Raw genomic sequence first — 52,158 nt, 5'->3', positions numbered from 1 at the left:
CAGTCGCCAGTGTGCTCGGTGGTTTTGCCGGTCTAGCAAGCCAATACCAAGTGCCGGATGTGGATGATGTCATGCCACACGTCGAGGCGAGTTATACCTTTGCTGCGGATAAACATCAGGCGGTGAGTCTCTCGGCTGGCTACCAAGATATCGGTTTTGGTAGTGGGGAAGGCAATGTAGGTTTGACCTACCGAATTGCGTTCTGATAGGGCAGCGTTCCATATCCGTTAACTAGCGGTAATGCGCCGTAATAGGCACTGTGAGTGGCAGTGCCTATTGCTGTTTAGTTTTTATGATTAACATCTCCCTGGTATGCAACTGAGTGCGCACTTGCTGTTGCGTGGTTTGCTGAGCAAATATTCCCTCTCTGGTCTGACAAAACATAAAATAATGTTACAAACTTGGTTATCAGAATAAACATCCAGATAATTTCTACGTAAACAATCGTTGTTTTAAGTTGATCCCCTTCAAAAAAATCGATGAATATCGGCCAGAATCACGATTAGTGTTTGCCTTGACCTGCCTGTTTCGGGTTATTTTCAGAATGTGTGTTTTTGTGATGGGGTGTAACTTTCCTCCGCCTGATTGTTGACGCCCCGTCATTCGTCTTCTTGCCGTGAAGACATTGCACCTACCCACGTTATCTCCCCGTGAGGGGACGATGGCACTCTTCTGATGACGATAAAAAGGATTAATTGATGAAGGGATTAACCCTGGCATGTGCCATTTCTGCTGCTTTATTTGGAACCTTGTCTGTACCGGCCACGCAAGCGGCTGAGCGTTTTGTCACTATTGGTACCGGTGGGCAAACCGGAGTGTATTACGTGGCAGGCCAGTCTATCTGTCGTTTTCTTAATCAGGGCGCGTCGCAGCACGAGATCAAATGTAACGCACCGGCTAGCGGTGGTGGCGTGGCTAACGTTAACGGGATCCGCAGTGGCGAATTTAATTTCGGTATCATGCAATCTGATCACCAGTACAAAGCGATGAAAGGCTTAGAGCCATTCAAAGCGCAAGGTGCGATGGACGATATGCGGGCGGTATTCTCGCTGCAAAGCGAAATTTTCACCATCTTGGCACGTAAAGATGCGGCCATTGGTGGCTTTGATGAGCTTAAAAATAAGCGCGTGAATATCGGTAATCCGGGCTCGGGTCAGCGTGATACCTTTGAAGAGATCATGGGCGTTAAAGGTTGGGATAAGTCGGCATTTCGTCTTGTTTCTGAGTTGAAACCGGCCGAGCAGGCTTCCGCGTTGGGTGACAATAATATCGATGCCATGAGCTATTTTGTCGGTCATCCAAACGGTGCTATTCAAGAAGCCTCGACTACCACCGATGCAGTGCTGGTGCCGGTCACCGGACCTGAAATCGATAAACTGTTAGCCGAGAAGAGCTATTACACCAAAGCCGAGATCCCAGGTGGATTGTATAAAGGCAACCCGCAACCAACGCCATCGATTGGCGGGAAAGCGGTGCTGTCGACCAGTGCCAAGACCGATCCTGAAGTGGTGTACCAGCTCACCAAGTCTGTGTTTGACAATTTAGCGCGCTTTAAGCGTCTGCATCCGGCGTTTGCCGATTTGCAAGAAACCGACATGATCAAAGTGGGGCTGTCAGCGCCGCTGCACGAAGGGGCTGAGCGTTACTACAAAGAGCGTGGCTGGATGTAATCAGTGTCACTGATTATGCCGCACGTTACGCAATAAGGCAGGCCGGCTTGTTAGAGAGCCGGTCTGTTTGTGTAGTATCAACGGAGTCATCCCCATGCAACACTCACCACAACAAGAACTGCAATCAGCAGAAGATCTGATTGCTCAGGATGTCGGCGCCCGCCTGCCATTGGGCGCGATGAGCAAAGTGATTGCCATGTTGGCACTGCTTTGGTCATTGTTTCAGCTCTGGATCGCTTCACCACTGCCGTTTGTTTTAGGCATCGGGGTGCTAAATGATACCGAAGCGCGCTCCATCCATCTGGCGTTTGCCATTTTGCTTGCTTACTTGGTTTTCCCAGCCTTGCGCTCCTCGCCGCGCGATCGCGTGCCTATCGGCGATATCCTACTGGGATTGGCCGGAGCTGGCTGCGCCGCTTATCTGTTTTTAGCCTATGAGTTTTTAGCCCAGCGACCGGGTAATCTGACAACGTTAGATTTTGCCGTGGCTTGTCTGGGTATTCCGTTGCTGCTGGAAGCCGCGCGCCGCGCATTAGGTCCCGCGTTAGCGGTGATCGCGATAGTCTTTTTAGGCTATAGCTTGGCCGGCCCTTGGATGCCGGGTTTACTGGCACATCGCGGCGTCAGCTTAATGGCGTTGGCCAATCACCAGTGGATCACCACCGAAGGGGTATTTGGTATTGCCCTTGGGGTGTCGACCAGTTTTGTCTTTTTGTTTGTGCTGTTTGGCGCGCTTTTAGAGCGTGCTGGAGCTGGGCACTACTTTATCCAACTGGCCTTTAGTATGTTGGGGCACCTGCGTGGTGGGCCAGCTAAAGCGGCCGTGGTTGCGTCGGCCCTGACAGGGGTAATTTCCGGCTCATCCATCGCCAACGTAGTGACTACCGGTACCTTTACCATCCCGATGATGAAGCGGGTGGGCTTTTCCAAGGAAAAGGCCGGAGCGGTGGAAGTGGCCTCTTCAGTGAACGGGCAAATCATGCCGCCGGTGATGGGCGCGGCCGCCTTTTTGATGGTGGAGTATGTCGGCATTCCGTATGTCGAGATCATCAAGCATGCGTTTTTACCCGCGGCAATTTCCTATATTGCGCTGCTCTATATCGTGCATTTGGAAGCGCTGAAGCTCGGCATGCAGCCGATCGGTAATGTACAACCGCGCCCTTGGTTACAACGTTTGACCGGCTTTGCCTTTGGTGCGGCGTTGGTTAGCGGTGTGTCGCTGGCCGTGTACTATGGCCTTGGCTGGCTTAAGCCGCTGCTGGGCGATTATGCGCTGCCGGGGATTGGGGTTTTGCTGGCGCTGTCTTATCTGGGGTTGCTGAAAGTGGCGGCCAGCAATGAGCCGTTGCCACCAGAAGACCCTGATGCGCCACTGGAGCGCCTGCCGCAGACGCGTTCGGTGTTGCTGTCGGGCTTGCATTTCCTGTTACCGGTGGTGGTGCTGGTCTGGTGTCTGATGGTCGAGCGCCTATCGCCCGGTTTGTCGGCGTTTTGGGGCACCGTCATGTTGGTCGTGATTTTGTTGACTCAACGCCCGCTGCTGAACTGGCTGCGCACCGATGGTCGCCATGATTATGGTTCGTTCAGTGATGGTGTGGTGGACTTGCGTGAAGGGCTGATTGCTGGCGCACGTAACATGATAGGGATCGGTATTGCTACCGCCACTGCCGGTATTATTGTTGGCGCCGTTTCTCAGACCGGGGTCGGCTTGGTCTTGGCCGATCTGGTGGAATACCTGTCGATGGGCAACTTGCTGCTGATGCTGCTCTTGACCGCCTTGCTCAGTTTGATCCTCGGGATGGGCTTGCCGACCACCGCGAACTACATCGTGGTGTCCAGCTTGCTGGCGCCGGTGATTGTCACGCTGGGTCAGCAAAATGGCCTGATCGTCCCGCTGATTGCCGTGCACCTGTTTGTGTTTTACTTCGGGATCATGGCGGATGTGACGCCTCCAGTCGGTTTGGCCTCGTTTGCCGCTGCGGCGGTCTCCAAAGGCGATCCGATTAAAACCGGGATCACCGCGTTTTATTACAGCTTGCGAACCGCGGCGTTGCCGTTCTTGTTTATCTTCAACACCGATCTGTTGCTGATCAACGTGGATTTTGCCCACGGGGTACTGATCTTTGCGGTCGCAACGATCGCCATGTTGATCTTTGCCGCTGCGACCCAAGGCTATTTCCTCGTAAAAAGCCGCTGGTATGAGAGCTTATTGCTGCTGTTGGTGGCCTTTACCTTGTTCCGTCCAGGATTTTGGATGGATCGGATCCATGACCCTTATCGTCAGATAGAGCCAGCGCAGCTAGTACAGGCGTTGGGGGATGTGGAAGAGGACAGCAATTTGCGCTTGCGAGTAGAAGGGCCAGATGCGGTAGGGAAGATTCGCCGCTTTACGGTCTTGCTACCGGTACCTGCTGGCGAAAGTGGTGAAGAGCGCTTACAAAAGCTCGGGATTGCGCTGTATGAGCAAGATGGTAAGACACTCATTGATAATGTCACCTTTGGCAGTACAGCCGCTGAATTGGGATTGGAGTTTGATCAGCAGATTATTGGCGTGAAAGCGCCTACCGATCGCTGGCGTAAAGAAATTATCTGGATCCCAGGCTTTATGCTCTTTGGATTAATTGTGTGGTGGCAGCGTCGCCGTTTACCTCCGACTGCCACGGCGCCTTTAGCGCGAGCGCAGCAATAGCTATCATAAAATATTAGTGCGTATACCCACTAAAAAAGCAGCCGTTGGGCTGCTTTTTTTGATAAGAATAACGTGAAATTAGAATGTCTTTAGATAATTAATTGATTCGTAAATCAACTACCTTAAACGAGCGTTATTTGCGAACACTATGCAAAATGTTAATCACTTTGTTTAACCTTGGTTTAATGATGCCACCTGTAGTAGAAAGTGAATTTAGTGGTTGGATAAAAAACAAATAATTCCATTTTGTTCTAGATTTATTGAGTTGTATTCCCTTATGTTATTTGTATCTACATCTATCCTGGCTAATAGATTTGGCCCTATATAAGACGACCATCTCCGAAAATGTTTAAATTGTTTTTATATGAAATCATTGGCATTGGGATATGTCTCACATTTAATGTGATTTGTAAGCAATCATGTAGTTGCGTTTAATTGACAGGGTAGATTTTCCACGTATATTACTCAGACAAATCAGATGGATGAGATTTCTAGCATTATCTGCTTCTCAACCGTGTAGTCGCGAGTAAACCTGTCTTTGCTTCGTTGTAATACCGTCTGTAGATCCTGCAGTTAGCGGTATATCTGATATTTCCTCATCTAGGCCTGTTTGGCCTTCTAACCTTGGTATCTGGAATATGGGTAAAGGAATTACTGGCGTGAGCGTTGCGCCAAAAGAACGTATCAATATTAAATATGTTCCCGCCACAGGTGGTCAGCAGGCCGAAATCGAATTACCAATGACAATGATGGTTATCGGTAATATGAAAGGTCGCGTCGAAGATACACCGATTGAAGAGCGGCAGACCGTTTCCATCGATAAAAATAACTTCTCCTCCGTGATGAAAGAGTCGGGTTTGGAGCTCAATTTCAGCGTGCAAAATCGTCTGGAAGAGGGTAGCCAAGATGAATTGCCAGTGAAATTACAGTTTGCCTCTATGGCCGATTTCGCGCCAGACAGTATTGCTAACCAAGTTCCAGAATTGCAAAAGCTGCTGGAGTTGCGTGAAGCGCTGGTAGCTCTGAAAGGTCCACTGGGAAATATTCCGGCGTTTAGAAATCGTTTGCAGGATTTATTATCCAGCGATGAAGCGCGCGAACAATTACTGAAGGAATTAGATCTGGTTGCTCCGGCGGAATAATCGGATAAGAAAGGAAGAGAGAGCGAAACATGTCTGTGGTTGAAGAACAAGTTAAAGCCGGGGCGCAGGCCTCTTCAGGTTCGTTGCTGGATGAAATTATGGCGCAAGCCAGAATTACACCGGTAGATGAGGGATACAGTGTTGCTAAGCAGGGTATTGCTGCGTTGGTGGCCAATATTCTGGATAGCGGCAACACCGCTGAGCCAGTGAATAAAGCACTGGTGGATAGCATGATTGTTGAGTTAGATAAAAAACTCAGCAAGCAGATGGATGTCATTTTACATGCTCAGCCACTGAAAGAGCTGGAATCTTCTTGGCGCTCCTTGAAGCTGTTGGTGGATCGTACCGATTTTCGTGAAAACATCAAAATCCAAGTCTTGCATGCCACCAAAGAAGAGCTGCTGGATGATTTTGAGTTTGCACCAGAAATTACCCAGTCCGGTTTTTACAAGCATGTTTACTCCAGTGGTTACGGCCAATTTGGTGGTCAACCGGTGGGGGCGGTGATCGGTGATTACGCCTTTAGCCAAAGCTCACCAGATATCAAACTGATGCAGTATGTCAGTGCCGTTGGCGCCATGGCGCATGCTCCGTTTATCTCTTCCGTAGCACCGACTTTCTTTGGGGTCGATAGCTTTACTGATCTGCCATCCATCAAAGATCTGAAATCGGTATTTGAAGGTCCGGCTTACACCAAGTGGCGCTCACTGCGTGAGTCCGAAGATGCACGCTATCTGGGTCTGACCGCGCCGCGTTTCTTGGCTCGTCTGCCGTACGATCCGGTTGAAAACCCAATCAAAACTTTCAACTACAAAGAAGATATTAGCGCTGATCACGATCATTACCTGTGGGGCAATACCGCTTATCTGATGGGGTCGGCGTTGAACGACAGTTTCGCCAAGTACCGTTGGTGCCCGAACATTATCGGCCCACAAAGTGGTGGCGCGGTAACCGATTTGCCGGTACACGTGTACGAAGCGATGGGACAGCTGCAGGCGAAGATCCCAACTGAAGTGCTGATCACCGATCGCCGTGAATACGAGATGGCTGAAGAGGGCTTTATCACCCTGACCATGCGTAAAGACAGTGATAATGCGGCATTCTTCTCAGCAAATTCGGTACAAAAGCCGAAGGTATTCCCAAATACCAAAGAAGGTAAAGAAGCGGAAACCAACTACAAACTGGGTACGCAGCTGCCTTACATGTTCATCATCAACCGTTTGGCGCATTACATCAAAGTGTTGCAGCGCGAGCAGATCGGCTCTTGGAAAGAGCGTCAGGATCTGGAGCGTGAACTGAATGGCTGGATTAAGCAGTATGTAGCGGATCAGGAAAACCCGCCAGCCGATGTTCGTAGCCGTCGTCCACTGCGCGCTGCACAAATTAAAGTGCTGGATGTGGAAGGTGAACCGGGCTGGTATCAGGTAGCGATGTCAGTACGCCCACACTTTAAATATATGGGTGCCAGTTTTGAACTGTCTCTCGTGGGCCGTTTAGATAAGGAATAAGGTTTATGCCGTCACTCACCTCGTGGGATAGAGGGAGTACGGCCAGCCTGTTCGATCGCATTCGCGGAGAGACAGCCACTGTCTCTCCGGATAAAGAACTTGAGACACTGATTGTATCGGTTAAAAAACAACTCGATTGTGTCCTCAATACCCGTCCTGGTAGTTGCCGCAGTGCCCCTGAATTAGGCGTCATTGATTTGAATGATGCGACACAAGGCAGTGCAGATATTCGCGGACGGATCAGGGAAGCGATCCGGCAATGTATCCGCCGGTATGAGCCCCGAATAGTGCATGTGGATGTTCAGTCAGCGGACTCATTAATGAACCCGTTGGAAATGTCATTTCAAGTCACAGCACATGTTCGGTTGGAGAATATCGAGCAGGTGACCTCCTTCAATATTCATATGGATAACCATCGTCACTATCGAATGGTGTAATTACTGATGCCGCTGGACAATTATTTCAGGGATGAATTGGCGTATTTGCGTCTGCAAGGCCGTGAATTTGCTGACGCTCATCCGGAGCTGACGCGTTTTCTTTCCGAACAAACTACAGATCCGGATGTTGAGCGTCTGCTGGAAGGCTTTGCCTTTTTAACCGGTAGTCTGCGCGCCAAAATTGAAGATGAATTCCCAGAATTAACCCACGGTTTGCTGGGTATGCTGTGGCCTAATTATTTGCGGCCAGTCCCTAGCATGACGGTCATGCAATTTTCGGTGATCCCGGGCGCGATTGTGCAACCGGCACCGGTGGCTCGCGGTTGTCGTTTAGATAGCTTGCCGGTTGATGGGGTGACGTGCCATTTTCAAACTTGCCATGATGCCTGGATTTATCCGGCAGATATTTACGATATTCGCGCGCAAAGCGGCAATGATTTATCCACCATCACCACCGAAATTCATTTACACAGTCCACTGACCTTAGCCGAATTACAGTTGGATAAATTGCGCTTTTATTTGGGCGGTGACAGCTATACCGCCAATGAACTGTATTACTGGTTATCGGCGCAATTGTCTTATATCGAGCTAGAGGTCAATGGCCAGCGTTTTCGTCAATCGGCGTCGGTGTTAAAGGCGCTGGGTTTTGAACGTGATGATGCGCTGTTGCCCTATCCAGGGAACGTTTATTCCGGTTATCGCATTTTGCAGGAGTATTTCTGTTTCCCAGAAAGCTTTCTGTTCTTTGAGCTCTCTGGCGCGGGCGCCGATTGGCCAAAACAGCCGTTAGCGGTGACCGAATTTAAATTGCATTTTTGCTTTGAGCGGCCTTTGCCGTCGGCATTAAAAATTCGTCCAGACTCCTTGCAGCTTAATTGTGTGCCAGCGATTAATTTATTTCAGCATGACAGTGAGCCGATTAATTTGCATGGACGTCAGACCGAATATCCGCTGAAAGCCAGCTATCGCTATGCGGACAGTTTCGAGATTTTTTCGATCGATAAAGTGGAGAGCTGGGCTGAAGGTGGCATTGGGCGCGCCCGCGGGGCGACGCGGCAATATCACCCGTTTGAGAGCTTCCAGCATCAGATTGAACGGGCTAAAGGTCGGCAGGCATTGTACTACCGCATCCGAGTGCGGGAAGCGGTCAGCGGTGATGGATTTGAGCATGCGTTGTCTTTTGTGCGCGGCGATGAAACGGCCATGTTGGGGCTGGATGAGTCGGTCTCGGTCTCGTTGACCTGCACTAATCGTGGCAAAGCGGCGCGGTTACCGGTTGGTGCGATTTGTGTGCCTACGGGCAGCTCACCGTCATTTGCTACGTTCAAGAATTTACTGCGCCCGACGCGCCCACTGCGCCCGGCTCTGGATGGCAGCTTGCATTGGACGCTGATTTCTAACTTATCCCTGAACTATGTTTCGCTGCTGCGCCGTGATGCCTTGGTGCAAATTTTGCGCACCTACGATTTTCCTGCCTTGCATGACAAGCAGGCGGAACAGGCATCGCGTAAGCGTCTGGCGGGTATCGAGCAGATTGAAACCGTTCCGGTGGATCGTCTGGTGCGCGGTATGCCGGTTCGTGGGTTGAAATCGGTACTGTCGATTCGCCAAAGCGCCTTTGGCAGTGAGGGCGAACTTTACTTGTTCAGCACCGTGTTGGCGCACTTTTTTTCGTTGTATGCCAGCGTGAATGCATTTCATCTGCTGGAAGTGGTCAACCTTGATAACCAGGAGCGCTACCGATGGCCGGTACAGATAGGTCAGCACTCCATGATGTAATGGCGCAGGACGACGCGCCTCGTTTTAATTTTTTCCAGCTGGTCGAGGTGTTGAGCCGCCTTGAGCAGATGGATCTGGAAGCGGAAACCGATCGCTTACCGGCACAGGAAAAAATCCGGTTTAAATCGGCCGCGTCGCTCGGTTTTCCGGCCAGCGATGTGTTGCAGGTCTCGCAAGATCAGGTGGGACGCCACCAGTTGGAGGTGGCGTTTTTGGGGCTGCATGGCAGCCAATCGCCAATGCCCGGTTATTACTTGGATGATTTGGCATGGGAGTACGCACAGGGTGAGCCGAAACTGGGCTTGTTTCTGGACTTTTTCCATCATCGCCTATTGACCTTGTTACACCGCGGTTGGCGCAAGTACCGCTATCACGTGCGTTTTCAAGATAACGGCAGTGATGGGTTTTCGCGGTTGATGTTTGCGCTCGTAGGCCTTGGCAATCAGGCGGTGCGCGATAGCTTGCCGGTCAACCGCGCCAAGATGCTGTCTTACGCCGGAATGCTGGCAAGCCCCAGCCGTTCACCGGAAGTGGTCGCCGGTTTGGTTTCGCACTGTTTTGACCTTGAGGATGTGGTGTTAGAGGCGTGGCAGGCGCGCAAAGTGGCGGTCCATCCCGAACAGCAAAACCGTTTAGGGCGCGCCAATGTGCGACTCGGCGGCGAGTTGGTGCTGGGCGATAAGGTCAACGATTGTGCCGGTAAGTTTGTTTTACGCATTAACGCCTTAAGTTTTGAGCGATTTTTGAGCTTCCTCCCCAATGGCGAACATTTTCAGCCGTTGGTGCGTTTTGTCTCGTTCATTTTGCGTGACCAGTTGGCGTGGGATCTGCGTTTGGGATTTGGCGAAGAGCAAGCGCGCGGTTTACGGCTCGGTGATGAACAAAGTGGTCGGCTCGGCTGGAGCAGTTTTTTAGGGCAACCCCCGGTTGACCCGTATGTGACGATTTGTGTGCAGGAGTAAGTGTGAACCCGTTCAATCAGCAACTCTCTTTGGTGGTACTGAACAGCGAGCAACTGGATGGTCATTCTCAGGTGCAATATCAGTTTGATCATGATGGCGGCACCTTAGGTGCGGCCTCGCATGATGACTGGGTATTAACCGATCGTCTGGGCGCCGTGTTGCCTTCTCATGCCCGTATCGAGCTGCACGATGGCCGTTTTTGTCTGTGCGATTTAAGCGGACAAACGTTTATTAACGGCGCCACCACGCCAGTCGGACGCAGTCGCAAAGTCTATCTAGAGCAGGGTGATGAGTTGCTGGTTGGGCCATTTCGTCTACGGGTCTATCTGGGACAGGTGCAGGCCGAGGCCAACATTGAACAGGTGCTGGGCAATCATCCTGCCGATGAGTTGGATGACTGGCTGGCTAGCGATGGGAATCGTGAGCTGGCCAGTCATGATTCGGCGAGCTTGTCTGTGTTGCACAGCGATCCGTTACATGCCCTAGAGCGTGAGCAGGCTACGTCACTGAGCGCGTTATTGCATACACCCGAGGCGCAGACGTCAGCGCTGTCGTCGGCTATTCCGGCATCTGTTTTTTCAGCTATCGAGGACACCATGGATCAGGAATTCATTGATATGCCGGGGATTGATAATCCCTACAGCATCCCAGCCGAACAAGGCGATGTGGATCATGTGGCGTTAACGCCACTGATGCGTGGACTGGGTCAGCGCTTGCAATTGCGCGACTCCCAGCAAGCCCACGATATGCTCGAAGAAATGGGCAAAACCTTGCGTGCGATGGTGGAAGGGCTACTCGCGGTACAAGCCGATCAAGCAGCGCTGGCCGACAAACACTTGCGCCCCATTGAAGATAATCCACTGCGTCTGGGGCTGGATTATGAAGCAACCTTGCCGCTGCTGTTTGCCGATGGCAAAAGCCCAGTGCATCTGTCTGCACCGGCTGCAATCAGCGAAGTGCTGGACAATGTGCGTACCCACCATATTGCGAACCAGCAGGCAATTGCTACGGCGCTGGACAGTATTTTACATGCTTTTTCGCCAGAGGCGTTGCTCGGGCGCTTTGAACACTATCGCCGTACCGGTACTAACGACAGCCTCGATGAGGGGTGGGCGTGGACCATGTACCAGCACTATTACCGTGAGCTGACCTCAGTACGTCAACAAGGCTTCGATAAGCTTTTCCATCAGGTGTATGCGCAAGCCTATGACCGCGCAGTACGCGAACAACAGGGGCTGCGTTGATGCTGCGAACACTGTGGTGTGCGGTATGGCTGTTGGCGCTGACCGGCTGTACCACACTCGGCAAGATGGCTGATGTGGCGATGAATCCGGATATTCAGGTGGGCAGTAATACCGATCAACCTTCAACCGTGGGCTTAAGTTTGCTGGCGGAGCCGGACGTCAATCCGAATGAAAGTGGCGAAGCGGCACCCATAGAGTTTCAGGTCTTGCTGCTGTCTGAAGATTCGCGCCTGTTGGCCACCGATTACGATCAAGTGACCGAGGATGTAGCCAAGGTATTGGGGAAAAACTACCTCGATCATCAGGATTACACCTTACTTCCAGGGCAATTCAAGTACCTACCGCCCGTGAAGCTGGAAGAAGAGGTGCGCTATATCGGGGTGATTGCCCGTTACGCCGAGCCGGATAAGGCCGAGTGGCGCAAAGTCATCAAGGTCAAAAATACCGGCCGCCATTATCAGATCTTGGTGCACCTGCGTCAGGATGAAGTTGAACTGCAAAAAGAAGAAGAATAACCATGTCGAGCCGAAATCGGGTCATCTGGCGTGAAGGGCTGTTCATCAAGCCCCAGCATTTCCAGCAGCAGCAACGGCATACGGATCACATGCTGCATGCTCGCTTAAGTGCCCTGAGTGACTATTTTTATGGTCTGCAGTCGCTGAGCATCAATGAAGATTACTTAGGCTTTGGGCGCATTGCGCTGGTCAGCGCCAGTGGCGTGATGCCGGACGGTACGGTGTTCAGTATTCCCGTGGATGATGTATTGCCGCCGCCATTGGAGGTCACCGATGTCTCGGTGGCCAACCAGAAAGTGTATCTGGCGTTACCCCTGTCGGTCAGTGGCGTCAGTGAGGTCGGCGAGTCAGGGCAAGCGGTAGCGACTCGTTTGCAATTGCATCGCCATGACCTGCGCGATCTGCACAGTGACGGCGGCGATATTACATCACTGGAAGTGGGCAAAGTCAGCTTACGTCTGATGTTGGAGCGTGAAGATCGCAGTGCCTATGCCGCGATCGCGATTGCGCGCATTTTGGATAAGCGCCCAGATGGCGGCTTGGTGCTCGATCCGAACTTTATGCCGTGCAGTATTAGCGTGGCAGCGATCCCGACCTTAAAGCGCTTTTTGGGCGAGTCCGCCGGACTGGTGGCTGAACGCGCGCGCAGTTTGGCGCAGCGTCTGGCCGCTCCCGGTCAGCAAGGGGTGGCGGATGTCGCTGAGTTCATGATGTTGCAGCTGCTCAATCGGGCGCAGCCACAGCTTTCTCATCTGGCCCGTTTGGGCACTTTGCATCCTGAGCGTTTACATGAAGCCTTGGTGCAGCTGTGTGGTGAGTTGATGACCTTTACCGATGAGTCGCGATTGCCGCCAGAGTTTCCGGCCTACCGGCATGATGATCAGCAAGTCAGTTTCGAGCCGGTGATCTTGGCGCTGCGCCAATCACTGAGCACCGTGTTGTCACCGCGTGCGGTGTCTATCCAGCTGCGCAAACATCTGTACGGCATCATGGTCGCGATGGTGGGCGACAGCGATTTGATGGCCAGTGCCGAGTTTGTTCTGGCGGTGCGTGCGCGGATGCCACAAGAGCAGCTGCGTAAGCAATTGCTGCAGCAAACCAAAATTGCCTCCAGCGAGAAAATTCGTGAGCTGATCAGTTTGCAGTTACCGGGGATCCCGTTATTGCCTTTGCCGGTGGCGCCGCGTCAGCTGCCATACCACGCCGGTTACAGCTATTTCCAACTGGATAGACAAAGCCCTGCGTGGCAGATGTTGGCCCAAAGTAACACATTGGCTTTCCATATCGCCGGAGACTTCCCTGAGCTGGATATGCAGTTCTGGGCGATCCGTAGTCAGGGATGAGATGAGCGATGACTATCGACATTATTCAACATGAGCAACTGGACGATCTGCTGTATGACCATGCCGCACAGCTGGATCTGGACTCTGATTATTGGTTCCGCCTACGCGGCCACAGCATTAACCCCATGATTGATGCGGTGACGCCGCTACTGGGCATGGTGCTGCGTGTCCGTCAGCTGTCTAGCCACAGCCAAGTCGGCGAGCTGTATCAGCGCGTGGTGACAGAAATTCAGGCCATCGAACAAGAGCTGATGGCCCATGGCTATGAAAACGGTGTGGTGCTCTCGTTTCGCTACATCCTTTGCACCTTTATCGATGAGGCGGTGATGAGCCGTGAGTGGGGCAGCCAAAGTGAATGGTCTGAGCACTCGTTACTGACTCGGTTTCACAACGAAACTTGGGGCGGCGAAAAGGTGTTTGTCCTGTTAGGCAAATTACAAGAAGACCCCGCGCGCTATCGCGATGTGCTGGAGTTTATCTACCTGTGCCTGTGTCTGGGTTTTGAAGGGCGCTATCGGGTGATGAGCCATGGTCGGGATGAGTTTGAGCGCGTGGTGCGCCAGTTGCACCGTCAGCTGTATCCCGATGGCCGCGATGCGCCCACGGTATTTCATCTCGATTTAGGCCAGCAAGCATCCCGTTACCAGCTTAAACGGCAGGTGTCGCTACGTAGTCTGTGTATCGGCGCCGCCCTGCTGCTGACCGGCATTTTTGTTTTGTATTACACCCGGCTGGATAACCAGACGCAGGACGTACTGCGCCAGCTAAGCGATTTGTTGAAATAAGTTAAGGAGAGCGTGCTTTGATCCGTATTGAACTGCCCGTCTTGGTGGAAAGGCTGAATCCGGTCTGCCGGCATATGCTGGAAGAAGCGGCAGCCCTGTGTGTAAATCATCAGGGCACGGAGATCCGAATTGAGCATCTGCTGCTCAAAATGCTGGAAACCCCACTGTGTGATAGCAAAGCGATCATGCAGCGTGCTGGGGTGGATATGGCGGCGCTGCATGAACTGTTGCAGCCGGCTCTCAATGGCCAGTCTTTTGAGCAGGGATATCCCTCTTTTTCTCCGTTATTGGTGGAGTGGTTACAAGATAGCTGGCTGTTCGCGTCGGCGGAGTTGCAACACGCTCAGCTACGTAGCGGGGTGTTATTGCTGGTCTTGCTAATGAGTCCTGCGCGCTATTTACCTGCCTCGGTGGTGCGTTTACTGACAGTGATCAATCGCGATCTGGTGCGCCAGCAGTTTGATGAGTGGGTTAAAGACTCGGCCGAAACCGAGGTGGTGGCGCAGGCTGGCGAAAGCAAAGCAAACGCCGTCGCCAGCGATGCCTCTTTGTTAGGTCGTTTTACCGAAAACATCACCGAGCAAGCGCGCAAGGGGCAGTTAGATCCGGTGTTGTGCCGCGATCATGAAATCGACCTGATGATCGATATCTTATCCCGTCGCCGTAAAAATAACCCGATAGTGGTTGGCGAAGCTGGGGTGGGTAAAAGTGCCCTGATTGAAGGCTTGGCGCTGCGGATTGTGGCCGAACAGGTGCCAGAAAAACTGCGTAATGTGGCGCTGTTGTCGCTGGATTTAGGGGCGATGCAGGCCGGCGCTTCGGTTAAAGGGGAATTTGAAAAGCGCTTTAAAGGCGTGATGCAAGAGGTCAAATCCTCCGAGTACCCGATCATTCTCTTTATTGATGAAGCGCATACCCTGATCGGTGCGGGTAATCAGGCTGGTGGATTGGATGTGTCTAACCTGATTAAACCGGCCTTGGCGCGCGGTGAGCTGCGCACCATCGCAGCAACCACGTGGAGTGAATATAAAAAATACGTCGAAAAGGATGCGGCGCTTTCTCGGCGTTTCCAGTTGGTGAAAGTGGGCGAGCCTGATGCGCAAGAAGCGACGGTCATTTTGCGTGGCTTACGTGGCATTTATGAAAAAGCCCATGGCGTATTGATTGACGATGAAGCGCTGCAAGCGGCGGCGCAGTTGTCGGCCCGTTATATCTCGGGTCGCCAGCTGCCCGACAAAGCCATCGATGTGCTGGATACCGCCTGTGCGCGTGTCGCCATCAATTTGACCACTCCGCCGCGCGCGATTAGCCATTTGCAAAATGCGCTGCGCCAACGTGAGTTGGAAATTACCCAATTAGAGCGCCAAAGCGTGATTGGGCTGGGGGAGCACAGTGAGCGTTTGGCGCAACTGCATGCATTGCAGGAGCAAGATAACGCCGAATTGGCACGCTTGCAGGCCAATTGGCAGCAGCAGCAAGCGCTGGTGCAGCAGATCATCGACGTGCGCGCAGCGTTGTTGCAGCACGATGCAGCCACTGATGATGCGAATGTGACAGAACAAACCACGCAGCTTACTGCGCTTGAAGCTGAGCTATCGGCGTTGCAGCAAGAGTCGGTGCTGGTTTCCGCGCATGTAGATAAGAGTCAGATCGCCTCGGTGATCGCCGAGTGGACCGGCGTGCCACTTAATCGGATCTCGCAAGGCGAGTTAGATGTGGTGACTCGCTTACCGGAGTATCTGGGGGCCTGTATCAAAGGCCAAGATGTGGCGGTGAGCCATCTGCATCGCCATTTGTTGACCGCGCGCGCTGATTTGCGCCGTCCAGGGCGTCCGTTGGGGGCGTTTTTGCTGGTTGGGCCGAGCGGGGTCGGTAAGACCGAAACCGTGGTGCAGATTGCCGATCTGATGTTTGGTGGCCGTCAGTATCTGACCACCATCAACATGTCGGAATATCAGGAAAAACATACTGTTTCGCGTTTAATCGGCTCGCCGCCGGGTTATGTCGGTTTTGGCGAAGGCGGCGTGTTAACCGAGGCTATCCGGCAAAAACCGTATTCGGTGGTGCTGCTGGATGAGGTCGAAAAGGCGCACCCTGATGTACTGAACCTGTTCTACCAAGCCTTTGATAAAGGGGAATTGGCCGACGGTGAAGGGCGCATCATCGATTGCAAAAATGTGGTGTTTTTCCTCACCTCCAACTTAGGTTTCCAAACCATTGTCGAGTATGCCCAGCAGCCAGAGCATCTGCTCGATGCCCTGTATCCAGAGTTGGCGGCATTTTTTAAGCCTGCGCTGTTGGCGCGGATGGAAGTGATCCCCTATTTGCCGCTGGATCATGCCACGTTGGTGGAGATTGTTGGTGGCAAGCTGGCGCGTTTGACGTCGTTGCTCCAGAGCCGCTTTGGCGCCGAGGTAGACATTGACCCGCAGGTGCACGAGGAGATCTTACGCCGTGCGAATCGCAGTGAAAATGGTGCGCGGATGCTCGAGTCGGTGATTGATGGAGCTCTGTTGCCACCGGTTTCGCTGCAGTTATTACAGCGGCTGTCGGCGGGCGAATCGGTGCGAAAAGTCAGCTTTGGCGTCACAGAGGGCGAGTTTATCGCTGAGGTGGAGTGCTAAGCATGCAACAGGCACTCGAATTCGCGTTCTCCCTGACGCAGGCGCGCGGGGAGCCGTCACTGTGTGATTGGTTGCTGGCGATTGTGCGCCAAGGATGGCAGCCACGCGGTGCGTTACTGGGCATGCTGGATGTCAGCGGTCGCCAGTTGCAATGCCGTGGCTGGGTGGGAGAGCAGGAGACGACGTTGTCATTGGCGGCGGATGATTTTACCCATCCGCTGGCCTTGGCGCTGTGTCGCGATCAGGTGTGCACTTGGGAGTCTCTCCATGGCGGCGCGCGTATTGGCCCAAGCGGCTTGCGCCGCATGTTAGCGCAAGCCGGCACTGATAGCGGGATCCACTGCCTGCCATTACATAGCCATGACGGCAAACCGGTGGCAGTTTTAGCTTTGTTGGATACGGCAGACTGTTTAAAACAGTGGCAAGCGCAAGATGCGCTGGCGTTGCTAACCCAGATTTTTACCGGTCAGCTTACGCTGATCCGCGATTTAGGGCGCTCGCGTCGAGGGGTAAGCGATTTACAAGACTCTATCCGCGTGATGCGCGGTGAAGGCGAGCAGCGTCGGCGTCAGGATGAGCGGTTGAAAGAAACCTTAATCGGTGAATCGCGTGCGATTCGACAGCTGCGTGAGCAAATTGCCAAGGCCGCGGCGCATCGCCTCAATGTGTTGATTCAGGGCGAAACGGGTACCGGTAAAGAGGTGGTCGCTCGTCTGCTGCATCAGTGCTCAGCGCGTGCGGATAAACCGTTTGTCGCGATCAACTGTGCGGCTATCCCTGAAAACCTGATTGAAAGCGAGTTATTTGGGTACCAAAAAGGGGCTTTTTCGGGGGCGCAAAGCAATAAAACTGGTCTCGTTGCTCAAGCCAATGGCGGCACCTTATTTCTGGATGAAGTGGGTGATATGCCTGCGGGAATGCAGGCCAAGTTGCTGCGCGTGCTGGAAACACGCCATTTTCGGCCGTTGGGCGGCGATAAAGAGGTGTATTCCGATTTTCGCCTGCTTGCGGCTACGCACCAGCCGCTCGAGCAGCGGGTCAGTGAAGGGCTGTTTCGCCAAGACTTATACCACCGCTTATGTCAGTGCCTGTTGATGCTCACGCCGCTGCGTGAACGGCCGGATGATATCAGTGTGCTCAGCGAGCATTTCATCGCTCATTTTGCCGCGCAAGAAGGCAAATCGTTTGGTGCGCTGCAGCGTGGTTTTCTCAAGCAGCTAATCAGTTATGACTTTCCCGGCAATGTGCGTGAGCTGCGTAACTTGCTGGAAGTGGCGTGTGCTCAGACGCCGTCTGGACAGGCGATCACCTTGTCGGCCTTACCGCCGGAAATTCACGACCGCCTGACTGTGGAGCCGGATGCTTATCAGGATGATTTTTGCCACGTCAGCGATTTGCGCCAAGCCTTGCAGCAATTTGAGGCTTCCGTGATTGAAGCGCGGCTGCGTTATTTCCAAGGTAACCGGATGCGGGTGGCGGAAAGCCTCAATATCCCGAAGCGCACACTGGATCACAAATGCCAGAAGCTGGAGGTTAATGGATGAAAGGTTGGGCGCTGGCCGCGTTATTGCTGACCAGCAGCGCGGTGGCACAAACGGATTGGCCTGTGGAATGGCAACGTTGTCGTGCGCAAGCCGCACCGTTGGCGCGTTTAGCGTGTTATGACGCGGTAGGTACGAGCAAGGCTCCGGCTAGCGCGCATGATGCCGCACCGCGTTCACTTATCTGGCGTCAAATCCAAGCGCAGGAAGCAAGCCGCAGTGGGGATAGCCCGCTTTTTATGTTGGGCCAACTGCCGGATTCCGATGATCTGCTACTGACGCGTGCAGCGCTGCGCGGTGGCTCCTTGGCGATAGGTTGTAATAACGCCATTACCCGCATTTGGCTGCGTTTAGATAGCCCTTGGGTGGGCGATCAGGTGAGCGCATCGGTAGATGGTGAGCCGGCAGGTAATAACTGGTTTGTTCGTGACCACGGGCTGCTGTTGGAGTTTGGTCGTGGATTGCCGGCGATTGACGAGCTTAAGCACTGGAGCGGTCAACGCGAGTTGTTGCTACAGGCCTCCGATGGCTCTTCGATTCGCGTGGATTTGAGCGGCATGCCCGAGGCATTGCAACCGCTGCGCCAGTTGTGTCGGTGGTAGGAGGCAGGATGCAGCATTCACACCCTTGGTGTCAGCGTTTGCTGACGCCGCTACCGGATGAAGCCATGCGCTGCGCCGTTGCCGCTGACGATCCGCTGTGGGAGAGCGTCGAGACCGAGTTAGTCAAACTCGGTTCTTTGGCGCACAGCCAAGTGGATTTACAGAAAGTGGCGGGCGCTTGTTTAACCTTACTGGAAACGCGCACCAAAGATATGCGGGTGTTGGCGCAATTGACCCGTTGTCTGCAGCACCCAGCTAAAGCCACGCCGTTTGCTACTGCACTGATGTTACTGGATTGCTGGGTCGAAGCTTATTGGGCATGTGCGTGGCCGGCCAGCGTGATGCAAAAACAGCGGGTGGTGAGCCAGATCATCAAGCGTTTTGAGGGAGTATTAGAGCGCGTATGTAGCGCGGCCTCAAACGCCGAGTTAACCCAGCTCTTGCAACTGAGCGAAGCGTTTGCCGAGCGTTGGAATGCATTAGCACCGGATAAAAGTGCGCTTTTAGATGAATTATTAGCGGGTTTACGCCGCGCGCAGCGACAAAAACACGAACAGGCGAAGGCTGATGCGGCGGCGACGCCCGCTGCATCAACGGCATCGTCAACGACATCGGGCCAGAATGCCGTGCCGGGTGGGGCGGCATCCTTGATGAGCGCCAGTAGCCAGCCGGCGATTGATACCTCGGATGAACGGGCTTGGCGTCAGACACAGTTGCGCGTCGCTGAGTTACTCATTGAGGCGCAGCCGAGTGCGGCAATCGGTTTTCGCTTACGGCGGAACGCACTGTGGAGTGGGATCACGGCCGCGCCCTTGGTGAGTCGCGGTCATAAAACCCAGTTAGCGCCGTTTTCTGCTGATATGGCGGATGAGTATCGCAGCGCACTGGCGCAAGCGGATCTGGCGCTATGGCAGAAAATAGAGCACAGCCTGACATTGGCGCCCTATTGGTTTGAGGGGCATTACCTCTCGGCACAAGTGGCGCTCAAACTCGGCTATACCGCCGTCGCGAATGCCATTGCTGATGAGGTGGGCGCGTTTTTGGCGCGCTTACCGACATTGCGCGAGATGACCTTCAGTGACGGCACCCCGTTTTTAAGTGCTGAATGTAGTCAGTGGTTGCAACCGGCCGCCAGTGTAGCGGGCGGCTCAGCGGATTTAGGCGGCGAGTTGCAGGCTTGCTGCCAGACACAAGGGCTGTCCGGCGCCTTGAGCATGCTGGATGAAAAAGTGCGGCAGCTCAAAGAGCCGCGCAGTCGCTTTTATCACCAGTTGGCCGGTGCTGATCTCTTGGCTGCAGAAGGGATGCCGCACTTGGCCGCCCAACAATATCAATCTTTGTGGCAGGAAACACAGCGCTTAGGACTGGCACAGTGGGAGCCTGGGTTGGTCAACCGCCTGGCACGTTACGCGACCCCGCGGTCGGCATGAGACATTCGGAGCTGAATGGATAGTTATGTTCAAAACTTTTTTTTCCCTCATTAAGCAAGTCATGTCCCGATTCCGGATCTCATGGATGGTGATCGGCGTAGTGCTCTGGGCGGTGACGCTCATGTTGGGCTGGTGGCTAGGCCCACAATTAACGCTCGGAGAATTTAAACCCTTGGCCGGTATTTGGCATCGGGTGGTGTTTACCCTGGTCTGGTTGTGGCTGATTTTTGGCGTCTACTCTTGGCAGATTTGGAAAAAGATGCAGCAGCTCAAGGCCGAGCGACAAGAGCAAGAGAGTGCCGAGGCCGATCCGGTTAAACCGCGTTTGGACGCGCAGCAGCATTTTCTCGATCGCTGGTTACAGGCGCTGCGTGAGCATCTTGGGCGCGGTGCGCTGTATGCCATGCCGTGGTATCTGGTGATTGGTTTACCGGGCAGTGGTAAAAGCAGTTTGATCCATCGCGCCAATCCGGCCAACAAACTCAATCCGCGTTTGGAAGCGGAGCTGCGTGATTATGCCGCCGATCAGCAGATTGATTGCTGGGTTGGGGAGCAGGCTGTGATGCTCGATCCGGATGGCAAATTGCTGACGCAAGCGCACAGCGGTGCGCAGGAGTCGGAGCGGGCAGATGAGCGTTTGTGGCAACACGCCTTGCGCTGGTTGAGTAACAATCGCCGTCGCCAGCCATTAAATGGCTTGGTGCTGACCTTAGATCTGGCGTGGTTGGCACAAGCTGGGGTCGCAGAGCGTCAGGCGTATGCGCAGATGATGCGCGCGCGTTTGCAGGATATCAGCTTACACATTAATACCCGTTTGCCGCTGTACATCACGCTGACCAAGCTGGATATGCTGCGTGGCTTTGATGTCTTGTATCAGCAGTTGGATAAAGAGGCGCGTGATGCCGTACTGGGGGTCACGTTCAGTCCGGATAGTAGCCAAGGCGATGAGTGGCTGCATGAGTTGGATAAGTTCTGGACGCAGTGGCTGGATCATCTAAACAACAACCTGCCGTCGATGATGTTGGATAAGCTCGATGCGGCGCAGCGCAGCACGTTGTTTGCGTTTGTGCGCCAGCTGGCGGGGCTGAAAGATTATGTGCTGGAAGTACTGGGCGACATCTTAACCGACAAAGAGCAAAAAGGGCTGTTGATGCGCGGGGTGTATATCAGCTCGGTGTATCAGCAAGGTGTGCCGTTTGATGCTTTCACGCAGGCGGCATCTAACCGTTATCAGTTGGCCGAGCCGGTGCATTCGGCGCTACGTGGTGAATCGAACGCCTTTTTTGTGCGTAGCTTGTTTGCCGACATCATCTTCCCTGAGGCGCATTTGGCCGGGGAGAACCGTCTGCATACCTTGTATCGCCGACGTCGGATGGCGATCGGGGTGGGTTCACTGTCGTTGTGTTGTGCGCTGCTGATTGCCGGTTGGCACCACTTTTACCGCGTCAATGAAGCGGCGGGTCACAATGTGCTGAACAAAGCGCAGGCCTTTACCGGTACCGGAGAGCTGACGGGGGAGCAAGGGTTTGGCTACAGCCAGTTGCCGCGCTTGAACTTGATCCGTGAAGCGACGCTGTCGTTTGGGGATTATCGCGATAAAACCCCATTGTTGGCCGATTTGGGTCTGTATCAAGGCGATCGGATCGGGCCATATGTTGAAGGCACTTATCTGCAGCTGCTGAACCTGCGCTTTTTACCGGCGGTCATGCAAGGGTTGCTGGATGATTTAAATCAGGCGCCGGCAGGCAGTGAGCAGAAACTGGCGATCTTGCGTGTAATGCGCATGCTCGATGATGCCTCTGGGCGGAATAACGCCCTGGTCGAACAGTTTATGGCTCAGCGTTGGCAGCAGGCATTTCCTGGTCAAGGGCAGGTACAAGAACAGCTGATGCAGCATCTGGATTATGCCCTGCAACACACCAACTGGTATGGCGCTCGGCAAAATAAAGATCAGGCCGCAATCAGTGCCTTCGCTCCGTTCAGTAAGCCGGTCTACGCCGCGCAACGTGAGCTGAGCAAGTTACCGATGTTCCAGCGTGTGTACCAAAGCTTGGTGGTGAAGGCCAACGATCAGTTAGCGCCCGATTTGGCCATTCGTGACGAAGTGGGTCCAACCTTTGACAGCGTATTTGTGCTGCGTAGCGATGACGCTGGCACCGTACCGCGCCTATTAACGTGGCCGGGCTTTAGCGAGTTTTTCTTGCGTCAGGATAAAACCCTGATGGATTTAACCGCCATGGATGTTTGGGTGTTGGGCCAGCGCCAGCAAGTCAGTTTGAGTGCGGCGGATCGTAAGGAGATCTCTCGTCAGGTCAATGATCGTTATGTGACCGATTACGTTAACCACTGGCAAAAAATGCTCAGCAGCTTGGATGTCCAGCCACTGAGTAGCCCTGAGCAGGCGCTGAACGTGTTGGCTGCGGTGATTGGCAATGATCAACCGTTCCAACGGGTATTGAGCGCGCTCAACAACAACACGCGAATTCGGCCGTTGTCGGAGGAAGAAAATGCGTTGGCGCAAGGGATCCCGAGCCGTATTGGTCGACCGTTTATTAACAGCAATGCCGCGTTAAGTGGTAATGGCGAGCAAGCGCCAGTGATTCAGGAGGTTAACCAAAAACTGACTGAGCTGTATCACTATCTGGAGCTGATTGTGAATGCCAATGATCCGGGCCAATCGGCGCTGAAAGCCGTGCAAGTTCGCCTAGGTAACAAGTATGCCGATCCGGTGTTTGCTCTGCAGCAGTATGCGCGCAGTCTGCCGGCGCCGCTGAATCGCTGGGTAGGGCAGATAGCCGAGCAAAGCGCTGCCTTGGTGGTGGATATGGCCATGTCATCACTCAACCAAGAGTGGCAAGAGCAGGTGATTCAGCCGTTTACCACCCTGCTGGCCGATCGTTATCCGTTTGATTTAGGGGCGGATAAAGATGCGCCACTTTCTGAAATGGAGCGTTTTTTTGCTCCTGGCGGCACGCTGGATAGCTTCTATCAAACCAACTTAAAACCGATGGTAGACAGTGGGTTAATGAGTAGCGAACAAGGCTCGCCGTTGCAAAATGAGCTGTTAAAGCAGCTGGAGCGCGCCAGCAAAATTCGGGAAACCTTCTTTAACGCTCAAGGCTATCTGGAAGTGCAGTTTGCGCTGGAGCCTATTGAGCTGACCGCTAATAAACGGCGCAGCGTGCTCAATATTGATGGGCAGCTGCTGGAGTATGCGCATGGCCGGCGTAGCAAAATCCCACTGATTTGGCCGAACACGATGCGTGATGGCGCTGAAAGCAAAATCACCTTGGTGCCAGCTAACCGTGAAAACTCGCCCCGCAGTGAAAGCTTTACCGGACCGTGGGCAATGTTCCGCTTGATGCAAAAAGGTGAGCTGACACAGGTGAATGCCGGCACGTTTGATGTGCGCTTCCCTGTCGACAAAGGCGCGATGACCTATCGGGTATACGCCGATGCTAGCCATAACCCATTTGCCGGTGGATTGTTCAATCAGTTCCGTCTGCCCGAATCACTGTATTAAGCCGTTACGGGGCCATCAGGCCCCGAAGTGACAGGACCTATTAAAGATGCAAGATGCACAACAGGCGCTGAAAGTCGGGCAAGACCCACGCATGCTGCCGGAATATGAAGCGCTGCGCGCGGAAATTAACAAACTGAGCCACGCATCGCGCCCCGATGTGGATTGGCAACGGATCCATCAGCTCGCCAGTCGCATTTTTGAGATTCACGGGGTGGATTTACAAACCGCCATTTATTTCACCTTGGCACGCGCACGCTTACAAGGGCTGCGTGGCTTTACCGAAGGTTGTGAGTTTCTGGCGAATCTGATTGTAACGCAGTGGGACACCTTCTGGCCGCCTCGACATCAAGAGCGCGCCCGGATCGAGATGCTGGATTGGTTCATTGCTCGGATCAGCGATGTGATGCGCCAATATCCGATTAGCCATGAAGACAAACGGCTGATTTACCGTAGTGAGCGAGCGCTGCAACTGATCAGTGAAAAGCTGCATACCTCGGGGCTGAGCCGTGTGCCGCGCATTGAGAATCTGCTGCATTTCGTCGAGGGCTATAGTCATCTGTTTGATGAGACCGAGATTGTGATTGTGTCTGACGAACAGATCAGCAAAGTCGATGACATGCAGGTCCCGCCAATGGTGTTCTTCAGCCCTGAGAGTGCGAGTGATGGTGCCGTGACGGTGGCACCAACCTTGCCACACGGCAGCATCTTGGTCGGCCGTGAAAAAGGGCAAGTGAAACCAACGGTACTCAAAATTGAGACCCAGCGTAAGCCAAAACCGGCATGGTTCTGGTTTGCCTGTGGCGCTCTGAGTTGTTTATTGCCCGCGTTGATTGCGTGGATTGGCTATGGCCAGCAAGAGAAAAAAGAGGCTGCGTTAGCACTGGTGCAGCCAGTGGCAATCCAGCCGTTGGCGCTGACCTATGACGATATTCGCCAAGCGCGATCTACGTTAGGTGAGCAGGCATTGCAGGGGATGGAGCGCCGTGTGTTATCTCGCTACCAGAGCCAATTGACGCAGGCTGAGCAAGCCTCGCCTTTGTATTGGTATCGCTATGGCGACAGCTTAAATCAGGCATTACAGATGCTGTATCCGGACTCTTTGGCCGTTAAAACTATGAACCAGCAATGGCAGGATGGCTTGCAAAAAAATCTCACCAATTTGCCATCGCTGGCCGATTACGATGCCGCTCGGGAAGGTGTTGATGCGTTATTGGAGCGTTTACAGGTACTCGAGAGTCAGCGTAAAAGCGTCAGTATTTCCTACCTCAAAACTCAGTTGTACGAAGTACAAAAGTCGTTGCTGACGGGAGCCCCGTTTGCACAGCGCTTGAATGCATTGGAAGCCAGATTGAGTGCGCAAGAGCCGATCAGTCAAGCCGATCTCAGTGCACTGGAAAGTGAGTTGAAAGCGTTCAGCGTGCGTTTGTATCAGTTGCAAAAAAGCCGCTCTGATAGCTAAAAGCCTCATTAACGGATCTGAAGATAAATAGGAGCTAACTATGTGTCCTTCAATTGTATTGCTGGGTGATATCGGCACCGATCATGACGGCTTTCATCCTTCTCCGGTGATTGCGGCCAGCCCTGATGTGTTCTTGGACAACAAGCCGGTGGCACGGCAAGGCGATGCCCTTGAGCCGCACGATAAACCCAATAATCCCCCCCATCCACGCAGTATTGCCGCAGGGGTGGGTTCAGTGTTGGTGAATGGCCAGCCAATAGCGGTTACCGGTAAGCCGGTCGATTGCGGAGGCGTCGTTATCGGATCTGGCAGTGGTCAGGCCGGCTGATAAGCGCGACAGAGAAGAGGATGGGTGATGACAGACAGTACGGGATTACAGTTTACGGTTAAGGTGGGCGCGCTGCCGCAAAACACCTTTGCCGTGGCGGCATTTGACTTGGATGAGCAGCTTAATACGCCGTTTTTGCTCAGCTTAGATTTAGCCAGTTTGCAACCGGATATCGATGCGGCAGACGTGTTGGAGCAGCCGTGCGAGCTGCTGATATGGTTTGATGGTGAGCTACAGCGCCGCGTGAACGGCGTGGTGAGTCAGTTCTCACAAGGTGATACCGGTTTTCGCCGTACTCGCTATCGCCTAGCGGTGCGCCCCGCGCTGTGGCGCTTATCGCTGCGCCATAACGCACGCATGTTTCAAGCCCTGACACCACAGGAAATCATCAGTATCTTGCTGCAAGAGGCAGGGGTGACTGATTATGCTTTTGCGCTCAAAGATAGCCATGCGCAGCGTGAATACTGCGTGCAATATCGCGAAACTGATCTGGCTTTTCTGGCGCGCTTAACTGCTGAAGAAGGGATGTGTTGGTATCACGAGTTTACCTCGGGCAAACATAGCGTGGTGTTTAGCGATCATCATGCCGCGTTGCAGCAAGGCCCCGCGCTGTTTTTCAATCTGGCTAATCAAGGTCAGCAACTCGGGCCGTTTGTGCGTCGCTTTCACTATGTGGAAGCGGTGCGTCCGGCGGAAGTTGAGCTCAAAGATTACTGCTTCAAAACGCCGGCTTACGCACTCTCTCATCGTCAGCAAGGCAGTGCTCTTGCGCATCAGCAAGACCACTACCAACATTTTGATTATCCCGGACGTTTCAAGCAAGACCCGAGTGGTAAAGCGCTGAGCGGTTATCGCCTTGATGCGCTACGCGCCGATGCTCTTCGGGGACAAGGTGAATCGAACGCGCCGCAGTTGCAACCCGGCATGGCCTTTACGTTAAACGAGCACCCGAATGCCAAATTCAACGTCGCGTGGCAAGTGGTTGGCATTCGCCATACCGGTCAGCAACCGCAAGCGTTGGAAGAAGAAGGCGGTAGTGAGCCAACACTGTATTACAACCAGTTTGCGGTGATCCCGGCGGACATGCCATGGCGTGGGTTGATGCCGCATAAGCCGATGGTTGATGGCCCGCAGATAGCGACCGTGGTCGGTCCGGCAGGTGAAGAGATCTATTGTGACAACTATGGGCGTGTACGGTTGCAGTTTCCGTGGGACAGATACGGCGCGAGTAATGAACAAAGTTCTTGTTGGGTACGTGTATCGCAAGAATGGGCCGGTGGACAGTATGGCGCCATGGCGCTTCCGCGCGTCGGGCATGCGGTGATTGTGTCATTTCTGGACGGCGATCCTGACCAGCCCATAGTGACAGGGCGAACCTACCATGCCACGCAGCGCCCAGTGTATCCGCTTCCACAACATAAAACGCGCACAGTGCTGCGGACGATGACTCATCAAGGGCAAGGGTTTAACGAGCTGCGCTTTGAAGATCAGGCTGGGCAGGAAGAGATCTATATCCATGGCCAGAAGGATCTGAACGCTCTTATTGAGCAGGATGCGGCTTGGCACATTACACATGATGAGCACTGCGCGATTGATAATGAACGCGTGACGCGGATTAAGGCCAATGATCACCTGACGGTTGATGTGCAGAAACGAGAGCACATCCAAGCTGATTACTCTTTGACCGTAGATACCAATATGCACCAAAAAGTGGGGCAATCCCTGTTGGTGGATGCAGGCACTGAAGTGCACATCAATGTCGGTGAGAAATTGGTATTAGAAGCTGGCTCGGAGCTGACGCTAAGTGGCGGCGGTAGCTTTGTGAAACTCGACCCAAGTGGCATCAAGCTGGTGGGCCCAGACATTAAGCTCAATGCAGGAGGAAGCCCGGGAGTGGGGGCGAGTTGGGCGGGGCAGGCTCCTGCTCTTCCTAAAGGCATTGGCGCGGAGAAGGCTCCAGAGCCGGTTGAGCTGATTAAGGCACTGCCTACGGAAGAGGCGATGGAGGCATTGCTCAAAGAACGGATGCTTAAAATGGATTATCAACCGTCAGTTTGATGGCTTACGTATAATATAGGGTTGAACAGTAAAGATGAAAATCGTCTACCCCATGCAGTTGGCGGGAGAGGGTACTCCCAAGGAAATTGCATCACTTGATGAGTTTATTAGCCAGCTCAATAAATTAAATAGTGGAACCTTCCCTATAGGACGTAATCGTATTTGGCATGGCGGAGTTCACCTCAGCGAAAAAGGGGGATGGCATTCAAGCGGTGCTGTTCGTGCTATTGCTGATGGAGAAATTGTTGCTTATCGTTTTGCGACTGAACCTGCTAAAGCAACGCGTAAATCTGAAGCTGGGGAGCCTGAGCACGAGATTGATTTGTATACCTCTCCTTCGTTTTGCCTAATTCGTCACCGCTATGAGGTGGGGGAGAAAAATAAAAACAGCTTAACTTTTTATAGCTTATACATGCATATAGCTTGTGAAAACAGCTATAGCGCTGAGCCTGAACGGTATGTAGTTGATGGTAATGACGTCTCTATTTATAAGGGATCTGCGGGGTTGCAGCTTAAGTCTGAAGATAAATTAGGCGTTGCGCGGAAAGGGGCTGAAGTTATTTTAGTGGATAGGAATAATTGGTCTGAGAGATACAACTTGCGCAATGAGCCTCAAATTTACCAATTGATGTGCTATGCCGAGCCCAAGGCCGGAGATCCTGAACTGTTTTATATTGCGGCAAAATATATCAAGGCCGAGTGTAAAATGAAACCTAACTGGCTGACTCCACCGGAAAGTAAGCCAGCTCGCTATACAGTACCTAATAATACATGGCTAAGAAAAACGGCGGACAGTACTGAAGAAAGTGCTGGAGTACCTGCCGGTAGTGAAGTTGTGTTGTTAGGTGAGCAACAGATGGTAACGATTAACGGTGGTCTCACTGATTTTCGTCAAGTTCAAGTGTTCAAAGTGGGGAGCGGAACCGTCAAGAATAGTGCTAATCAGGTGATGGCTAATGCTAGCAAGGGTTCGATTGGCTGGTTAGCAAAAAATAAATTCGGTGCGGCTTTAACCGCGGAATCTAGCATCCCGATTGAGTTTGATAAGGTTGTATTGCGCGATAGTAACCCAATAGCTGTCCAGGCTGGCGAGGTTATTGGCCATTGGGGTGAGCATCAAGTTGCAACGCTCAGTATGAGCGGATTTAGTATCGACCCTGATCAGAAGGCTGTGCACTTTGAAGTGTTTGTAGGTGAGAAAGATAAACGCGAAAAGCAAGAGCTTAACGATTGTATCCAGAATAAAGCACAGGTAACTGGAGGTCAGGATTATTTGGTTCTTAATAAGGATAAGGTTGTCACGTATCGTCTGATTAGCCATAAAAAACAATTAAGCTACGAGGCGCTAGCTAAATTTGGCCCATTAAACACTCCGTTGGCAGTAAAAAAAACTGATATTGTTACTCATGGAACGCAAAAGTTTGTTCGAGTGCGTGAGCGTGCAGCAGAAAAAGATGAGTTGGCTGGGGAGTTTGTCTTATTAGCGAGTGATGCGGAGTTACTCAGTCAACATGATTGGGGCAAGTTAGGGGTTAAACTCGTTGATGGTAGTAATGATCCTGATGGATTCTTAGATAAAGAAGATACAGAAGGCCAGGAAGGCGGCATTTTTTTTAGTACTCTTTATGACCGACTCATTATAGATAGAGATAATGACAATGTGCTGAGTGGCGATGAAATTAAGTCTGCATTAGCGGATGATGATTTGGCGAGCAAGCTGCGTCAGTTATTTATCAAACACGAAAGCGAATGGATAAAGCGCGAAAAAGGATGGCCTCGTCTTGAAAAGGAGTTAGCGAAGCAGCCTGAGCTGTATAAGTATGCAATGCAGGTACACAATAATATGGCTTGGGTTGAAGAAGCTAAGAGGATATTTGGTGGAAATAAAATGTGGTTTATTCATCCGGCAGGGATGATGGGGTTATTATCCCCGGAGCATTTAAATATCATAATGTGCCATAAATGTAAAAAAAATATATCACTGTCTTTTGAGTTTATGCGGTCATTCTCGCCATCATCTGTTTCTGATTCAAAACTTCATGATTTTATTGCTAGATGGAATGAGCATGCAATTGATTATGGCATTAACTCTTGTGAACAAGTCATCAATCTCTTGGGACAGGGGAAACATGAAACAAAACGATTTACAGCGTTCAGGGAATCTTTGGTTTATAGAAGTTACACAGCGGAGTCTTTATTCTCTATGGCTCCAACTGCCATCAACAATGGCTTCGCACGAAAAGGATTGAATTTATCAAGAAATGAGAAAATAGATTATATAAGACGCCATCTCTTGAATAATGATGCTGGATATGGGGAGCATGCTTTTGGAAGTAATGAGTTGCCAGGAAACGATTATAGAGGTCGCGGCCTGTTGCATTTAACGCATGCGGAGAACTATAGATTGTGCGCTATAGCAACAGGTTTAAATATATACTCTAATCCAGAGTTGGTTGAAAGTGATATGCCATCCATAGTGTTGTCAGGGTTTTGGTTTTGGAATTCAAAAAAATTAGGCTCTATCGCAGATAGTAATGTAAGTAATCTAGATAAAGTAAAGAAGATTACTAAGATTATAAATCCTGGACTAAAGGGCCTAGAGGAGCGAGTTGAATTTACAGAAGAAGCAAGAAAGCTTCATGTTAGGTTGTTTGGGGAGTGTGATAAATGATAATTTTATTTTTTCTATTTTTATTGTCGTTTCCTTGTGCTGCACAGTCAGAGTTCTCCATTCAGGGGGATGAAGGAAAACTGTTTTTCGTAGACCAGATTGATGATACTGTCGGCGATAATGTTATCGCGACATTTTTCGAAGATAATAATGGAAGGACGTATTTTGTTGATTATCTCCCTTATTTATCTTCTAAGGGTGAAGTACAAGATGTCTTTTATTTAAATACAGGGAAATTAACAAGTAGATACTTTGTTGTTCAACAATCACAAATAGACTCCGACACGGGAATGAATTGGCGAAATTATTTTAATGTTGTCGTATTTCATTATATTAATGGTAGGTTAGGTAAAGATGAAAAAATGACATCTTATTTTGGTTCTGGTGGGGATATTGTTAACCCTAGTGGTTCAAATAGCATAGTCTATTCCTTTCCATATAATGAAAAGAAAAAAATCATACAGGCAGTGTCTAAGCCAGCATTTGATTCGTGGATGAAAGGGGAAAGTGTAAAATTGAAAATAAAAGGGAAAAGTTATTTCTTTCCTGAACCGATGCCAATTAACAAAACTAAGTCTTATCTTGTAGAGGGTGATGTTGTTCTAAGGAAAAAACATGAGTCTGGTTGGGATTATGTTGTCTATAAATCAACTAAAGGTCGAGAATATTCTGGCTGGATGCTTTGCTCCTTAACAGGCAGTTGTTAAATAATACATGGGGCAATCCTAGATAACTAAGATGATCTAGGATTGTTCCATGAGGAAAAGTAGACTCAGTCAGTACAAGCAGGAGCGGTTACTTGAGCTGTTTATTGCAGGCTCCAGTGTTCGTATTGCCGCAGAGCTGGTTGGAGTCCACAGAAATACTGCCGCTTACTGTTTTCACTGACTCAGGGTATTGATAGCCGAGCACGTTGATAAGCACACTTGGTTTGAGGTAGTGACGCCAACTTAGTGGTAATTATGGGTATTGGATTTGGCGGCATAATGGCGGGGTTTACAAAAAGTTTAATGCCCGCGGAGATATAAATATTCTTGTTGATAATGGAAAAATAACGTTGGGTTAATATCTTTAGCTGTTAATGGTTGCGAGAGCGGACTTGCAGAGAGAGAATTACTTATCAAGAATAAAAAGTATATGGGGGTTGTTATAATGCTATCTAGGTGGTCGGGTGTCTATTTTTCTATTTTTATTTTAACTCCTTTTTTTGTGATGGCTCAGGTATGTACAGCAGAAAAATGTGATGGAGTTAAATTACCTAGCGTAGTAACTACATATATAGATCAAGGGTATTCTGAGATAAGAATATTGGACATTCTAAATAAAAGTACTTAATACTAACTAGTGCTGGAGATGTAAATAAGTGTTCTGTTTTATTTGAGGTAAAAGCAGACGTTGTTGATGAAGTTCCCATCAAATTCGGTGATGGAAAAATTTGTAACCTGTCTGTTGTTGGCAAGTATGTGACTAGCTCGTGGCGTGATAAAGGTATGTGGAATGAGGATGTGTATGAGATAGCCCATGATGGGAAATGGCATTTTCTTTTCAAAGATGAGTGTGTAGGCTGTCAGCAAGTAAAGCGAAGTTTATTTAAAAATGGTCAGTTATATAAAACACAGTTGCTATCTGATAGTGTTGACTTTTCTTCTAGAAAAGAACTTTCAGGTAAGGTTAACGTTGCAAAGGCATTTTTGTATGCTGCTCCAGATGATAAAAATAAGCTTAAGGCGTACCTTATTGAAGGTGATGTTTTTATGCTAATAGATATGTCTGATGATGGTGAATACTATAAGGTAGAGTATAAATCTTTATCTGGTAAAACTAGTTTTTATTGTATTCGGGCGGATGACTTTTTATTAAATTAAAAGCTTTAGGTGCGATGGTGAGACTCTATTTTAATCTCTAACTGATATATGGTGGATTTTCTGTGACTGTAGTCTCAGATTTATGTGTCTAGTTGAGGGTTTTATTTACCACTCATCTCCGCTTACAAAAGGTAACCTGCTGTTAATTTCGATGCTTTGTGGAGAGAAAAAAGTCAGTCTACTGTTTTGGCATCTGTGAGGTTAAGAGAAAAACGGAGTTCCTTATGAAGACCACGCTGCTTGCTGCGTTGATGACAGCGCTGTTTGCTGGACAGGTGTCCGCTTGTACCACCATTTTGGTGGGGAATCAGGCGTCGGCGGATGGCTCATTTATTGCGGCGCGTAATGAAGATTATTCCGCGACCAATGCCAAACACATGGTGATCCATCCGGCGGCACATCATCAGAAAGGGGTTTTCAAAGCACACGGTAATGATTTTACCTATCCGTTACCGCAAGAGGCGCTGAGCTATACCGCAATCCATGATTTTGATACGCAAGATAAATCCATGGGCGAGGTGGGCTTTAACTCTGCTGGCGTGGGAATGACGGCGACCGAAACTATCTATAATGGTCAACCGGTGCTGAAAGTTGATCCGTATGTGGAAAAAACGGGGATCACCGAAGACTCGATCCAAACCGTGATTTTGCCGCGGATCCATTCTGCACGTGAAGGCGTGGAATTGCTGGGAAAAATTATTGAGCAGCAAGGGGCGGGTGAAGGTTTTGGGGTGGCGTTTGTTGACCAGCACGATCTCTGGTATCTGGAAACCGGCAGTGGCCACCAGTGGATGGCTACTCGTTTGCCTGCGGATCAATATTTTGTCTCGGCTAATCAGGGCCGGTTGCAAAAATACGATCCGAAAGATACGGCAAACTATTTAGGCTCACCAACCTTGATTAGCTTTGCTGAGCAGCATGGTTTGTATAATCCACAGCAAGGGCCGTTTAATTTCCATCAGGTGTATTCACAGGATGTCGAAAACGATCTGACTTATAACTATCCTCGGGTTTGGACTTTACAGCATATGTTCAATCCGGAGCTGAAAACCACCATTACCGATGGCAAAAACTTCCCAGTATTCCTAAAACCGGCGCAGAAGATCTCGGTCGCGCAGGTTGAACAGGCGCTACGTAATCACTACCAAGGCACCAAACACGATCCGTATGCGAACAATAATCCAGCAGAGCCATATCGCCCGATTGCTGTGTTCCGTACACAAGAGTCGCATATTTTGCAGGTTCGCCCGAACTTACCAAAAGCCATTGGTGAGGTGGAGTATGTGGCCTACGGAATGCCAGCGCTGAGTGTGTACGTGCCGTATTACCAAGGTATTCAGCACTATTTGCCAGGTTATGATAAAGGCTCCGATCAGGCAGATAATGAATCGGTAAACTGGAAATACCGCAAACTGCAGACGCTGGTGATGCAAAACTACAACGCGTATGCTCCTGATGTGCAACGCGCTTATAAAGCGTTCGAAGAACAAACCGCTGCGCAGCAAGCAGCGATGGAGCAAGAGTATCTGAAGCTCTATAAAACCGAGCCTGCTAAAGCGCAACAAGTGCTGCAAAAGTTTGAAGATAAAACCATGCAAGCGGCGCTTGATTTAACCGATAAATTGACCAATCAGGTCTTTACTAAAATGACCCATGACACGGATATGAAGTACCACTTCGAGGGGGCGTGATCCGCGGTTATGAGTGTTTGATGTGAATTAATGCAGAAAAGCGGTGCTGAGCACCGCTTTTTTTGTGTCCGAAAGGCGGAGATGAGAGCGTGGCTTACTCTTCAATACGTAAACCGTAGGTTTTGAATTTCTCCAGCACCACAGCGATCTCTTCGTCTGACAGCACCGGCACAGGATCGGTAATTGCCAGTGTCGTGAGATAAAGGCGCGCTAATACTTCGACTTCATGTGCTAGCCACAGGGCCTTGGTTAGGTTTTCTTCGCAGGCGATCAGTCCGTGATGTTGTAGCAAGGTCGCTTTACGGTATTTCAGTGCTTTAATGACATGCTCAGACAGCTCCCGTGTGCCGAAGGTGGCGTAAGGCGCACATGGAATGCTGTTGCCGCCAGCGGCGGCAATCATGTAATGAATCGCTGGGATCGGGCGGTTGAGAATAGATACCGCTGTGCAGTGGATGGCGTGGTTATGCACCACGGCATTGGCATCAGGGCGTGTTTGATAGGCGGCCAGATGGAAGCGCCACTCACTCGATGGCAGCTTACCGGCTTCATGTTGGCCATTGCCATCAATATAGACAATATGATCTTCGGTCAATTGCTCGTAAGGAATGCCGGTTGGCGTGATCAGCATACCATCACGATAACGTACGCTGACGTTACCGGCAGTTCCCTGATTCAGACCCAGTCGGGTCATCTCCAGACAAGTAGCAATAATCTCACGAGCCAGTGTTGCTCTTTCCATGCGGTACCCCTTTTACGACGAGCGTCATCTATGTTCGGTTATATTCAATCAGTGATAGGCCATGCCGGATCACCGGTGCCGGTCTTGTGTGTGCGCTGGCGCGAAATAAAGCGATTTGGCAATACGTGACAATCGCGCCAGATGAAAGCGTTAACGATTACTGTGTTTCGATATTTCGTTTTGGATTTTAATTTCGATAACTCGTTAAATACGTCTGCTTCTTTATACCCATATCTATCTGTGAGTCTCGATAGAGGCAGTGAGTAAATCGTTGTTGAGTTATCTTCAGCTTAATATCGTTTGAATTGAATTTTTCGCGTTTATTTTGTGACATTCATCAATAGGAATCACTTTCTTTAAAGTAAACCCTATGTTTAATCGGGGGTTATTTTGTCCGTTTGTTTTGTTGGGTCGCTAAAACGGGCATTAAATATGTACGTGGCTGTATGAATGACCGTTTTTGATTATTACGCGCTTATTCGGTCATGATGTATTTGGTATTTGTGTTTTTTCTTTAGGGAACGAATCAAACGGGCAGCGGTTTATGTGGCGATAAAGTGATTAATTTCACATTTTAACCCGATGATAGGAGGCGATGTGAGCCCAGTCATATTTTATTCGTGTTAGGTCTTTAAATTAATTGTCAGCAACACCCGCAAGCAGAAAGAAAAGCTAAATCCGAGTGAGGATTTTTTATCGCACGGATTGTTAGATCGCGAATTTTTTTATGGCATCACTAGTGTGGTGTCATAAATAAATCAGATTGTGTGATTTAACAGCGATGTGATGAGGCCTGAATCAGGATTATGAAAAAATCAGGTAAGAAGCGTATTACAGGTAGCAAACTCTGTGGCATAACAGCGCTGTTATCTGGCTGATGTTACTGAGCTTGTTGCTTACGCTTGGCGTTGAGAGGTCGGCTTAATCTGCTCTTAGCGTAGCGCTGAAAATGGGCCAATGACGTTAATTTGCAGCGCATTATGGTGGGCGAATGGCTATTCATCCACAGGCGTATTCTGGCGTCAGTAGTAGAAAGAATAATGCATTGCATTGCGACCAATTCCTTCTGAACTGCGGGACATCCCTACAGTCATGTTCCTGATTATTGCTCGGTTTGACCGTAATAAATAACAGCATGACATAAAAATAATGATGCCCTACCCGATAACCAATGGAGTGTTAGCCATGTCAGAAATAACGACCAAAAGCACGGAGGCTGCGGACATTATTGCCGGTAATGCACCGTCAGCCGAGGTGGTGCCTAAGAATATTCTGATCCCGTTTATATTACTGACCAGTTGTTTTGCATTGTGGGGACTGGCCAATAATATGACCGATGTGCTGATTGCACAGTTTCGAAAAGTATTTACCTTGACGGATATGCAATCTGGTTTAGTGCAGACAGCTTTTTATGGTGCCTATTTTTGTCTGGCTTTACCCGCTGCACTCTTTATTAAACGATTCAGCTATAAAGCCGGCGTGCTATTAGGCCTCGGATTATTTTGTACTGGCGCATTGTTATTTTATCCCGCCAGTCAAATTATGGAGTATGGCCCATTCCTGATGGCGCTGTTCGTGCTGGCCGGTGGCTTATCGATTCTGGAAACCAGTGCCAACCCCTACATTATTGCGATGGGGCCACAAGAAACGGCCACTCGCCGTTTGAATCTGGCGCAATCGTTTAACCCAATAGGCTCTATCACCGGAGTCTTGATCGGTAAGTTCTATATTTTGTCGCAACTGCACCCCGCAACCGATGCTGAGCGTGCGGCCATGTCGCCAGAGGCGCTCGGGTCTATCCAGTCGGCTGAATTGTCGGCGGTGATGGGGCCGTATGTGGTGGTGGCGCTGGTCATCATGCTGGTGTGGCTGGCCATTGCGTTTACTCGCATGCCGGTGGCCAGTGATACCGGTGGCAGTGACCAGAGCCTGAAGAGCAGCTTTGGGCGCTTGCTGGCCAAGAAATACTTTGTGCGCGGTGTGCTGGGGCAATTTTTCTATGTCGGCGCGCAGATTGGTTGTTGGTCTTACACCATCCGTTACGTGATGACGGAAATGGGTGGTAACGAGGCGGATGCATCTACCTATCTACTGGTGTCGATCGTGCTGTTCTCGGCCTCACGTTTTGTGTGTACCGCCATGATGAAGTTTATCTCACCTGCGGTGCTGTTGGGGTTACTGGCTTCTCTGGCGTCACTCAGTTTACTGCTGGTGATGTTTGTGGGCGGGATGACCGGCATTTATGCGTTGGTTGCGGTATCTGCTTGCATGTCTTTGATGTTCCCTACCATTTTCGGTTTGTCAGTGCACGGCCTGGGTAAAGACACTCAGTTTGGTGGCAGCTGCTTGATTATGGCCATTTTGGGCGGCGCGGTACTCACAGCGATTATGGGTCAAATCTCCGATATGGCCGGGATCCGGATGGCGTTTGTTATCCCGATGCTGGGCTTTATCTACCTGATTCACTTTGGTTTTAAAGGCCACAAGGCCTAAGAGGGAAGGGGCCTGCCGGTCAGGCCTTTTCTTGAGACGCATTAACAATCATTTTCATAACGCGATTCTGACAGCAGGCCGGCCAAGGCCGCCCTGACTTGCTTAGCCGATTACATGAGGTAACCCGATGAAAACGAAATTAAGTCTGCCAAAAGTAGGGATCCGTCCGGCGATTGATGGCCGCCGCATGGGGGTGCGTGAATCACTGGAAGAGCAGACCATGAGCATGGCACACGCCACCGCAGCACTGATCAGTGAAACGTTGCGCCACCCTAGCGGTGAGCCGGTTGAGTGTGTGATTGCCGATACCTGTATTGCTGGGCTGGCCGAATCCGCGGCCTGTGAGGATAAATTCAGCCGCCATAATGTGGGCCTGACTATTACCGTGACGCCGTGCTGGTGCTACGGCAGCGAAACTATCGATATGGATCCGCAGCGCCCGAAAGCCATTTGGGGCTTTAACGGCACTGAACGGCCGGGGGCGGTCTATCTGGCCGCGGCGCTGGCGGCGCACAGCCAAAAAGGGATCCCAGCCTTTTCGATTTATGGCGAAGATGTACAAGATGCTGGCGATAACAGCATTCCGCAGGATGTGCAGGACAAACTGCTGCGCTTTACGCGCGCGGGTTTAGCGGTGGCCGCCATCAAGGGCAAGAGCTATCTGTCGCTGGGCGGTGTTTCGATGGGGATCGCCGGTTCAATTGTCGATCATGATTTCTTTGAGTCTTGGTTGGGGATGAAGGTGCAGGCGGTGGATATGACCGAACTGCGTCGCCGTATTGATCAGGGCATTTATGACGAAGAAGAGTTGGCGTTGGCGCTGTCATGGGCGGATCGACACTTCCGCTATGGGCCGGATCTGAATAACGAACAATATCGCCGTTCGCCGGAAGATAACTACCAGGTGCTGCGCGAAAGTCTGCTGATGGCGATCTGTATCCGCGACATGATGCAGGGCAATCCGAAGTTAGCCGAAAAAGGATGGGGTGAAGAGGCGCTGGGGTATAACGCAGTGGCCGCCGGTTTTCAAGGTCAGCGTCACTGGACCGATCAATACCCGAATGGCGATACCGCCGAAGCGTTGCTGAACAGCGCGTTTGACTGGAATGGGGTGCGTCAACCGCTGGTGGTGGCGACCGAAAACGATAGCTTAAATGGCGTCGCGATGCTGTTTGGCCATCAGCTGACCGGTACGGCGCAAGTGTTTGCCGATGTTCGGACGTATTGGTCACCGGAGGCGGTGCAGCGTGTAACTGGCCAACCGCTGACCGGTCTGGCGGAAAACGGCATTATCCATCTGATCAACTCCGGCTCGGCAGCGCTGGATGGAACCTGTCGTCAGCAAGATGCGGAAGGGCGTCCCACTATCAAGCCGCATTGGGAGATTAGCCAAGAAGAAGCGGATGCGTGCTTGGCGGCGACCGAATGGTGTCCGGCGATCCACGAATATTTCCGTGGCGGCGGCTTCTCTTCTCGCTTCCTGACCCGCGGTGGCGTGCCGTTTACCATGAGTCGCGTCAACTTAATCAAAGGGGTTGGGCCGGTTCTGCAAATTGCCGAAGGTTGGAGCGTCGAGCTGCCGGATGAGATGCATGACATTCTGGACAACCGCACCAATGCCACTTGGCCGACCACCTGGTTTGTACCGCGGCTGACTGGGCAAGGGCCATTCCGCGATGTCTATTCGGTAATGGCAAACTGGGGTGCCAACCACGGTGTGCTGACGGCCGGACACGTGGGCGCTGATTTGATCACATTGGCCTCTATGCTGCGCATTCCGGTTTGCATGCATAACGTGGCCGACGAAGCGATTTATCGTCCATCCTCGTGGGCGGCGCATGGCATGGATAGCGAAGGCCAAGATTATCGCGCCTGCAGTAACTACGGTCCGCTGTACAAATAAGGGCTTTCCTTTGCGCTTACGTTGAAATTACCTCAGTGGGCGGCTATGCCGCCCACATTTGCCAAGGAGCCTGTATGACTCATGATGTGGTTTTGGTTCTGGATTGCGGTGCGACCAATGTCCGAGCCATTGCGGTTGATTCACGCGGTAATCGGCTGGCGCAGGCAGCGGTCGCCAATGCCAGCGCACCGGGAGCGGAAAATCCCGATTGGCATGTGTGGTCTTTAGATGCCATTTTGCAGCGTTTTACGGATTGTTGTCGGCAAATCATGCCCCAGCTACAAGGGGCGCGAATTCATGCGCTGACGGTGACCACGTTTGGCGTTGATGGTGCATTGGTGGATACCAAAGGGCAGATGTTGTATCCGGTGATCAGCTGGAAATGTCCACGCACGGTGGCCGAGATGGAGCAGGTGGCGCGCTATATTGATGCGACGCAGCTGCAAACCCTGTCAGGGATTGGGCAGTTCAGTTTCAATACGCTGTACAAACTGCTGTGGTTTAAGCATCACCGCCCTGATGTCCTCGAACAAGCGCATGCGTGGCTGTTTATCTCTTCCCTCATTAATCAGCGTTTGACCGGTGAATTTACCACCGATCGCACTATGGCGGGCACCAGCCAGTTATTGGATGTACGCAGCGAACGTTTCAGTGACGAAATTTTGCAGCGTACTGGCCTGCGCAGTGATTTATTCCCGCGTATGGTTTCCGCCGGAGAGGTGGTTGGGGCATTGCTCCCGCAGATGGCTGAGCAATTGGGCATACCGGCGGGGATCCCAGTGATTTCAGCGGGCCACGATACTCAGTTTGCGCTGTTTGGCTCCGGCGCTGGCTTAGATCAACCGGTCTTATCCTCCGGTACCTGGGAAATTTTGATGGTGCGCACGCCGAATGTGAACACGGCGCTGTTACCGGCACATGCTGGTTCAACGTGCGAGCTAGATAGCTGTGCGGGGCTGTTTAATCCGGGCCTGCAGTGGTTGGCCTCTGGCGTTTTGGAGTGGGTGCGGGAGTTATATTGGCCGCAAATCGCACGGTCAGATGCTTATCCACAAATGATGGCTGAGGCGGCGGCGGTAGCGCCTGGTTGTGACGGGTTGGTGATGGACAGCGGCCTGTTGTCGGCCAAACGGCAAGCGGGTTGGCGCGGCGCGTCACTGAATACCCGTCGCGGGCATTTTTATCGGTCGGCGCTGGAAAGTTTGAGTGGGCAATTGAGCCATAACTTGAACGTGTTGCAAACCATTGGAGGGTTTACTGCCGAGAGTTTGCTGTTGGTAGGCGGCGGCAGCCGTAACAGCCTGTGGAATCAAATCAAGGCCGATATGCTCGGGTTGCCGGTGCGCGTGTTAGATAATGCCGAAACCACGGTGTCGGGGGCGGCGATGTTTGCTTGGAGTGGCGCGGGACATTTTAGCTCACCAGAGCGGGCGCGTGCAGAAGTGGCGCTGACCTATCATGAGTACTTGCCAAGTGCGCAGCAGGCGCAGTACCACGCGTGGCGTGAACAGCTGGCGAGTCAAACCGAATGTGAGAGTGAATTATGCTGAAAAATATTTCGCCGTTAATTTCACCAGATTTACTGAAAGTGCTGGCGCAAATGGGGCACGGTGATGAGATTATTTTTGCCGATGCACACTTCCCGGCCCACAGCATGGGCCCACAAGTGTTACGTGCCGATGGCGTGAGTGTCAGTGATTTGCTGGCGGCCGTGATCCCACTGTTTGAGCTGGATAGCTATGCCCCGCCGTTGGTGATGATGGCCGCTGTCGAAGGGGATAGCCTCGATCCGCAGGTGGAGTTGCGTTATTTGCAGGCGCTGGCCGGCGCCGATGCGCGGCAACCGCTACCGCCGGTGCAGCGCATTGATCGTTTTGCCTTCTATGAGCGAGCACAACGGGCCTTTGCGATCGTAGTCACAGGAGAGTGTGCCAAATACGGCAATATCCTGTTAAAGAAAGGCGTGACCCAGTAATCTTGCCCTGCTGCCGCCTGCGAGGTGTGGGCGGCCTTGTGCAGGAGGCAGGATGAAAAGCGAACGCCATCAGGCTATTGTGCAGTTATTGGCACAGCATGAAACACTGTCTACCGAGGCGCTGGCGCAGATGCTGGCAGTCAGCAAGGAAACCATTCGTCGCGACTTGAATGTGTTGCAGAAACAAGGGCGCATTGTGCGCCGTCATGGCCGCGCGGCCGCCATCGGATTGGGTAATCAAGACAGTGGTGATCCGTTTAGCTCCCGTCTAAAAAGTCATTTCTCCAGTAAAGCCGATATCGCCCGCCAAGCATTGTCATGGATTGAGCCGGGGATGGTGATTGCGTTAGATGCCAGCTCGACTTGCTACTATTTAGCGCGGCAGTTACCGGATATTGATATCACGGTATTTACCAATAGCGTGCGTATTTGCCAAGAGTTAGCGCGTTGTCAGCATATCCGCCTTATCAGCTCTGGTGGTGTGCTGGAACGCAAATATGCCTGCTATGTTAATCCGGCCATTCTCTCCCAATTACGTCATCTGGAGATCGATCTGTTCATTTTTTCCTGTGAAGGGATTGATGCGCAAGGTGAGCTGTGGGAGTCCAATGCCTACAACGCCGATTTTAAATCTTTGTTGCTTAAGCGCGCGTCACAATCATTGTTGCTGAGTGATAAAAGCAAATTTAATCGTGCGGGTGAAATTCGGATTGGTTCGCTGGCAGACGTCACGCAAGTCATAAGTGACACTTAGTGTGTAATTTTATGTTTACGCTTTGCTGCCATTAGTCAAGCACTATTGTGTGTGGTATCGATTGTTCTGCGTGCTCAAGTTCAAAAAAATGAGAAATATATTTCGTCTAAAAAATAAACAATGAGTTCTATTTATAGCGCTTTATTGTGATACATTATGTGTTATCAAAACATCGTATGAAATAAAATGACGGAATATTGTCAGCATTACGTTCCACATCAAATGTATGCTTATTCACCTCGTTTTACATCGAATTTTCGTTATGGTATACCTTCCCTTGCATCTGCGGGATGTTATTTAAAATGCCCTTATATAAAACGAAGATAATTATAAATGTTAAACAACATTCTCTTTAAATATAAATATAGAGAAATGGAGTTCGGAGTCATCGCGCAACCAATAATTGAAAATAGGACTAAGAAAGTCAGTTCTTTTGAATTACTTTCACGAAGTATCGCCATTGATTGCGTGGACAGCTTCTTCGGAACCCTTTCGGCCTCTGATGTGACAAAAGTTAGCTGCATTCAAATGAACCAGGTTGCTGATCTTTTATCGGTCAGTAATAAAGGTGATAACCTGCGTGTACATGTGAATATTCATTACAAAACGCTATTTAATGCCGATTTTATAAAGTTGGCCAAAAAAATAAAATGGGTTAATTTTGCCTTTGAGATTAATGGTTTTGAATGTGATGCGGAACAGCTAATTAAATTAAAAAACGCCTTTAAAATAATTCAATCTTTTGGTCATGAAATATGGTTGGATGATCACGGCGTCAATAATGCGACAGTCAGCTTGTTACTCGACTTACCTTGGGATGGGGTAAAGATCGATAAAGAGATTGTCTGGCGTAGTTCGCAAGAGCAACTCTGTGCCTTAGTGCATTGCTGCAAATGTTATGCAGGCAAAGTGACGCTAGAAGGGGTGGAGGATGAGTATCTGCAAGACTTGTCGGTGTATGCAGGATCAGATTTTAGCCAAGGCTTTAATTGGCGCTTGTTAAATAAGGGCTTTTTTATGCAAGAAAGCCCTCTGCTGCTCGAAGCGTGACGCCATGACTGCGCTACAAGCTCGACTCCGAGTGGATGTGTTGCTTGTGGCTACCATGCGGATTGTTACGACGAGTTGTGATTACTAGTGATAAATTCGCCGATCAATGTTGTACGGCTTACGCGTAAGCCGTGCTTGCAACGGTAATGGATGGCTGCAAGTCGGCACTTTTAAGTTTAAATGTGCAGCCTTGCGCGATCAGTTCGGCGCGATTTTTCAAAATGATCGGCGCATGTGCCGGTTGCTGATGATGCTCATCATCAAAGCTGACTTGCATCCGCTCCAGTGCGTAATGCATCAGCGGCATGCGCTGGGTTAACAACAAATGTCCGTCGTCCATCGCGTAATCGGCGGCAATAATGGCTTGTTGTCCGGCGCTCAGATGTGGATTGGGGATAATCTCGGCCGTAACCAAGGTGTTCCATTCGACATCGTGCTCGCGGCCATGCTCGGAGGCATCCAGCAAATCCGGTTCACCGCGAAAGCGGCTCATCACAAAATCCAAATACTCGCCTTTTTTCTCGCAATACGCGCGCACATGCCAGCGGATCCCATCATAGACCAGAGTGTGCGGCACGATATTGCGTCCGCTTTCCTCTTCTGAGCTGAGTGACACATAGTTCACATCCACCCGTAACTGACCGCGTGCTGCTTGCACCAACCCGCGCACAATCACCGGATCGACATGGCGAGTGGGGACATCCAGCATCTCGATATGGCCGTAGCGCAAATCCAGCAGCGGGAGTGTCAGTAGCGCTTGTTGCTGCGATTGAACGGCGTGCTGTTTTTCGCGGTGCAGCAGCGTCAGGTATTCATCAACCTTTCCTTGGCTAAACTGCGGTTTAAATTCGGCGGTTGGGCGATAACCTTTTAGGGAGTGGTCATACTCTAACCCTTGCGGAGCAAAATCATTTTTATAGCGGTTGATGTCCCGTGAGGCCTGCTGGCGACCAATATTAAAGGCGGTACACAGGTGGTTGGTAGTCAGGCGACCTTCCCACTGCAGGACAATCTCTAGCAGACGAAAGCGTAGCGTCTGATCCCAAGTTAGCTCCGTGCTCATGCGGTGTGCTCCAAAATGCGACATGTTGATGTAGCCAGTATCGGCATGACTACACAGGCTACATATACTGACAGGGTGAACAGGGCACGTCAAAAATATGTGACGATGGGTTTTGTTAGAGGGCGTCAAATTGACCATACTGAATCGAGCGTCCTTAACACACCTTCGTATCTTCATCTGCTTAAGGAGTGAGCCTATGTATAGCCGACATGCACAACAACGGATGCAGCAGCGCGGCATTTCGAGTCAAGCCGTGGAGTGGTTGCTGGATTTTGGTCATGCTGATTATCATCGTGGACGGGAGATTTTCTTCTGGAGCCGCAAGAGCTTGGCGCGCCTCGCGCAACAGACCAGCATCAGTCACCAGCAGTGTCAGCGTTTACGCCGCCACTATCTGGTGCTGGATGATGGGGAGATAGTGACGGTCGGTCATCGCACGACCCATTTTAAGCGCGACCGCCACTAGTTACCCGCCCATGGCCTGCGGAGCTCGGCGTGCGCATTTTGCCGATGCCTTACGTGGATGGCTCTGGCGTGGATAACTTTGGCGTAGATGATTCAGGCAGATAGCGTGATGCTAAGCGGACCTTGCGCCGGACAATCAATCGTAATCTGCTGCCAATCGCGGATGATCGCGCGGACATCTGGATGTTGTTTTTGCTGTCCGCCGACTTGAATCACCTGACAACCGGCTTGCAAAGCGCTGGTGATCCCTGCATGGGCGTCTTCAAAGACTAAGCAGCGTGCCGGTGCTAGGCCGAGGCGCGCTGCGGCCAGTAAATAGGGCTGCGGATCGGGTTTGCCATGAGCCACATCTTCTGCGCCAATCAGCAAGGCGGGTAAAGGTAAGTCGGCGCTTTGCAATCGCTGACGCGCCAACGGATGGCTGGCGGACGTTACTAGCGCCCAGCGCGAGGGTGGGAGGCGTTGCAGCCATTCACGACAACCGGCGATGGCGTGCACGTCGGTGGTTAGGCTGAGCTCCAGCGCATCAAGGCGCGCTGCTTCGGCGGCAATGTCCAAATGAGGGGCAATCGCTAGGATCACCTCTTGCGCGCGCTGGCCATGGCATATCGCCAGTACCGGCTCTGGCGCTAAAACGTGCCATTGACACCATTGTCGCCAGACCTTTTCTACCTCTGTGGTGGATTGTACCAGCGTGCCATCCATATCCAGCAGTAATGCCTCGGCCTGCAGTTGTAAGTACTTCATGCGATCACCTGTACGGGCGCAGGATGACCATTTTTGCTGCGAGCGAGACGGGTGGTCAGGACTTGCAGCTGCGCGTGCTGGTCATAACAGTCTAACGCCTGCCGGCTGTCTGTGGCGCGAATGGTGACCGGCCCGACAATAAAGCCTTGGCGTAATAAACTGACCAGCAGCTCACCGGTTTCTGGTGCCTCGAGGGGTTGGGCGATCACCAGAGGCTCTTTGATTAAAAACAAAAATGTTTGGCTACTCTGTGCAGGGCGCAGCAGTCGGGATTCGGTGGATGTCGGCATAGGAGAACCTCGTTAGATAACGAAATAATTCACTGAACGCAAAGTGATGCATCGTGATGAATACAGTGTTGTCCCGCGCGGATGAGACTATTAGAACAAGTCAGTTAGATGATTTATAATTAATAAATCGCCAATTTCGATAACTAAATGGAATGAAATTCGATCTTCGACAGCTACAGGCTTTTGTCACTGTGGCGCAAACAGCCAACTATCGCGCCGCCGCCGAGCGCTTATTTATCACCCAACCTGCGCTTACCAAGCAGATCCAGGTGTTAGAGCAGACTCTTGGTTGCACCTTATTTCATCGTGGCCGACATGGTGCGGAGTTGACGGCGGTGGGTCGTCAGCTGTTGGTGCAGGCTCAGGCGTTGATTGAGCAGGCGAGTGAGTTCGAGCGTCATGCGTTGGCGTTGGCCAAAGGGCTGGCCGGTCAGTTACGCATTGGTTTTGGCTTGTCGAGTTTTGTGTTGGCGCCGTCATTGGTGGCGCGTTTTAAGCAGCAGGCACCGGATGTTATGGTGCATTTGCAGGATATGCCATCGGCGGTGCAGCAGGAAATGCTGCTCTCTGGTCAGTTGCAACTGGGCTTTATGCGCCGGCCATGGGGCACCACCTTGAGCGAGCATCGTTTGCTTAGTGATCGTCTGGTGCTGGCCGTGCCGACCAGTGTAGTGGGGACGGATCCGGCTGCGTTTGATGTGCCGGCGGCGCTGGCCAGTCAGCCATTGCTGCAGATGGTAGGGCGTCGTTGTCCGGGCTTGAGTCAGCAAATTGCTAATTTCTTGGGCGCTAACCGCTTAACTGGAGTGATTCAAGAAGCCGAGGATATCCAAACGCTGGTGGCTTTGGTGGCGGCGGGGATTGGTAGCGCGATTTTACCGCATAGCGTCAGTTTTATAGCAGGATCGGCAGTCACCTTGTTTCCGTTGACTGGGCCGCATTCTCGCTGGGAAATCAGTTTGGTGTGGAATCCGGCGTTGGCCGATCCGCTGCGTGACCGGTTTGTCGCGCTTGCCACTTCGCACTATCCGCAGCCGGTGCATGCCGTGTGTGAGTCAGCGCCGCAATAACAGCGGGGTAATAAACGCGGTGGTTGATGTGGTTGGTTCGGTGGATAAGTGAGCTATAAAGCCATTATTGTATTATTTTAAACATTGGCGCTTATTACTTCATCAGCATGATTTACGCCAAAACTCCTTATCGTCATTTATATGGCGTTAATCTTCGCATTCTCCGTCAGTAAATAGTCATTTCATATTGAGAGTGAATATTCCATTGCTATTTTGCTTGCCATTTATTTGACTGTTTTCTTGGCTATTCATCTTACTATTTCCGTAAATTGAACTGTCATTAACAAGTGCTATTTTTAAGTGTCGAGATATTTATTTAGCAAATAGTGTGAATCTACGAGCATAAGAAATCTGTTTGTTGTATTGGCGCTATTTTTTATGACATTATCATGCCCGCTTATTGAAGCGGCTCCTCTTGAGTCTCTTGAGTGCTGTTTTAAATCGGATTATTCATGTGATAAATAAATTATCTCGGTAAGGGATAGGTAATTAGTCATATAAATTATCTGTGGCCGTGCAAACAACAGTAAATAATCATATGTATGATGTCAGTGAGGCTAGATATTCCATCGGCTATAGGGTGTTGGTTTTGTGTATATCGACAGTTTATTTAGGTTGATGTGCGGTTATAGGGCGCGGCCATGAATTGCATGATTAAATACACGATGAAACCACAGCAATAACTAATGCTCTAGCGTACTGACTCTCTGACTTATAGGGTTAATCACCGCTCAAGGCGGTAATGTGATTATTCGTTTAGGCAGCCTTATATCATACCTATTTAAATGGCATGCCGCGGCTGTCTACTCGTTTACGTTTAAGCTGAATTTGGGCTAATGCCACACGTTAGGTTGAGAATGAAACAATACGGTTATATCGCTTCGGCAGTCTGTCTGCTTATTTTATCTGGCTGCAGCACCTCGACGAAAAACAGTGTGGCGGCAAGCATTGCTGAGAGTCAGGTACAAAAAATTAATCAAAGCCTGCCGGCAAAAGCGGCCGGTTATACGTTGGTCTTTGCACAGCAGCAGGGCGCGGAAATTGGTTTGACCTTGGTGGCGGATAATCAAAGTGCTGCGCGTATGAGCCCGAGCGCTGTGCTGGCTGGTTATCAGCAAGGTTTATGTAGCGATCCGACGGTACGAACCTATTTGGCGAAAGGGGTGAGCTACCGGCTGCAGGTGAATAATCTGCAAGGGAGCAGCCTGCAAGCGGCACACCTCACGGCAGCACAATGCGCGAGTCAGTCTTATGCCCGCGCGGTTAACCGCGCCGGTGAATGATTTTCTGAACATGACGAGTGGAACGAGCAGGGCGCGCCATGACAGCTTATCGACGGTTTAAGTTGCCCATTGCTCCGAGGCGTGGGGCATGGCGTGTACAGGGGCGCCGTATATCGGTGCGCGTGTGCTGTGGCTTTTTGCTGCTACCGGCCAGTTTGTTGACGGTAGGGGCGATCAGCTACTCGCTGTGGCAAGCGCTGACGTTCGATCCGGTTGCGATCAGCGTAAGTTCGCCAAGGCACGATGCGGCTCTGTCTGCGAATACAGCATCTGCAACAGGCAGCGCTGATGCCGAGTCGCTAAATTGGCAGCGGGTAGCCCAGCAACATTGGTTTGGGCGTCCCGCACCGGTAACGGCTGTGACGCCACCTCCGCCTGCCGTCTTAAAAGAAACGCCGTTAAAACTGGTGCTGCGCGGTATCTCCGCGGGGCGTTTTCCTTCGGCGGTGATTGATGCTGCGGGTAATACCCAGACGTACGAAAAAGGCGATGAGCTGCGCCGACATAACGCCACGGTGGTGGATATTCAGCCGGATTTTGTGGTGCTGTCGATTAATGGTCGCTTGGAGCGTTTGAGCTTTCCGGCCGAAGCCGAGCAAGCCGGTTTGCTGACCGTGACGCGCACGGCTGCGCCCACCCAAATCGAACCGTCGTCAGTGGCGAAGGTGCGGCAAACCTTGGCCGCGGATCCGCAAAAGTTATTCAGTTTTCTTCGTTTTAATCCCGTGAACAAGGATGGGCACAGGTATGGATGGGGGGTCGAGCCTGGGGCTGACCGCACCCTGTTTGATGCTGCCGGACTGCAGCTGGGGGACATCGTGGTGGCGCTCAATGGTCAGTCATTGACTGAGCACACCAAAGCGATGGAGCTCTTGATGACGCTACCGGCGATGACCGAATTGGTGATGACGGTTGAGCGGCAAGAGGCGCACCACGAGTTGCGCATTCCCCTGCGTTAATGAACCGGCACTCAGTAAGACAGTGCTGAACCACTACTTCAGTGATCCTGTACCAAACGGTATTCCATCCGGGAGAGATTTCCATCGTGTTGTGGCCTAACAGTTTTGTATCCCCTCGCGCAGCGCGTGTTAGCGCCACGCGCACTTTTTGGCGTCGTCCGGCGGCCTTGATGTTGTGTCTGGCTTTAGTCGGCACAACGCTGAGCCCGCAGGTGGTATTGGCCGAAGAGTTCAGCGCTAATTTCAAAGACACCGATCTCAAAACCTTTATCGAGACCAGTGGCCGCAACCTGAATAAAACCATCATCATGGGCGCGGATGTCAAAGGCAAAGTCAGTATCCGCACCGTGACGCCGCTTAATGAGCGGCAGTATTACCAGCTGTTTTTGAATGTGCTGGAGTCGCAAGGCTACGCGGTGGTGACGCTGGATAATGGCGTGCTGAAAGTGGTGAAGTCGAATGTGGCGAAAACCGAGCCGCTGCCGGTATTGGGTGAACAGAGCGATGATTATCAGGGCGATGAACTGATCACGCGAGTGGTGCCGGTGCGCAATGTGTCGGTACGCGAGCTGGCACCGATTTTGCGCCAGATGATTGATAACGCGGGTTCCGGCAACGTGGTCAATTACGATCCGTCGAACGTGATTATGCTGACTGGCCGCGCGGCGGTGGTGGAGCGTTTGACCGAGGTGATCCAACGGGTGGATCGCGCCGGAAATAAGTCCGAAGAGGTGATCCCGCTGGAGCATGCTTCATCCTCCGAAATCGCGCGCGTACTGGAAAATCTGACCAAAAATAGCAAAGACAGCCAACCGGCGAGTATGAAATCGCAAGTGGTGGCCGATGAGCGCACCAATAGTTTGGTGATCAGCGGCGATCCGGCAATCCGCGACAAAATGAAGCGTCTGATCCGCCAACTCGACTCTGAAATGGAGCGCAGTGGCAACAGTCAGGTGTTCTACCTTAAGTACAGTAAAGCCGAAGATCTGGTGGAAGTGCTCAATCAGGTCAGCGGCTCGTTGAAAGCGGCGCAAGGGGAAGGCCAAGCGGGCGTGCGTAGCCGTCAGGATGTGGTGTCGATTGCGGCCAGCAAAACCAGCAATGCGCTGATTGTCACCGCGCCACAAGACATTATGCGCTCGCTGGAAAGCGTGATCACCCAGCTGGATGTGCGCCGCGCGCAGGTGCATGTGGAAGCGCTGATCGTGGAAGTGGCCGAAGGCAATAACATCAACTTTGGCGTGCAATGGGCATCCAAAGATGCGGGATTGATGCAGTTCTCCAATGGCACCCAGATCCCTATCGGATCTTTGGTCGGCGCGTTGTCGAAAGCCCAGCCGCAAAAAGGCTCCACTATTATCAGTGAAAATGGTGCAACCACCATTAACCCCGATAAAGAGGGGGATCTGTCAGCGTTAACCCAGCTGCTGGCCGGTTACAGCGGCACGGCGGTGGGCGTTGTGAAAGGCGATTGGATGGCGCTGGTACAGGCAGTGAAGGCTGATTCGTCATCCAACGTGCTTTCCACGCCAAGTATTACCACCTTGGATAACCAAGAAGCGTTCTTCATGGTCGGGCAGGATGTGCCGGTGTTAACCGGCTCTACCACCGGCTCGGACAATAAAAATCCGTACAACACCGTCGAGCGTAAGAAAGTCGGCATCATGCTTAAAGTTACGCCGCAGATTAACGAAGGTAATGCGGTGCAGTTGGTGATTGAGCAGGAAGTCTCCAAAGTGGAAGGCCAGACCAATCTGGATGTGGTGTTCGGCGAGCGTAAGCTGAAAACCACCGTGTTGGCCGATGATGGCGAGCTGATTGTGCTGGGCGGCCTGATTGATGATCAGGCTGGCGAAAGTGTCGCGAAAGTACCTTTGCTGGGCGATATTCCGCTGCTGGGGCATCTGTTTAAATCCACCGCCAATAAAAAAGAAAAACGCAATCTGATGGTGTTTATCCGACCAACCATCTTACGTAACGGGCTGGCGGCGGACGGCATTTCCCAGCGCAAATACAACTATATCCGCGCCGAACAAATCTACCGTGATGAGCAAGGTTTGAGCCTGATGCCACAAACCGCGCAGCCGATTTTGCCGGCCTATGGCCAGCAACCGGTGGCGGTGGAAGTACAAGCCTTCTTACAGCTTGGGAAAGATCCGCATGGCTAATCGGTTAACGGCTGAGCTGGCTACTGAACAGGGCGTTGAACTGGAATTGGAACTGGACTTGGAGCAACGCACAGCTCTGGGTGCGAACTCTCCGACCGAGCGCGCGCCGCGCTTACCCTATAGCTACGCTCGTCGCTGGCAATTATTGGCGGTACCTAATGCAGAAAATACGCATGGCTTAACGCTGTATCACGTGCATCCCTTGTCGCGCACAGTGCTGCTGGAGCTTCGCCGTGGCTTGGATACGCCTTTTGCTTTGCAGCACGTGGATGAGGCGCAGTTGGAGCTGTTGCTGGAGCAAACTTACCAGCGCGACTCGTCTGAGCGCCGTCAGTTGATGGAAGACATTGGCGCGGATGATGATTTTTTCAGTCTGGCCGAAGAGATGCCGGAAACGGAAGATCTGCTGGAAAGCGCCGACGATGCACCGATGATCAAACTCATCAACGCCATGCTGACCGAAGCTATCAAAGAGGGCGCGTCGGATATTCATATCGAGACATTCGAGAAAAGCCTGATCATCCGTTTTCGGGTTGATGGCGCGCTGCATGAGGTGCTGCGTCCGGGGCGGCGCTTGGCTTCGCTGCTGGTTTCGCGCATCAAGGTGATGGCCAAGCTGGATATCGCTGAAAAGCGGGTGCCGCAAGATGGCCGCATTGCATTGCTGCTCGGTGGCCGCGCGGTGGATGTGCGAGTCTCTACGCTGCCTTCCACCTGGGGTGAGCGCATCGTCTTGCGTTTGCTCGATAAAAATCAGTCTCGCCTGACACTGGCGCACCTTGGCATGCAGCCGGCGATGGCGGATGAACTGCGCACGTTGCTGCATCGTCCGCATGGCATTTTTCTGGTTACCGGCCCTACCGGCTCGGGGAAAAGTACCACCTTGTATGCGGGCTTGCAGGAGCTGAACGATCAGGCGCGCAATATTCTTACCGTTGAAGATCCGGTGGAATACGTCATTGAAGGTATTGGTCAGACCCAAGTGAACAGTCGGGTCGGCATGACCTTCGCTCGCGGCCTGCGCGCGATTTTGCGCCAAGACCCCGATGTGGTGATGGTGGGCGAGATCCGCGATACCGAAACGGCGGAGATTGCCATCCAAGCCTCTCTGACTGGTCACTTAGTGCTGTCGACTCTGCACACCAATACCGCCGTGGGTGCGATCACTCGTTTGCAAGATATGGGCATCGAGCCGTTTTTGCTCTCCTCCAGTTTGCTCGGCGTAATGGCGCAGCGTCTGGTGCGCACCTTGTGTCCGGCTTGCCGGCGCGCCGCGCCGGCCAATAGCGAAGAGCGCCGTTTACTCGGCATCCGTCCAGATGATTCTACT

General features: G+C 51.6%; 40 protein-coding genes and 1 pseudogene. 37 read left to right on the top strand and 4 right to left on the bottom strand.

The annotated features are described in order from the left end of the window. The 25 genes and pseudogenes from L975_RS18305 to L975_RS04760 form a co-directional block, all read left to right on the top strand. The coding region (locus tag L975_RS18305; RefSeq protein WP_047707471.1) for a hypothetical protein at window positions 1–206 on the top strand (206 nt) is incomplete at its 5' end. Window positions 207–698: 492 nt separating this feature from the next. Next, entirely contained in the window at window positions 699–1,670 is a 972-nt protein-coding gene (locus L975_RS04870; RefSeq protein ID WP_039045468.1) for a TAXI family TRAP transporter solute-binding subunit, read from the top strand. 94 nt (window positions 1,671–1,764) lie between these two features. Then, window positions 1,765–4,359 (top strand): TRAP transporter permease, encoded by a 2,595-nt coding sequence (locus L975_RS04865; RefSeq protein ID WP_052181279.1) that lies wholly within the window; start codon window positions 1,765–1,767, stop codon window positions 4,357–4,359. 638 nt (window positions 4,360–4,997) lie between these two features. Continuing rightward, window positions 4,998–5,501 carry a type VI secretion system contractile sheath small subunit gene (tssB, locus tag L975_RS04860; RefSeq protein WP_036768596.1) on the top strand — a complete coding sequence of 168 codons (504 nt, stop codon included), beginning with the start codon at window positions 4,998–5,000 and terminating at the stop codon, window positions 5,499–5,501. A 29-nt stretch (window positions 5,502–5,530) separates the two neighbouring features. After that, window positions 5,531–7,009, top strand: coding sequence for a type VI secretion system contractile sheath large subunit (gene tssC / locus L975_RS04855; RefSeq protein ID WP_010862308.1), 1,479 nt, complete (start codon window positions 5,531–5,533; stop codon window positions 7,007–7,009). A gap of 5 nt (window positions 7,010–7,014) precedes the next feature. Further along, a complete protein-coding gene (tssE, locus tag L975_RS04850; RefSeq protein ID WP_039045467.1) occupies window positions 7,015–7,446 on the top strand; it encodes a type VI secretion system baseplate subunit TssE in 432 nt (143 codons plus the stop codon). Between the two features lie 6 nt (window positions 7,447–7,452). Beyond that, window positions 7,453–9,225, top strand: coding sequence for a type VI secretion system baseplate subunit TssF (gene tssF, locus L975_RS04845; RefSeq protein ID WP_039045466.1), 1,773 nt, complete (start codon window positions 7,453–7,455; stop codon window positions 9,223–9,225). Next, a complete protein-coding gene (gene tssG / locus L975_RS04840) occupies window positions 9,189–10,187 on the top strand; it encodes a type VI secretion system baseplate subunit TssG (protein ID WP_047707469.1) in 999 nt (332 codons plus the stop codon). The genes tssF and tssG overlap by 37 nt, the downstream gene beginning before the upstream one ends. A 2-nt stretch (window positions 10,188–10,189) precedes the next feature. Continuing rightward, entirely contained in the window at window positions 10,190–11,431 is a 1,242-nt protein-coding gene (tagH, locus tag L975_RS04835) for a type VI secretion system-associated FHA domain protein TagH (RefSeq protein ID WP_047707467.1), read from the top strand. Further along, a complete protein-coding gene (tssJ, locus tag L975_RS04830) occupies window positions 11,431–11,946 on the top strand; it encodes a type VI secretion system lipoprotein TssJ (protein WP_039045463.1) in 516 nt (171 codons plus the stop codon). Before tagH ends, tssJ begins: the two co-directional genes overlap by 1 nt. A gap of 2 nt (window positions 11,947–11,948) precedes the next feature. After that, window positions 11,949–13,289: a type VI secretion system baseplate subunit TssK gene (gene tssK / locus L975_RS04825; RefSeq protein WP_039045462.1), complete on the top strand. Its 1,341-nt coding sequence runs from the start codon at window positions 11,949–11,951 to the stop codon at window positions 13,287–13,289. 8 nt (window positions 13,290–13,297) lie between these two features. After that, complete coding sequence (icmH, locus tag L975_RS04820) at window positions 13,298–14,074, top strand: type IVB secretion system protein IcmH/DotU (protein ID WP_010862301.1); 777 nt, start codon at window positions 13,298–13,300, stop codon at window positions 14,072–14,074. A gap of 17 nt (window positions 14,075–14,091) precedes the next feature. Next, window positions 14,092–16,698, top strand: a complete 2,607-nt coding sequence (tssH, locus tag L975_RS04815; protein ID WP_047707465.1) for a type VI secretion system ATPase TssH — start codon at window positions 14,092–14,094, stop codon at window positions 16,696–16,698. 2 nt (window positions 16,699–16,700) lie between these two features. Beyond that, the gene (locus tag L975_RS04810; RefSeq protein WP_010862299.1) at window positions 16,701–18,242 is read left to right on the top strand and encodes a sigma-54-dependent Fis family transcriptional regulator; all 1,542 of its coding nucleotides are present in this window, start codon (window positions 16,701–16,703) and stop codon (window positions 18,240–18,242) included. After that, a complete protein-coding gene (vasI, locus tag L975_RS04805) occupies window positions 18,239–18,841 on the top strand; it encodes a type VI secretion system-associated protein VasI (RefSeq protein ID WP_047707463.1) in 603 nt (200 codons plus the stop codon). Before L975_RS04810 ends, vasI begins: the two co-directional genes overlap by 4 nt. A gap of 8 nt (window positions 18,842–18,849) precedes the next feature. After that, window positions 18,850–20,271, top strand: coding sequence for a type VI secretion system protein TssA (tssA, locus tag L975_RS04800; protein ID WP_047707462.1), 1,422 nt, complete (start codon window positions 18,850–18,852; stop codon window positions 20,269–20,271). Window positions 20,272–20,356: 85 nt separating this feature from the next. After that, window positions 20,357–23,794, top strand: a complete 3,438-nt coding sequence (gene tssM, locus L975_RS04795) for a type VI secretion system membrane subunit TssM (protein ID WP_230400780.1) — start codon at window positions 20,357–20,359, stop codon at window positions 23,792–23,794. Between the two features lie 46 nt (window positions 23,795–23,840). Beyond that, window positions 23,841–25,253, top strand: a complete 1,413-nt coding sequence (locus L975_RS04790) for a VasL domain-containing protein (RefSeq protein WP_047707459.1) — start codon at window positions 23,841–23,843, stop codon at window positions 25,251–25,253. A 40-nt stretch (window positions 25,254–25,293) separates the two neighbouring features. Continuing rightward, window positions 25,294–25,581, top strand: coding sequence for a type VI secretion system PAAR protein (locus L975_RS04785; RefSeq protein ID WP_010862294.1), 288 nt, complete (start codon window positions 25,294–25,296; stop codon window positions 25,579–25,581). A 27-nt stretch (window positions 25,582–25,608) separates the two neighbouring features. Next, a complete protein-coding gene (locus L975_RS04780) occupies window positions 25,609–27,639 on the top strand; it encodes a type VI secretion system tip protein VgrG (protein WP_047707458.1) in 2,031 nt (676 codons plus the stop codon). Window positions 27,640–27,673: 34 nt separating this feature from the next. Further along, window positions 27,674–30,310, top strand: a complete 2,637-nt coding sequence (locus L975_RS04775; protein ID WP_047707457.1) for a glycoside hydrolase family 19 protein — start codon at window positions 27,674–27,676, stop codon at window positions 30,308–30,310. After that, entirely contained in the window at window positions 30,307–31,017 is a 711-nt protein-coding gene (locus tag L975_RS04770) for a hypothetical protein (protein ID WP_039045454.1), read from the top strand. The genes L975_RS04775 and L975_RS04770 overlap by 4 nt, the downstream gene beginning before the upstream one ends. 49 nt (window positions 31,018–31,066) lie before the next feature. Further along, a pseudogene (locus tag L975_RS18065) lies at window positions 31,067–31,195 on the top strand (IS1595 family transposase); the annotation flags it as partial. Between the two features lie 605 nt (window positions 31,196–31,800). After that, on the top strand, window positions 31,801–32,175 hold the full coding sequence (locus L975_RS17905) for a hypothetical protein (RefSeq protein WP_052181278.1): 375 nt from the start codon (window positions 31,801–31,803) through the stop codon (window positions 32,173–32,175). Between the two features lie 224 nt (window positions 32,176–32,399). After that, a complete protein-coding gene (locus L975_RS04760; RefSeq protein ID WP_039045453.1) occupies window positions 32,400–33,866 on the top strand; it encodes a C69 family dipeptidase in 1,467 nt (488 codons plus the stop codon). A 94-nt stretch (window positions 33,867–33,960) separates the two neighbouring features. Here the strand turns inward: L975_RS04760 and fucA are convergent, their stop codons facing one another. Next, entirely contained in the window at window positions 33,961–34,608 is a 648-nt protein-coding gene (gene fucA, locus L975_RS04755; protein ID WP_010862289.1) for an L-fuculose-phosphate aldolase, read from the bottom strand. Window positions 34,609–35,793: 1,185 nt separating this feature from the next. Here fucA and fucP point away from each other — a divergent pair. From fucP to L975_RS17195, 6 genes are all read left to right on the top strand, one after another. Then, window positions 35,794–37,101, top strand: a complete 1,308-nt coding sequence (fucP, locus tag L975_RS04750; protein ID WP_010862288.1) for an L-fucose:H+ symporter permease — start codon at window positions 35,794–35,796, stop codon at window positions 37,099–37,101. A 127-nt stretch (window positions 37,102–37,228) separates the two neighbouring features. After that, complete coding sequence (fucI, locus tag L975_RS04745) at window positions 37,229–39,004, top strand: L-fucose isomerase (RefSeq protein ID WP_047707455.1); 1,776 nt, start codon at window positions 37,229–37,231, stop codon at window positions 39,002–39,004. Window positions 39,005–39,078: 74 nt separating this feature from the next. Then, window positions 39,079–40,554: an L-fuculokinase gene (gene fucK / locus L975_RS04740; protein WP_047707454.1), complete on the top strand. Its 1,476-nt coding sequence runs from the start codon at window positions 39,079–39,081 to the stop codon at window positions 40,552–40,554. Then, window positions 40,548–40,979, top strand: a complete 432-nt coding sequence (gene fucU / locus L975_RS04735; protein WP_010862285.1) for an L-fucose mutarotase — start codon at window positions 40,548–40,550, stop codon at window positions 40,977–40,979. Before fucK ends, fucU begins: the two co-directional genes overlap by 7 nt. 52 nt (window positions 40,980–41,031) lie before the next feature. Continuing rightward, window positions 41,032–41,733, top strand: coding sequence for an L-fucose operon activator (gene fucR / locus L975_RS04730; protein ID WP_047707453.1), 702 nt, complete (start codon window positions 41,032–41,034; stop codon window positions 41,731–41,733). Between the two features lie 333 nt (window positions 41,734–42,066). Continuing rightward, a complete protein-coding gene (locus L975_RS17195; RefSeq protein WP_072033016.1) occupies window positions 42,067–42,783 on the top strand; it encodes an EAL domain-containing protein in 717 nt (238 codons plus the stop codon). Window positions 42,784–42,901: 118 nt separating this feature from the next. Here the strand turns inward: L975_RS17195 and L975_RS04720 are convergent, their stop codons facing one another. Further along, window positions 42,902–43,846 carry a WYL domain-containing protein gene (locus tag L975_RS04720; protein WP_047707452.1) on the bottom strand — a complete coding sequence of 315 codons (945 nt, stop codon included), beginning with the start codon at window positions 43,844–43,846 and terminating at the stop codon, window positions 42,902–42,904. Between the two features lie 196 nt (window positions 43,847–44,042). Between L975_RS04720 and L975_RS04715 the strand changes: the two genes are divergently transcribed. Then, the gene (locus L975_RS04715) at window positions 44,043–44,312 is read left to right on the top strand and encodes a DUF4258 domain-containing protein (protein WP_010862280.1); all 270 of its coding nucleotides are present in this window, start codon (window positions 44,043–44,045) and stop codon (window positions 44,310–44,312) included. 92 nt (window positions 44,313–44,404) lie between these two features. Here L975_RS04715 and L975_RS04710 read toward each other — a convergent pair whose 3' ends face one another. Both L975_RS04710 and L975_RS04705 read right to left on the bottom strand, forming a co-directional pair. Then, the gene (locus tag L975_RS04710) at window positions 44,405–45,058 is read right to left on the bottom strand and encodes an HAD-IA family hydrolase (protein ID WP_047707451.1); all 654 of its coding nucleotides are present in this window, start codon (window positions 45,056–45,058) and stop codon (window positions 44,405–44,407) included. Further along, complete coding sequence (locus tag L975_RS04705) at window positions 45,055–45,348, bottom strand: hypothetical protein (RefSeq protein ID WP_052181276.1); 294 nt, start codon at window positions 45,346–45,348, stop codon at window positions 45,055–45,057. The genes L975_RS04710 and L975_RS04705 overlap by 4 nt, the downstream gene beginning before the upstream one ends. Before the next feature lie 152 nt (window positions 45,349–45,500). Between L975_RS04705 and L975_RS04700 the strand changes: the two genes are divergently transcribed. The 5 genes from L975_RS04700 to L975_RS04680 form a co-directional block, all read left to right on the top strand. Then, window positions 45,501–46,418, top strand: a complete 918-nt coding sequence (locus tag L975_RS04700; RefSeq protein WP_047707449.1) for a LysR family transcriptional regulator — start codon at window positions 45,501–45,503, stop codon at window positions 46,416–46,418. A gap of 857 nt (window positions 46,419–47,275) precedes the next feature. Then, window positions 47,276–47,701: a type II secretion system pilot lipoprotein GspS-beta gene (gspS2, locus tag L975_RS04695; protein ID WP_047707448.1), complete on the top strand. Its 426-nt coding sequence runs from the start codon at window positions 47,276–47,278 to the stop codon at window positions 47,699–47,701. A 38-nt stretch (window positions 47,702–47,739) separates the two neighbouring features. Further along, window positions 47,740–48,660, top strand: coding sequence for a type II secretion system protein GspC (gene gspC / locus L975_RS04690; protein WP_081995601.1), 921 nt, complete (start codon window positions 47,740–47,742; stop codon window positions 48,658–48,660). Between the two features lie 170 nt (window positions 48,661–48,830). Continuing rightward, entirely contained in the window at window positions 48,831–50,828 is a 1,998-nt protein-coding gene (gspD, locus tag L975_RS04685) for a type II secretion system secretin GspD (protein WP_081995603.1), read from the top strand. Beyond that, the coding region (locus L975_RS04680; protein WP_156121097.1) for a GspE/PulE family protein at window positions 50,821–52,158 on the top strand (1,338 nt) is incomplete at its 3' end. The genes gspD and L975_RS04680, both read left to right, overlap by 8 nt.

The organism is Plesiomonas sp. ZOR0011 (assembly GCF_000800945.1).
Taxonomy (GTDB): Bacteria; Pseudomonadota; Gammaproteobacteria; order Enterobacterales; family CAMTGL01; genus Plesiomonas; species Plesiomonas shigelloides.
The sequence above is the reverse complement of the archived record's forward strand: the minus strand, read 5'-3'. Positions and strand labels throughout refer to the sequence as shown.

What these genes read in the sequence shown, in the direction of transcription:
- L975_RS17905 (WP_052181278.1), top strand. Translation starts at nt 31,801, where the DNA reads ATGTGGAATGAGGATGTGTATGAGATAGCCCATGATGGGAAATGGCAT.
- tssJ (WP_039045463.1), top strand. Translation starts at nt 11,431, where the DNA reads ATGCTGCGAACACTGTGGTGTGCGGTATGGCTGTTGGCGCTGACCGGC.
- tssA (WP_047707462.1), top strand. Translation starts at nt 18,850, where the DNA reads ATGCAGCATTCACACCCTTGGTGTCAGCGTTTGCTGACGCCGCTACCG.
- L975_RS04870 (WP_039045468.1), top strand. Translation starts at nt 699, where the DNA reads ATGAAGGGATTAACCCTGGCATGTGCCATTTCTGCTGCTTTATTTGGA.
- vasI (WP_047707463.1), top strand. Translation starts at nt 18,239, where the DNA reads ATGAAAGGTTGGGCGCTGGCCGCGTTATTGCTGACCAGCAGCGCGGTG.
- L975_RS04760 (WP_039045453.1), top strand. Translation starts at nt 32,400, where the DNA reads ATGAAGACCACGCTGCTTGCTGCGTTGATGACAGCGCTGTTTGCTGGA.
- fucP (WP_010862288.1), top strand. Translation starts at nt 35,794, where the DNA reads ATGTCAGAAATAACGACCAAAAGCACGGAGGCTGCGGACATTATTGCC.
- tssM (WP_230400780.1), top strand. Translation starts at nt 20,357, where the DNA reads ATGGTGATCGGCGTAGTGCTCTGGGCGGTGACGCTCATGTTGGGCTGG.
- L975_RS04700 (WP_047707449.1), top strand. Translation starts at nt 45,501, where the DNA reads ATGAAATTCGATCTTCGACAGCTACAGGCTTTTGTCACTGTGGCGCAA.
- fucU (WP_010862285.1), top strand. Translation starts at nt 40,548, where the DNA reads ATGCTGAAAAATATTTCGCCGTTAATTTCACCAGATTTACTGAAAGTG.
- L975_RS04775 (WP_047707457.1), top strand. Translation starts at nt 27,674, where the DNA reads ATGAAAATCGTCTACCCCATGCAGTTGGCGGGAGAGGGTACTCCCAAG.
- L975_RS04770 (WP_039045454.1), top strand. Translation starts at nt 30,307, where the DNA reads ATGATAATTTTATTTTTTCTATTTTTATTGTCGTTTCCTTGTGCTGCA.
- gspD (WP_081995603.1), top strand. Translation starts at nt 48,831, where the DNA reads ATGTTGTGTCTGGCTTTAGTCGGCACAACGCTGAGCCCGCAGGTGGTA.
- tssF (WP_039045466.1), top strand. Translation starts at nt 7,453, where the DNA reads ATGCCGCTGGACAATTATTTCAGGGATGAATTGGCGTATTTGCGTCTG.
- L975_RS04715 (WP_010862280.1), top strand. Translation starts at nt 44,043, where the DNA reads ATGTATAGCCGACATGCACAACAACGGATGCAGCAGCGCGGCATTTCG.
- tssC (WP_010862308.1), top strand. Translation starts at nt 5,531, where the DNA reads ATGTCTGTGGTTGAAGAACAAGTTAAAGCCGGGGCGCAGGCCTCTTCA.
- fucA (WP_010862289.1), bottom strand. Translation starts at nt 34,608, where the DNA reads ATGGAAAGAGCAACACTGGCTCGTGAGATTATTGCTACTTGTCTGGAG.
- L975_RS04720 (WP_047707452.1), bottom strand. Translation starts at nt 43,846, where the DNA reads ATGAGCACGGAGCTAACTTGGGATCAGACGCTACGCTTTCGTCTGCTA.
- L975_RS04790 (WP_047707459.1), top strand. Translation starts at nt 23,841, where the DNA reads ATGCAAGATGCACAACAGGCGCTGAAAGTCGGGCAAGACCCACGCATG.
- tssG (WP_047707469.1), top strand. Translation starts at nt 9,189, where the DNA reads ATGGCCGGTACAGATAGGTCAGCACTCCATGATGTAATGGCGCAGGAC.
- L975_RS04780 (WP_047707458.1), top strand. Translation starts at nt 25,609, where the DNA reads ATGACAGACAGTACGGGATTACAGTTTACGGTTAAGGTGGGCGCGCTG.
- tssE (WP_039045467.1), top strand. Translation starts at nt 7,015, where the DNA reads ATGCCGTCACTCACCTCGTGGGATAGAGGGAGTACGGCCAGCCTGTTC.
- gspS2 (WP_047707448.1), top strand. Translation starts at nt 47,276, where the DNA reads ATGAAACAATACGGTTATATCGCTTCGGCAGTCTGTCTGCTTATTTTA.
- gspC (WP_081995601.1), top strand. Translation starts at nt 47,740, where the DNA reads ATGACAGCTTATCGACGGTTTAAGTTGCCCATTGCTCCGAGGCGTGGG.
- icmH (WP_010862301.1), top strand. Translation starts at nt 13,298, where the DNA reads ATGACTATCGACATTATTCAACATGAGCAACTGGACGATCTGCTGTAT.
- L975_RS04810 (WP_010862299.1), top strand. Translation starts at nt 16,701, where the DNA reads ATGCAACAGGCACTCGAATTCGCGTTCTCCCTGACGCAGGCGCGCGGG.
- L975_RS04785 (WP_010862294.1), top strand. Translation starts at nt 25,294, where the DNA reads ATGTGTCCTTCAATTGTATTGCTGGGTGATATCGGCACCGATCATGAC.
- fucI (WP_047707455.1), top strand. Translation starts at nt 37,229, where the DNA reads ATGAAAACGAAATTAAGTCTGCCAAAAGTAGGGATCCGTCCGGCGATT.
- fucR (WP_047707453.1), top strand. Translation starts at nt 41,032, where the DNA reads ATGAAAAGCGAACGCCATCAGGCTATTGTGCAGTTATTGGCACAGCAT.
- L975_RS17195 (WP_072033016.1), top strand. Translation starts at nt 42,067, where the DNA reads ATGTTAAACAACATTCTCTTTAAATATAAATATAGAGAAATGGAGTTC.
- tssB (WP_036768596.1), top strand. Translation starts at nt 4,998, where the DNA reads ATGGGTAAAGGAATTACTGGCGTGAGCGTTGCGCCAAAAGAACGTATC.
- L975_RS04705 (WP_052181276.1), bottom strand. Translation starts at nt 45,348, where the DNA reads ATGCCGACATCCACCGAATCCCGACTGCTGCGCCCTGCACAGAGTAGC.
- L975_RS04865 (WP_052181279.1), top strand. Translation starts at nt 1,765, where the DNA reads ATGCAACACTCACCACAACAAGAACTGCAATCAGCAGAAGATCTGATT.
- fucK (WP_047707454.1), top strand. Translation starts at nt 39,079, where the DNA reads ATGACTCATGATGTGGTTTTGGTTCTGGATTGCGGTGCGACCAATGTC.
- tssK (WP_039045462.1), top strand. Translation starts at nt 11,949, where the DNA reads ATGTCGAGCCGAAATCGGGTCATCTGGCGTGAAGGGCTGTTCATCAAG.
- L975_RS04710 (WP_047707451.1), bottom strand. Translation starts at nt 45,058, where the DNA reads ATGAAGTACTTACAACTGCAGGCCGAGGCATTACTGCTGGATATGGAT.